This is a genomic window from Rhodovibrio salinarum DSM 9154 (assembly GCF_000515255.1).
Taxonomy (GTDB): domain Bacteria; phylum Pseudomonadota; class Alphaproteobacteria; order Kiloniellales; family Rhodovibrionaceae; genus Rhodovibrio; species Rhodovibrio salinarum.
On record NZ_KI911559.1, the window covers coordinates 3,568,296 to 3,624,859 of the forward strand.

Sequence of the window (56,564 nt, forward strand, 5' to 3'; positions counted from 1 at the left end):
AGGCCGCCTGCAAAACGCCCCGCAAGCAGAGGCGCAGCAGGCCGCGCGCTAGCCGCAGCCGACGCTAAGCACGCAACACGCTGAAAGAGGGCCGGCTGTCACACGATGGCCGGCCCTCTTTGTATCGTCCCCTCCGCCGCCGACCACGCAGTCGTGATCCCCTGTGTTTTGGCTAACCCCTCGCGTGCGGACATATAGATGGGCAGCTTCGCGTTCACGGCTTGCAGGGAGGCTCCCGCCATGATCCGCGTTTCCACCCGTGTCCGTCTGACACTGGCCGCACTCGTACTGACGGTCGTCGCCGCCTTGAGCCTGATCGGCGGCGCGCGCGCCTTCTTCGGCTCCGACGACAAGACCGCCTATTTCGCGGAAGACGGGATCGCCATCCGCGGCTACGATCCAGTCGCCTACTTCGACCAGGGCGCGCCGGTTAAGGGCAGCGCCGAACACAGCCTGACGTGGCAGGGCGTCACCTGGCAGTTCGCCAGTGCCGCGCACCGGCAAGCCTTCCAGGACACTCCCGAGAAGTACGCCCCGGCCTACGGCGGCTATTGCGCCTATGCGGTCGCCAAGGACCAGCTCGCCTCGATCGATCCGACCGCCTGGCGAATCGTCGATGGCAAGCTGTACCTCAACTACTCAGCTTCCATCCAAGATACCTGGGAAGAGGACATTCCAGGCTATATCAAGCAGGCGGAGATCAACTGGCCCGACCTCGACCCAGCGCGGCAGTAAACTACTTGAGCCATCGCGCGGTCCCCGAACCGACCCCGATAGGCGATCCATGCCCCAGAGGTCAGTTCGGTCGATACAGTTCGCTGCGTAACCTATCGCAAGCTTTACCGGTTGGTCGAAAGGCTGCGGTACAGCTCGGTGCCCTCGACGGCAAGTTGACTGGCCTCGGCCACGGCACTGGAGATCGCATCCAGCTTATCGTTGGTGTCGGAGGTCGCCTGGGTCGCCTCGTTCACGCTGCTGGCCATCTCCCGGGAACTCGCGCTCTGCTCCTCGACACTGCCGGCCACGCTGGAAATGCTTTCCTCCACCGTGCCGACGGCCTTGCGGATCGCCTCCAGCCGCTCGACCACGTTGTTGGTGGTCGTCTGAGCCCGCGCGATCTCCTTGGAGATCTGGTCGGTTGCCTGCGCCGACTGGCCGGCCAGTTGCTTGACTTCCTGTGCCACCACGGCGAAGCCCTTGCCCGCCGCGCCAGCCCGCGCCGCCTCGATGGTCGCGTTCAGCGCCAGCAGGTTGGTCTGCTCGGAGATATCCCGGATCAACTCGACGATATTGTTCATATCCTCCGCAGCCGTGGCGAGCTCGCTGGTCAAGGCGTCGGCACGCACCGTCTCCTCGCGCGCGCCTTCGACCTGCTCACGGGACTGCTGCATACTATCCGAAATCGATTCTGCCGAGCGCTGAAACTCTTCCGCCGCCGCGGCGACCGTCTGCATTGTTTCCAGACTGCGGGCCGAGGTGCCGGCGGCATCCGTCGCCTGGCTGTTAGCAGATTCGATTGCACGGACGATTTTCGACAGGTTCTGATCGACCTGCTGGCCGACTTCGCGCGCCCGCTCCCATCCGGTCACCTTCTCGGTGACATCAACGCCATATTTGATGACTTTGATAACCGCGCCATCAGGATCGAAAATCGGGTTATAGCTCGCCTCCAACCACAACGAACTGCCATCCTTTCGGATTCGCTGGAACTGACCGCTTTGAATTTTGCCAGCCGCCAGCGACTTCCAGAACCGGCGATAGTCCTCACTCTGGGCCTCTTTCTGCGTCACGAAAATCTTGTGATGCTGACCGACGAGCTCCTTTAATGTATAATCGCAAGCCTTCAGGAAATTGTCGTTGGCCCAAAGTATTTGACCATCAGTTGCAAAATGAATCACCGCTTGCGAGCGGTTAATCGCCGCGATTTGCCCCTGCAGTTCGGCATATTCGAGCGTTGTGTCGGTCACGTCCGTGGCGAATTTGACGACCTCGATCGGTGTCTTGCCGTCCCGGCCGAAAATGGGGTTATAGGAGGCCTGCAGCCATACCAAGCCTCCCGTCTTGGACACGCGCTTGAAGAGGCCCGACTGGAACTCGCCGCGCGCCAATCTACGCCAGAACTGCCGGTAGTCGTCGCTTTTCGCCAGCGCTTCGGGGACGAACATGCGGTGGTGATGTCCCACCACCTCCGCACGGCTATAGCCGACGACGTCGAGAAAGCGCTGGTTCGCCTCCTTGATCGTGCCATCGGGTTCGAAGCGGATGATCGCCTGCGAGCGATCAAGCGCGTCGACAATCGCCTTGGACTGGCTGTTAGCGCGCGAAAACATGAACAGGTGCCATTCCTTCATAAGCTGTACGCCGAACCGCGTCGGCCATCTAAACGATCCGGAGACCGCGACCGGCAACGCACGCAGGGCGCGCACCCAGGGCTTCCTGCTCAAAATATTGTGGCTGGAAAGTTTATTTGCCCTTAATGCGGCGCAGAATTCAGAAAAATGGTAAATTGGGCACCTTATGCCCCTGTCCCAACGTTTCTGACCGGGCGCGCCCGGAGGCATGGGCACATCTCCCCAAAAGGACACCCGGCTCCAGTTTAGGCGACCTTGCGGCGTTAATGGACGGCGGAGAAAACGCCAACAACCCGATTCGGGTCCGTCTAAAACCCCCGGCTCCACAACAGCGTGCCGGCGATCGTCCAGAGCACCAAACCGATCACCAGATCGATCCCCCGCCAGACCTTCGGCCGGGCCAGCACGGGCGAAAGCCATGCCGCGCCTGCCCCGAGGCCGACGAACCATACCGCCGAGGCCAGGATGGCGCCGCCGGTGAACACCACGCGCTGGTCGGTGGGGAACTGACCGGCGAGGCCGCCCAGCAGCACAACGGTGTCCAACCAGGCGTGCGGGTTCAGGATCGAGAAGCCGAGCGTGGCCGTCACGATCGCCCGGGTACTGAGGGCGTCTGGCGCATCCGCCGTGTTCAGGGTTTGAGGCTTCAGCGCGTTTTTGAGCGTCAGCCCGCCGTAGACAATCAGGAAGGTAGCACCGCCGTAGACTGCAAGTTTGGTGAGGATCGGCGAACTCGCGACCAACGATCCCACCCCCACCGCGCCCAGCATGATCAGCGCAGAATCGCACAGTGTGCAAAGGACCACGACCAGCGCCACGTGGTGCCGGCGCAACCCCTGGCGTAGCAGGAAGGCATTCTGCGCCCCAATCGCGACGATCAGGCCAAGGCCAATGCCAAAGCCTTGCCATCCGGCACCCAGTAGCGGGAGCAGGTCGCTCAAGACGCTCACCTCCTCAAGGAAGCCCGACCGGGCGCGATATCATCCAACAGACGTCCAACCTTGGACCAGATCGCGACATCAGGCACCGAACGCGCGACCGTGGGCGCTGTAACACGCCAAACGGGCTCGCGCCAGAATTGCGAGCCATACGTCAATCAAAAGAGCGGTCTAGCGGCGCCCGTCAGCCCGCTGTGGCAGGCGCCGCATCGTGCTCGTCCAGGCCCGCCGCCTTGACGTCGGCCGCAACCTCCGGCCCCCAGTCCTTCTCCAGCGCTTCCTGCTTCTTCTGCAGTTGCCGGATACGCCGGGCGGTTGTCCGGGCGTGATAGGCGCGCAGCACCGGCGGCAACAAAGCAAACAGCAACCACCCAACCGCAGCCGCGCCATAGGCGGCAAGCCAGGTGACGGGATCCGACATCACCCATTGCGCGGAAGCGACGTCATGCCCCCTGTTCCAGACCTCGAGCACGGCGGGCAGACTGCCGGCCAGGTTCAGCAGGCAGACCGAGGTTGCCAGCGCCCGACCCGGCTGACGGTCGACCAGCCAGGCGGCCAGGGTCGGCATCATGCAGACCACCAGCACCAGCGTCGTCGGCAGCAAGACGGCCGCCGCTGGCAACAACAGCACAATCAACGACAGCGAACGCCAGAGACGCCGCCCGCCCGGGTGCGCGGACGCCTGCCGTGCGGCCGACTTGGCAGCTGGCCGGCGGCTCATGGGTAAACCTCCCTCATCATAGGGCGTAGACGATCGAGACCAGCATCACGATCAGCCCCGAGGTGATCGCCGAAACGGCGGTGGCGACCGACCGCGTGGACCGGGCAACGTTGGCGGCGCTGGTCAGTCCGCCTTCCTCCAGCCAGGCGATATCGCGGGCAAGCTGACCGTACTGGGCCTTGGCGTGCTGAAAGGCCTCCTTGTCGCGCCGACGCAGCTCCGGGTCGGCAGCGGCCGCGCGCAATTCCGCCAGCGAGCCGGATTTCACCGCCCGTTCGATCCGGCGCTTCACCTTCTCCCGGACCTGCCGGTTGTGCAGCGAGTCGGTCAGCGGGGATAGCTGGCGGGCCACCCATTCGCACAGGGCGGGCAGTTGGTCCGGCCCGTAGCGCCGCTGAAGATCGGCCAGCAAAGCAACCACGGCCTGCGCACGGTTGGCAGCGCTCGGATCGCCCAGTCCCTGGATCAAGCGATCGGGCGCCGGCTTCATGTTGGCCCCACAGAAAGCGGCGACGTGCCGATCGACCGGGGAGGCATCGGGAACATCCTGCTCGGCCCGGCGCTCCAGGGCGGGAAGCAGTTCTCCCACCTCGCAGACATAGGATTCAGCTAGCAGCGGCGACTGACACGGCCACCCCGGATTGTATTCGTACAGCACGCGTTCCATGCCATAGCCCGGCTGGTCGCGTTCGATGTACCAGAGCATCCGCTCGAACTGCTGCAACACCTGGGGGTGATCCGGGCGCTGCTGTGGTTGCGCCTCCAGCCAACGCTCCGGCAACTTGCTGCGCAGCACCTCGATGAAGGCGGTGCGTCGGTCGCGGTTCTCGAAGCCGAGCGCGAACGCCTGAGCAATGGCGTCGACCCGGGCAGCGAAGCCGCGCAGGCGGATCGGCCCGGCCGGGTCGAGGGTGACGAGCGCGCGCGCGAGCGAGCGGTCGTCGCCGCCGTCGCCGAACTGCGTACTCGCCAAAGCCGCCGCGAGGGCCTTGCTCTGCTTCTCATCCGGCAGGCTGCGCTCAGCCCAGCGCACCAAATCACCGGAGGAGAGGACCCGCAGCGCTTCGGTCCAGTTGTTGGCCAGGGCATGAGCCAGCGACGGCGCGGTCCAGTAATCCCGGCCTTGGAACGTGAAAGCCCGGCGCGCCTTGGTCGGCAAGGAGGCCTGCTTGGGGCTCTGCCGGCGACCGTTCAGCCAGGTTTCCAGTTGCTGCAACGTCCAGCGTTCGTCGACCCGGTCGCAGAGCAAGCCACGCAGCGGCTCCATCAGGGTCAGCGAGACACGTGCCTGCCCCATCAGGGCGGCATAGCTGCCCTTGGCAATCTTTTGAGCGACGATCGTCGCCGGATCGGCCTTCGAGAAGGGATCGTTGCCGCGCAGAATCAGCGCCATCAGGACGCCAAGCGCATAGAGATCGTCGGTGATCGTACCAGCCCCCCGCCCCACCGCCAGGGCCTGACCACCATCGATCGGCTCATACACTGCGGGCTGGGTCATGCCGGCGGGCGCGCTCGCGCATTCGCCCAGCATACAGGGGCCATTGCCGGCGTCCGCACAGTAGACATTCGCGGCGGAGATCGCCCGGTGGGTCAAGCCGCGGGCATAGACTTCCCGCAACGTACGGTACGCTGGGCGCAGCACGCGCTCGACCAACTGGTCCTCGCGCATCGTCGGGATTTCATCACCACTGGGGGCCAGCACCGGGTCAACCGGGCGATCGTAGCAGATGGCGTAGCGCCGTTCGCCGCCCCCCCACACGACCGGGCCCCAGTCGATCGGGATCATCAAGGCCACGCCGCGCACCTTGGCCAGACCGTGCAACGCTTCCAGGCGCGGCGGCACCTTGGGGTCGCAGATCAGCACGAACACCTGCTCGGTCGGCGTTCGGCTGTCACTCGCCGCGAAAGCTTGCGCGGTCGGCCGGTCCAGCTCCGGCAGCCGGGTGGTCAGGTCGATCGTGATGTGCTTGCCGAGATGCGTCTCGCGCGGGCCACCTTTCGTGGCGCCGGACTCCGGGCGCGCCTTTTCGGCCTTGGGCTTGTCCGCCTTGGGCTGCTCGCGCTTGGGCGACTCAGCCGCGGCGTCCGTGGTGCCGTCAGTGGCTGCAGCCCCCGTGCCCGCCGTTTCTTTGGTTGCCGCCTCGCTCATCCGCTTGCCCGTTCCCAAAACGCATGACGGGCGACAGCAGGTCACCCGTGCGCTACTCCGCTGGGCGCATGGAAGCAGGGGAACGAAAAGATATTGTTAACGGCACCATTGCACGGGTCGCGTGTGGTCGGGCCGGGTAACACATCGGCCCGACCAGCTCACACGGGCCGCTCCAACCCCACGCGATCCAGGGCCATGGCCTGACGTTCGGCGAGCCGGTCGACGTCGAAGTCCTGGATCAGCTCCTGGAACAGGCGGTGCCAATTCACTTCCGCCTTCAGATGCATGAACACCGATCCCAGGCCGATCGCCGCGCGGTCCATCAGGACGAACTCGCGCGGCGGGCGCACGCCGCCGAGGCGCTTGAGCTCGCGGTGGACCTTGTTGACCAGTTCGGCGCCCTCCTTGATCGAGTCCCCCTTCTGGATCGGCTGCACCCGGTCCTCCAGCAGCGGCCCGTAGAGGTAGCGCGCCCACATGTTGAGCGTCTCCAGCACGTCATCGTTCAGATCGGAGAAGCCCCAGCATGTGTAGGCCTCGCGCGCCAACGCGTCGTCGTTCCGCTGCAATGCGTGGTAGAGGTCGATCACCCCCTTCACGAAGGTCGGCGAGAACACGCGGATGCAGCCGAAGTCCATCAGGTTGATCGACTGGTCTTCCGGGCGGACGGTGTAGTTGCCCAGGTGCGGGTCGCCGTGGATCACACCATAGTAATAGAACGGCACGTACCACGCCCGGAACATGTTGTAGGCGACGCGGTCGCGCTGCGCCTGATCGGCGTGGTCGCGGATGAAATCCATCAGCCGCGCCCCCTCGACCCAGGTCATCGACAGGAGTCGCTTGGACGACAGTTCCGGCACCGGCTCCGGCACCTGTACGCCCGACTCCTCGTTCAGCATGTCTCGGTAGAGCGCCATGTTGCGGCGCTCGCGGTCGTAGTCGGTCTCCTCGCGCAGACGCGCGGAGAGCTCCTGATAAATCTCGCTGGTGTCGATCGCGTTGTCGTAGCGCCTGTAGATCGACAGCACCCAACGCAACTGGGTCAGGTCCGCTTCCACGGTCGACTGCATGTCGGGGTACTGCAGCTTGCACGCCAATTGACGGCCTTGCTGGTCGACCGCGCGATGCACCTGCCCCAACGAGGCGGCGGCGACCGCTTCGTGGCTGAACTCCTGAAACTGCTTGCGCCAGCCGGGGCCGAGCTCGCTGGTCATCCGGCGCTTGACGAACGGCCAGCCCATGGCCGGCGCGTTGGACTGCAGCTGCTGCAGCTCCTGGGCGTATTCCTTGGGCAGCGCCTCGGGAATGGTGGCCAGGATCTGCGCTGCTTTCATCAACGGACCCTTGATGCCGCCCAGCGCCTGGCGCAGCTCGCCGGAATGCTTGAGGGAGTCGAGTTCCCGTCCCAGGAAGCGCTTGCCCGCCATCTGCGTGACCACGCCGGCCATCGACGTCCCAACCTGGGCGTAGCGCTGCACACGCCGGCCGAACCGGCCCTCCTCGTAGTCGCGCCCGCTTTCCCGCCGCGCCGCGCTCTCCGCGTCGTCGTAGTGGGACGCGTCATACAAGCCCTCGGCCGGCGTCTCGGATGCACGGCCGGACGTTTCGGTATCCGTGTGGGTTGGGCGGGTATCGCCGCGGCTGTCGGCCATCGCTGGTCTTTCCCTTTTGCGCCCTGGTAAATTGGCTGGCCAGGGCCGCTTGTCCAGTCGTCCCACTGCGGGCGCGCGCCCAGACGCAGATCCTACCGCTGCCAACCACGACCAACACCGAGCGTCCAAGCGACAGCCATGCTGCTGCCCTACACCATCGAGGTCTTTTTCGCGGCGATGACGCGCTACAACGCCGACCACGCAGTCTTGGTGGCGTTGCTGGCCGTGCTCAGCGCAGTGGCATTTGGGCTGGCCGTCCAGGGCACACGCGGGGTCTGGCAGGACCGCTGCGTCGGCGCCCCCCTGGCCGCGGGGGCGCTGATGAGCGGCTGGGCGCATCAGGGCGGGATGATGGCGGACCTGAACTTCATGGCCGCCGTTTATGCCCCGGTGTGGATCGCCCAGGCGGCGCTGCTGGCCGCCGCGCTGATTTTCCGGCCGCAGTTGCAGTTCACCGGGCCGGCCGACGTCGCGCGCGTTGGCGGGCTCGCGATCGCTGCACTCGGCCTATTCGGGCACCCGCTAACGCTGCTGGCGCTCGGCACCGCGCCCGGCAGCCTACCGCTTGCCGGCAGTGCACCGGACGCCACGACGATGCTCACGGCCGGGCTGCTCGCCGCCGCGCATGGACCCCGCTGGCTGCGACTCTGCCTGCTGCTGGTGCCGCTCGCCTGGGGCGGGGTCGCGGGGACCAGCGCCTATCTGCTCGCGTTCCCGCTGGACTATGCCGTGCCGGCGGCAGCGCTGGCGGCCGTCGCACTCACCCTGGCGGGACGCCGTCGCGGCTAGACGCAGCGTCCGCCGTCGACCGGCAGCACGGTGCCGGTGATGAAGTCGGCCTCGTCGCTTGCGAGATACAGCGTGGCCTTGGCGATATCCTCCGGCCGCGACAGCCGGCCCATCGGCACGGTGGCTTCGAATTTCTTGCGGTTTTCCGGCGTGTCGGGAACGCCCATGAAGGATTCCAGCAGCCCCGTCTCGCCCATCACCGGCGCAAGCGCGTTCACCCGGATGCCATCGGGCGCCAGTTCGACCGCCATCGACTGGCTCAGCAGGTTCACCGCGCCCTTGGAGGCGTTGTACCAGGTCAGCCCGGGACGCGGGCGCACCCCGGCGGTGGAGCCAACATTGACGATGACGCCGAAGCCGCGTTCGCGCATCTTCGGCACCACGGCCATGGTCATCAGGTAGATCGACTTCACGTTGACGTCGAACACCTTGTCGAATTCGGCCTCGCCGACCTGGAGCATCGGCTGGTTCTTGTGGGTGTAGCCGGCGTTGTTGACCACCGTGTCGACCGGCCCGAAGGCGGCCTCCGTCTCCGCGACCATGCGTTCGATATCGGTCTGCTTGGTGACGTCGCCCTGAACCGCGATGGCGCTTGCGCCGATCTCGCCGGCGACGCGTTCGGCCGTCTCGCCGTTCAGGTCGGCGACGCAGACCTTCGCGCCTTCCTGGGCGAACAGCTTGGCGATCGCCGCGCCGAAACCGCTGCCCGCCCCGGTCACGATGGCGATCCTGTTGGCTAGCCGCATGATGCGTTGCTCCCCTGTCTTGCTGTTGTCGGATCTTGTTATTGGGTTCGGACCTTAGGACGCTATCAGCTTGCCGCTTCAGTGCCGAGATAAAGCGCGCCGATATCCTGGCGGTCGCACAGGGCCGCCGCCCCGTCTTGCAGGCGCACGCGGCCACTATCCAGCAGCACGCCGCGGTCGACGTAGCCGAGCGCCTGCTTGGCGTTCTGCTCCACCATCACCACCGCCGTGCCGGTCTCCCGCAGCCCGGCCACCATCTCGAAGATGCGCGTGACCAGCGCGGGCGCGATCCCGGCCGACGGCTCGTCCAGCAGCATGACCGACGGCTCCGGCATCAGCGCGCGGGCGAGCGCCAGCATCTGCCGCTCGCCGCCCGACAGCGTGCCGGCGCGCTGGTCCAGGCGCTCAGCCAGGCGCGGGAACAAATCACCCAATTCGGCGATCCGGGCCCGCCGACGACGGGCACTCAGCCGCACGCCACCGATCTCCAGATTCTCGCGCACGCTCATCGAGGTGAAGACGTTGGCAACCTGCGGCACATAGCCAAGGCCGGCAGCAGCCAGCGCCTCCGGCTTGCGACCCGTCACCTCGCGTCCATCGAGCCAAACCTTGCCGGCGGAGGGTGCGACCTGCCCGGCAAGCGCCTTGATCAACGTCGACTTGCCGGCCCCGTTCGGACCGAACACCAGGATCTGTTCGCCCCGGTCGACCCGCAGGTCGATCCCGAACAGGATCTGCAGCTCGCCGTACCCAGCCTCCAGCCCGGCGACGTGCAGCAACGGCGCGTCCGTCATGCCGTCTGGCTCCCGCCCAGATAGGCCTCGATCACGGCCGGGTTTTGCTGCACCTGCGCCGGGGTGCCCTGGGCCAGCACGCGGCCCTGGTGCATCACGATCACCTGGTCGCACCAGCGCATGACCAGATCCATCTCGTGCTCCACGATCAGGAAGGAGGTGCCCTGGCGGTTCAACTCGCCGATCTGCGCGAAGATCTCGCCCGCCAACGTCCGGTTCACCCCCGCCGCCGGCTCGTCGAGCAGCATCAGGTTCGGCCGGCGGATCATCTGCCGGCCAAGGTCGAGCAGCTTGCGCTGGCCGCCCGACAGGTGCGCGGCAGGTTCGTCGCGCAGCCGGGCGAGGTTCAGGAAGGCCAGCACCGCCTCCGCCCGGCCGGCGATCTCCTGCTCCAGCGCCCGGCGGCCGGCGATCCGCAGCCAGGCGGTCGCCAGGCTCTCGCTGCGCGCATCGGCGCCGGCGACCATCAGGTTTTCCCAGACGGTCAGGTGCGCGAACAGGCGCGGGTTCTGAAAGGTGCGCGCGAGACCGGCGTGCGCCACCGCCTCCGGGACCAGCCCGGTGACCGACCGGCCGTCGAGCTCGACACGTCCGGCATCCGGGCGCTGGACGCCGCTGATCAGGTCGATCATCGTCGACTTGCCAGCCCCGTTGGGTCCGATCAGGCCGGTGATCCGCCCGCGCGCGAGCTCGAAGCTGGCACCGTCGACCGCCGTCAGGCCGCCGAAGCGCTTGTACAGGTCACTCACGCGCAGGATCGGTGCCGTATCGCTGGCGTCCTGGACCGGTTCGGCTGGCGCGGCGGCCAGCGCCGGCACCGTTCCGTTGAAAGCCGGTGCCTTTCGCGGCTTGTCCGGCCAGACCCCGCGCGGGAAATAGCGCACCACCAGGATCAGCAGCAGACCAATCAGGACGAAACGCAGGGACGGCACGAAACTGGGATTGCCGGCCGCCAGCTCGCTCAACCCCGGCACCGCGTCCAGGAAACGCGTGCCCTCCCGGATCGCGATCAGCAGGAAGGCGCCGACCAGTACGCCCAGGTGGTTGCCGGTGCCGCCTAGCAGCATCGCCAGCCAGATCTGGAAGGTCACGATCGGCACGAACTGGCCGACGTGCACCACCCCCAGCGAGTGCGTCCAAAGGCTGCCGGCCAAGCCGCCCAGCGCACCGCCGATCACCAGTGCCTGCAGCTTGGTCCGCGCCGTGCGCTTGCCAAGCGTGCGGGCCGCCAGTTCATCATCGCGAATCGCGCGCAGCAGCCGCCCGAACGGCAGCTCGCCGGCGTGCCGAACGGCCCAAACCAACGCGCCCACGATCACGATGCAGCCCAGCAAGTAGGCGTACGCGTACAGCTCGCCCGGCACGTAGGTACCGAGGCCCGGCTGCGGCACCTCGGTGATGCCGAATTCGCCGCGGGTCAGCCAGGTCTCGTTCGACAGGGCGTAGCGCACAACCTCCGCCATCGCGAACGTCGCGACCGCGAGATAGTGCGTACGCAATCGAACCGCCGTCACGCCGATCAGGAGCGCAAGCCCCCCGCCGATTACCCCGGCCAGCACGAACCCGGCAAGCCACGGCAGGTCGAGCCCGATGGCGTACTGCGCCCCCGCCTCTGCGTAAGCCGTGGACCCCGGCGGCGGCAGGGTCGCAAGCGCGCTGGTGAACGCCCCGACGGCGAAGAAGGCGACGTAGCCGAAGTTGAGCACCCCGGCGAAGCCGAACTGCACGTTCAGCCCGACCGCGAGCAGACCGTAGATCAGCCCCAGGGTGATCAGCGAAGTGGCGAAGGCGAGCAGGTCCATGGCCTCAGGCCCGCCCGCCCATCAGGCCGCGCGGCCGCGCCAGCAGCACCGCGATCAGCAGCACGAACGCGAAGGCGTAGGCATAGTCGGCGGAGACATAGGACGCCCCCAGCTCGACCCCGAGGCCAACAATCAGCCCGCCCAGCATCGCGCCGTAAGGGCTGCCGATCCCACCCAGCAACACGGCGGCAAACACCACCAGCAGGAAGCGCCAGCCCATGTCGGGATCGAGCGTGACCTGCGTCACCGCCAGCAGGATGCCGCCAAGCGCGCCGATTGCCGCCGACAGAAACCAGGTCGCGGCCAGCACGCGCGGCGCGGCGACCCCGGCGGACCGGGCGAGCGCGGCATCGTCCGCCACCGCCCGCATGGTCTTGCCCAGCATGGTCCGGCTCAACAGCAGATGCACCAGCGCCATGGCAAGCAGCGCGAGTGCGATGGTCACCACCTGTTCCTTGGGCACGAACACCCCCGCGACATCCCAGGGGCGCAGCAACGGTAGCGGGAAGCGCAGCGGGTTGGCCCCGGCCAGCATACGCACCGCATTGTGCAGCACGAACGCCACCCCGACGCTGGTCACCAGCAGGGGCAACAAACCGCGCTGCATCAGCGGATCGAACGCCAGCCGGGCGATCAGCACACCGGCCGCCCCCACCGCGACCACGCTGACCAGCCCGGCCAGCGGCAAAGCCAACCCGGCCCCGACCAGCGCCAGCGTGGCGTAGGCGCCCAGGGTCAGAAACTCGCCATAGGCGAAGTTGATGAACCTGGTCACGCCATAGGACAGCGTGAGCCCGACCGCACTGACCGCGATCGTTCCGCCCAGCGCCAGGCCATAGACCAGCGTCTGCAGGAAGGCGTTCAGGTCCATTCCGGAATCCGCGAGAAGAGACGGCCGGCTAGAGACGAAGGGCGTCAGTCCAGCGCATCGGCGGCGATGGTGGAGACGGTGGTCCAGCTGCCGTTCTGCACCTGGCGGATGCCGAAGGGGGCGGTGATGTTGCCCCAGGCGTCGAAGTCGATCGGACCGACGAGACCGTCGTAATTCACCTCGCCACCGTCCCGCAGCACCTGGGCACCTTCGGTATAGCCATGAACGACGGTCTTGCCGTCACCCGGGTTGGCAACCTTGTCGATGTTCGCCGCGATCGTGGTTCGGCTGATCTCGCCATCCTTCAAATGCGCGCGCAGCATGGCGAGCGCGACCACGTTCATCGCGTCGAAGGTGTTGGTGGCGAAAATCTGCGGGTCCTTGCCGGTGGCTTCCTGGAACCGCTGCTCGAAGGCGCGGTTGCGCTCGGCGCTTTCCTCCGAGGCGACCTCCTCCAGACCGTAGATACCTTCAACCAACTGCGCCCCGGCAAGCTCGATGAAGTCGGCGTTGGTCTGGTCCTGGGTCACAAACCAGCGGCCCTGATAGCCCGCCTGAAAGGCGTTCGACATGATCCGCGCGGAATCCTCCGGCGTGCCGACCAGAACGATCGCGTCCGGCTCGTTGGCCAGCGCGCTACGGACTTCGCTGCGGTAGCTGGGCTTGCCGGGGGTATAGGTGATCGTCTCCGCCAGCGGCGTCCCGTGGCCCTCGAACGCCCGCACGATCGGCTCCTTGAAGGAGATCATCGCCGGGGCGTTGCCGACCAGCAGCACCGGCTTGTGCGCCGGCGCGTCGTCCACCAGGTATTGCGCATCCGTCGCCGCGCGCGCGATCGCGCGGCCACCCAGGCTGTCGGAAGGAACTGTACGAAAGCAGACATCTTCGCACGCCCGGTCGAGCGCGGTCGTCCCGGCGGTGGGCGAGACCATCGGCACGTCGTTCTGCAGGATTGGCTGGCGCGCACCGGCGAAGGACAGCGATGTCGGGCCGACGATTGCCAGGACGTTGTCGACGTTGACCAGCTTCTGCGCGGCGGTGGTGCCGGCGTCGACCACCCCCTCGGTATCGCCCTGGGTAAAGACGATCTTACGCCCGCCGATACCACCCGACTGGTTCACCTCGTCGGCGATCATCTGCGCGACCGGCTGAACGTTGCTGCCGACCCAGGCGTACTGCCCGGTGAACGGCAGCAGCAAACCGACGTTGAGATCGCCGTCCTGGGCGTGCGCTTGCGGGGTCAACGCCCCAAGCGTACCGGCGGCAACCAGACTGGCGAGCCCAGCGAACGCGCCAGCCCGTTTCCAAGCACGCCCAAACGCGCGTGCACGTCCCTGCGTCGACGACCGCATCATCGAAAGCCTCCCCCGTTATGGTTTCTTCTTACGCGTGCCTTATGGCTTGGAAGGCACTCTAGCCGGCGGGGGAGGCGTTGAGAAGCCAGCGAGCGCTATGTGCGCGCTTCCAGAATCAGGCGACGAGAACCGAGAACAGGAAACCGCCAAAAACCAGCAGTATTAGGCCGGCCAGCACGATGTAGACGCCGAAGATCAGCGCGAGCATCGGCATCGCCAGCGCCTTTTCCGTGCGCCGCAACGCCGTCAGCCCCGGCGACTGGGCGATATCGGGCGCACTATGCCCGGTGTCGAGGAGCGAGTCCTTGAGCCCGCGCAAATCGTCCAGGGCGCGCCGGAGCACCCCCGGACGCCCGGAGCCCTGCGCGACATCCGCAGCGTGTACCGTCATCTCGATCGAATCCCCTTATCAAGGCACCCCTTATATGCCGATCGGGAGCGGGGTGCACAACGCCGACGCTCTTTACGATTCCATGACATTCTCCGGCAAGCCCGAACCGTCGAGGCCGACGATCAGCCGCGGGTGACCAGGTCCGCAGGCGGCTTGGTGAAGAACGACTGGCAGCCGTCCTCGGTCACCTGGATGGTTTCCGACAGGCCCACGAGATACTGATCCTGAACGCCGTAGATCCAGGGCAGCAGATGCAGCGTCATGCCCGGCTGCAGGTGCGTGTTCTCGCCGCTCTTCAGCGACAGGATGTAGCCCTCGTCCCAGCTGGGCGGAAAGGCGATGCCGATCGAGTAGCCGGCGCGGGTGATCAGATAGCCGCCCAGCTTGTTGTCGTTGATGATGTTGTGATTCAGCTGGTCGATCTCGCCGGCCGTCATGCCCGGGCGGATCGCATCCAAAAGGTGCGCGCGGGCCTCCTTCACGATGCCGGTCGCCTGGCGCACGACCTTGGGCGGCTCACCGGTGAAAACGGTGCGCATCATCGCGGTGTGGTAGCGCCGGAAGCAGCCGCCCACTTCCAGGAACACGATCTCGTCCCGCTCGATCTTGCGGCCTTCCCAGGTGGCGTGGCCGATCAGCGTGCGCGGCCCGCTGGTGACGTAAGGCAACACCGCCGGATACTCGCCGCCGACCTTGAACATCGCCGCGCAGATCTCCGCGGCGACCTCGTTTTCATAAACCCCGGGCGCGGCGGCGTTCAGCCCCGCTTCCATGCCCGCTTCGGTCGCGCGGGCGGCATGGCGCATCACCGTCAGTTCTTCCTCCGACTTGATGACGCGCCCCTCCTCGACGATGCCGAAAATGTCGACGAAGCGGGTGTCCAGGAAGGTCGAGCGCATCCGGTCCTGCTGATAGGCCGGGAAGAAGTAGCTGTTGCGCTCGTAGCCGATCACCTTGTGGTCGAGACCGAATTCCTTGAGCGCGTGCCACAGCGTCTCGATCGCATCGCCCGTGTCGGAATAGGGCCGGGTCAGTTCGACCCAGGTGCGCGCGTGGACGTTGGTCTCCTCCAACAGACGGGTGATCATGAACGGCTCACCCTCCAGCGGCACGATAAGACACTGGAAGTAGGAATAGCCGGTGGTCTGATACTCCGTCAGATAACAGAGGTTTTCCGGATCGGTGATCACGGCGACCTCGATGTGCCGTTCGGCCATGCGTTCGCGTAGCTCGCGCAGCCGCCGGGCGTGCTCGGCCATCGAAAAAGTCATGTCGTCACGATCGCGCACCGCGGTCTCTCCTTCGCAAAAATGACAACCAGCCGGCCCGAAGCGGCGCGGCCGCCGAACAGGAAACGTCCAACCCGGCAACGCTGTCCGCTAAGAAAAGGTCTGTCCAGGCTTGTGTTCCCCGGTGGTGGCCTGCGGCAGGGCGGCGATCACCTCCTCCACCGGCAGGTCCTGGAGGGAGGGCTTACGCCGGATCGCCACCCACGGCCCGCGCGGGGAAATCCGTTCGGGATCGCTTTCGTGACTGAACAGCACGACGCACGCGCCCCCGGCTGCCGCGATGACATGCATCGGCCCGGTGTCGTTGCCGACCGTGACCTCCGCCCGCCGACCGAGCGCGGCCAGATCGGCGAAGCTGGTCCGCCCATGCAGATCGCGCGCGGCCGGACAGGCCTCGCGGATCTGCGCGATCTCCCGCGCCTCCGCCTGGGTCCCGATCAGCACTGGCGTGATCCCCTGCCCCGCCAGATAGCGACCGAGTTCGGCGAAGTTGATGGCTGGCCAGCGCTTGGCCGGCCGATGCGGCGCGCCGCCGGGCACCAGCAACGCGATGCGCGCCGGCAAATCGAAGGGTTGGAGATCGCTGTCCAGAAAGCTCAAATCCGGGGCACCGACCTCGATCCCAACCGCGCGCAGTTGCGAGGCCTCCCGCTCGGCGATGTGGCGCCGATCGGTATGACCGGTGGTGCGATGGCTGGCGCCGGGGGCCGGGCCGACCCATTCCGGTGGCCGTCGCCCCAACAGGGTGAGCCGCAGCAACGTGAAGTACAGGCGGGTACGCTGGCTGCGCTGCAGGTCGTACACCCGGTCGAAAAGCCCCTGCCGCACGCGCCCGATCAGGCCGAACAAGGCGCCAGGACGCTTTAGACTCGCCCGTGGATCGGTCCAGACCGCGTCGAACAGACCGCTGGCCTCGCCCAAGGACACATAGGGCTTGGTCGTCAGCAGCACGATGTGCGCATCGGGATGGGCGCGCCGGATCGCCTGAAAACTCGCGGTCGCCAGAACGAAATCGCCCAGCGCGGAGTGCTTGATCACCAGGATGCGGTCGGGCGAGGCCATAGACGGGAGCGGGGTCTGCATAATGGGCGCGCAGGAATGAGCGTACGCGCCCGTCCTACACAAGATGGGCTCGATCCGCTATGCAAGTGGGCAGGCCGGCTGCGCCCGGCTTTCGCCCTCGCCCGCCCTTTCCCGATGGTCACGCTGCCGCATGCGCCTGCTCCAAACCCTTTCCGGCGCGCCCCAAGGCGGCGCCGAAACCTTCTTCGTCTCACTCGCCAGCGCGTTTGAGCGCGCACGTTTGGCCGGGACCATCGACCTCACCCAACGCGCGGTGATCCGGCACAACCCCGAACGCACCGCCGCCCTGCGGACGGCCGGCGTCGACACGCGCGAACTCGGCTTCGGCGGGCGGCTAGACCTCGCGACGCGGCGCGGGCTGAAGCGGGAAGTGGCGGACTTCCGGCCCAACGTCGTGCTAGCCTACATGAATCGGGCCGCCTCCTGGATGCCGGACGGCGACTTCCTGAAGTGCGCGCGCCTGGGCGGCTACTACGACATCAAGTACTACCGGCGCTGCGATCATCTGCTGTGTATCACCGCGCATATCCGCCAACACATGATCCAGCAGGGCTGGCCGGCTGACCGGGCCCACGTGCTCGAAAACTTCGCAACCGTCGACGACCTGCCAGCCGCCGAGCGCAGCACGCACGACACCCCGGCGGACGCACCGCTCCTGCTGGTGCCGAGCCGCCTGCACGTGAACAAGGGCCTGGACGTCATGCTGCGCGCGCTCAAGCGCGAGCCGCGCGCCTACCTCTGGCTCGCCGGCTCCGGACCGGAGCAGGAGCGCCTGCAGGATCTGGCGCGGGACCTGGGTGTCGAAGACCGGGTGCGCTTCCTGGGATGGCGATCCGACCGCGGTGCGCTGTTCCGGGCGGCAGACATCGTCGTCTTCCCCTCCCGTCACGAGCCGTTCGGCACGGTCAGTCTGGAAGCCTGGGCCTATCGCCGCCCCCTGGTGGCCGCCGACGCCTCCGGCCCGGCCGGACTGGTGCGCAACGGCGAGGATGCGCTGCTGGTGCCGCGAGAGGACGACCTCGCCCTGGCCGAGGCGATCACGCGGGTGATCGACACGCCGGGCTTCGCCGGCCAACTGGTCGAACAGGGCCATGCCCGCTATCTGCACGACTACACCGAAGCCGCCTGCGTGCGCCGCTACATGGAAATGCTAGGCCGCCTGTCCGGCACCGATCCGCAGGGCCAACACGCGGCCCACCAATCCGCGATCGGCTGACACCGCCCCCGACGACGCCCGCCGCGCCAAGCTGTTTGAAGGAGACGCCAAGATGCCCGAGACCTACGACCTTCTGATCAAGGGCGGCCGCGCGGTGCTCCCCGGCGGCACGATGACCTGCGACATCGCGGTCAAGGACGGCCGGATCGCCGAACTGGGCGAGATCAGCGACCACGCCGCCGGCGAGGTGATCGACGCCACCGGCCTGACCGTCCTGCCGGGCGTGATCGACAGCCAGGTCCATTTCCGCGAGCCCGGAATGGAGCACAAGGAGGACCTGAAGACCGGCACGGCCGCCGCGGCGCTGGGCGGCGTCACCTCGATCTTCGAGATGCCCAACACCAAGCCGCCGACCATCGACGCGGCCGCGCTCAACGACAAGTTCGACCGCGCCCGCGGGCGCGCCCGGGTCGACCATGCCTTCTTCGTCGGCGCGACCGCGGACAACGTCGAGCAGCTGACCGAGCTGGAGCGCCTGCCGGGCGTGCCGGGGATCAAGATCTTCATGGGCGCGTCGACCGGCAGCCTGCTGGTCGACGAGGAGGAGGTGCTGGACCAGATCACCAAGCGCCTGACCCGCCGCTTTTCCGTCCATGCCGAGGACGAGGCGCGCCTGCGCGAACGCCGGCACCTGGTCGCCGACGGCGCGGAGCCGGAGATGCACCCGAAATGGCGCGACGCCCAGGCGGCCGTCCAGGCGACCCAGCAGATCTGTCGTCTGGCCCGGGCGAACGGCGCGCGGGTGCACGTCCTGCACATCTCCACCGCCGAGGAGATGGCCGTGCTCGCCGATTACAAGGACGTCGCCACGGTCGAGACGACGCCGCAGCACCTGACCCTTGCCGCGCCGGACTGCTACCGTACGCATGGCAGCCACGTGCAGATGAACCCGCCGATCCGCGATGCCCGGCACCGTGCGGGCGTCTGGGCCGGCGTCAGTCAGCGGATCGTCGACGTGCTCGGCTCCGACCACGCCCCGCACACGGCGGAGGAGAAGGACAAGCCCTACCCGACCTCACCGTCCGGCATCCCGGGGGTGCAGACGCTGCTGCCGCTGATGCTGGACCACGTCGACCAGGGGCGGCTCAGCCTGGAGCATCTGGTCGAACTGACCTCCGCCGGGCCGGCGCGGGTGTTCAACGTCATGCGCAAGGGACGGATCGCGGTCGGCTATGATGCCGACCTGGCGCTCGTCGACCTGCACGCCCGGCGCGAGATCACCCGCGACTGGCTGGCCAGCAAGGCCGGCTGGTCGCCGTTCGAGGGCACCGCCTGCACCGGTTGGCCGGTGATGACGCTGGTGCGCGGCCAAACGGTCGCGCGTGAAGGCGAGTTGATCGGCGAGCCGCAGGGCAAGCCGGTCGGCTTCCTGGAAACCCTACGCGAGAGCAAGGCAGGCCGCTGAATGGCCGAACGCAAACGCATCACACTCGGCTTGCAGGGCGGCGGCAGTCACGGCGCCTTCACCTGGGGCGTGCTGGAAACGCTGCTGGCCGACGAGCGTCTGGAGATCGAGGGCATTTCGGGCACCAGCGCGGGGGCGATGAACGCCACCGTGATGGCCGAGGGGCTGATGCAGAACGGCCGGCAGGGCGCGCTCGACTCGCTTGAGCGCTTCTGGACCAAGGTGGCGCGGGTCGGGCGGTTCGCGCCGATGATCCGAACCCCGCTCGACATCGTCGCCGACCGCTGGAACATGGAAGTCCAGCCGGGCTATCTGCTGTTCGACGTGTTCAGCCGCTTCCTGTCGCCCTACCAGTTCAACCCGCTGAACTTTAACCCGCTGCAGGAGATCCTGGACAAGGAGGTCGACTTCGAGCTGGTGCGCAGCTGCGACCAAGTGAAGCTGTTCATCTCCGCCACCAACGTCGCCACCGGCAAAATCCGGGTGTTTCGGAACGCCGAGTTGACGCCCAAGGCGGTGATGGCGTCGGCCTGCCTGCCGCACCTGTTCCAGGCGGTCGAGATCGACGGCCAGCCTTACTGGGACGGTGGGTACATGGGCAACCCGGCGATCTTTCCGCTGATCTACAACTGCGAAAGCCGGGACATCGTAATCGTCCAGATCAACCCGATCGAGCGCGACGAGGAACCGACGACCACGCCCGAGATCGTCGACCGGCTGAACGAGATCACCTTCAACTCCACCCTGATGCGCGAAATGCGGGCGATTCAATTCGTCTCCAGGCTCCTGGCGAGCCACAACGTCGACCCGAGCCAGTACAAGCAGCTGCTGATGCACCGCGTCGACATCGCCGAGGAGATGCGCGACTTCGGCGCCGCCTCCAAAATGAACGCCGACTGGAGCTTCCTGTCCCACCTGCGCGAGCTCGGTCAGGAACGCGGCAAGGCGTGGCTGGCGGCCCACTACGACGACCTCAACGAACGCACCTCGATCGACCTGGAAAGCGACTACCTATGAGCGTGGTAGGATGACCCGCTGAATGCGGCGACCGGATCGGCGGATCGCGCCGCGTCATCCCATTGCACCTGGAGCCGGAACAGCATGACCGCCTCGATCATCGGCTGGAGCCATACACCGTTCGGCAAGCACACGGACGCGGACGCCGAGAGCCTAATCGGCCAGGTGGCGGTACAGGCCTGCCACGACGCTGGCGTCGACCCGGCCGACGTCGACGAGATCGTGCTCGGCACCTTCGGGGAGGGTTTCCAGCCGCAGGGCTTCCCGGCCTCCCTGGTGCTGCAGGCAGACCCGGCGTTCCGCTTCAAGCCGGCAACCCACCTGGAGAACGCCTGCGCAACCGGCAGCGCGGCGCTGCACGCCGGGCTGAAATCGATCGGCGCCGGGCGCGCGCGCTTCGTGCTGGTGGTGGGCGTCGAGCACATGACCGGCCTGGCGAACGCCGAGATCGCCAAGTGCCTGCTGAAAGCGGCCTACCTGAAGGAGGAAGGCGAGATCGAGGGCGGCTTCGTCGGCGTGTTCGCGCGGATCGCCCAGCAGTACTTCCAGCAGCACGGCGACCAGTCCGATGCGCTGGCCGCGATCGCCGCCAAGAACCATAAAAACGGCGCGGTCAACCCGCTGGCGCAGTTGCAAAAGGATCTCGGCTACGACTTCTGCCGCCGGGAAAGCGAGAAAAATCCGACGGTGGTGTCCCCGCTCAAGCGCACCGACTGCTCGCTGGTGTCCGACGGCGCCGCGGCGTTGGTGCTGGCCGCCCCCGATGCAGCGCGGGACCACCCACGCGCCGTGCAAGTCCGCGCGGCCGTGCAGGTCAACGACTTCCTGCCGATGAGCAAGCGCGACATCACCCGCTTCGAAGGCTGCCAGGAGGCCTGGGGGCGCGCGCTCGACGCAACCGGTCTGAGCTTGGACGACCTGGACCTTGTCGAGACCCATGACTGCTTCACCATCGCCGAACTGATCGAGTACGAGGCGATGGGTCTGTGCCAGCCCGGCCAGGGCGCCCGAGCGGCGCTGGAAGGCTGGACGGCCAAGGACGGCCGCCTGCCGGTAAACCCCTCGGGCGGGCTCAAGTCCAAAGGCCACCCGATCGGAGCAACGGGCGTTTCCATGCACGTCATGGCGGCGATGCAGCTCACTGGGGAAGCGGGCGCAATGCAACTGCCCAAGGCCGGCCGCGCCGGCGTGTTCAACATGGGCGGAGCGGCTGTCGCCAATTACGTCTCGATCCTCGAGGCGCCCGGTATTTAACCCCAAGTTCGTTAATAACCGGCCGGAATTCCGTTTCCCACTCTGCCGTCATCCGGACAGGCATGCTACATGAGCGGTGGACAGTCGATCAGACCACCCCGCGCCTGCGCCCAAACAGGGCCTCACGCGGGGACCCGCTAGACACGACACACCTTTGGGGAGGACGCGGCCATGGCCAAGGCGCTGATCATCGAGGAAGAAGGCGCGGACCCGCAGGTCCAGGAGATCGACGCCCAGCGGATCAAGGACGCCAACACCGAAGGCGACGTCACCGTCCGGGTGACGCACACCACGCTGAACTACAAGGACGGCATGGTGCTGAACTCGATCGGCAAACTGGCGCGCGACTTCCCGCACGTGCCCGGGATCGACTTCGCCGGCACGGTCGAGGAGAGCAACCACCCCGCTTGGAACGTCGGCGACGACGTGATCCTGACCGGCTGGCGGGTCGGCGAGGCCTATTGGGGCGGCTACGCCGAGCTGGCGCGGGTCAAGGGGGACTGGCTGGTGCCGATGCCCGACGGCCTGACGGCGGAGCGCGCGATGGCGGTCGGCACCGCGGGCTTCACCGCGATGCTGGCGATCCTGGAGTTGGAGGACCACGGCCTGTCGCCGACCACAGATGGCGAGGTGCTGGTGACCGGCGCGGCCGGCGGCGTCGGCTCGATCGCGACGGCCTGCCTCGCCCGGCGCGGCTACTCGGTCGCCGCCGTAACCGGGCGCAGCGAGACCCACGACTACCTGAAAAGCCTTGGCGCCAGCCGGATCGTCGACCGGTCGGAGCTGAACGAAGCCAGCAAGCGCCCACTGGAGAAAGAAACCTGGGCCGCCTGCGTCGATGCGGTCGGTGGCACCATGCTGGGCCGCCTGCTCGGCCAAATGCGCTACGGTAGCTCGGTCGCCGCGGTCGGCTTGGCCGGCGGCAACCAGCTCAACACCACCGTGCTGCCGTTCCTGCTGCGCGGGGTGAACCTGCTCGGCATCGACAGCGTGATGTGCCCGTACAAGCGCCGCGAGGCCGCTTGGCGCGAACTCGCCCGCGATTTGCCGATGGACAAGCTGGACGGGATGACCAGCAAGGCCTCCCTGGAAGACCTGCCGCAGCTCGGCAAGGACATCCTCAAGGGCAAGGTCCAAGGTCGCGTCGTCGTCACACTGTAACGCCTTACAGCCGCCTCGCCGGCGTGCCTCACTGGGGTCGGGAGAACCGCGTTCATGCGGATTCCACTTACTGGCACGAAGCCAAGGCAGCGGGCACAAGGCGTTAACCCTGTGTTCGTGGCCACCCTGCTAGTTTGATGCCGGTCCGGCCGTTGCCGATTCGGTCACGGCCGGCGGCGTCTCACGCAGGAGCTACGAATATGACGCGTATCCACCCGCGCTGGCGGGCGCTCAAGATCGTGGGCGGGTTGGCGCTCGCCGGGCCGCTGCTGGCGGGCTGCCTGTACGATCCCTGGCAGCCGGGCTCAAAGCCGCCGCTGCTGGGCGACGAAGTCGAGCCCCCAAAAGTGGCCGAGCGCTACTGCTACAAATCGCTGGCGGAGGTGGAATGCTATAGTCACCGCCTGCCGAACCAGCAGCGTCGGCGCATGGATCAGGCCTATGATGAGCAGGGTTTCCCCACGCCGACCCGCTAGCCACCGCACCGCGCTCAGCCTCCTGCCGGTGCTCGCCGGCGCGCTGACCGCCCAGGTTCCGCCCCCTCCGACACAGCCGCGTGCGCCCCGGTCACGGCCGATCTGATTCGCGCGGCAGAAGCGGGGTCCGGGCACGGGCGAGACCCGCCAGCAGGTCGCCGGCACCTCAGCCAGGCCGAACGCAAAGCCGCCGCCGACCTCGTTGCCCACCTCGTCCCGGACGTCCCGCAGCCGCCGTCGGCACGGGAATAGCGCGGCTGCGGGAACGCCGGATGGTGCGGCGGCTACATATTGTCCATGAAGAACGCGACCGTGCGGGAACGCGCCAACGTGGCGCTGTCCTCGTCGTAGTCTTCGGTGTGGTCGTTATTGAAGCCGTGGCCGGCGGGATAGATGTGGTCGACCACGTTGGGATGCTCGGCGCGGATCGCCTCGATCTGGTCGAAATCGACGATCGGGTCCTCCTCGCCAAAATGCAGCAGCATCGGGCACTGCGGCTCTTCGTCGTTGAGCTCGAAGATCTGGCCGGAATAGTACGACACGGCCGCGTTGACCGGCAGGCGGCAGGCGGCGAGCCAGGCGACCGCGCCGCCCCAGGCGAATCCGACCGCGCCCACCTTGGCATCCGCGCCCAGTTCCGCGCGCAGGTGATCGACCGCTGCCTGGACATCCATCGCGATGTCGTCCCAATCGATCTGGCCGCGGATCGCGCGGCCCCGATCGAGGCCATCCGGTCCATAGTCCAGTTCGACCCCACGTTCCACCCGGTCAAACAGGCTGGGCGCGAGCGCCAGGTAGCCGTCACGGGCGTAGCTGTCGACCACCTCGCGGATGTGATCGTTCACGCCGAAGACTTCCTGGCAGATGATCACGCCGGCCTTGGGCGTCTCGGCCGGCCGGGCCAGATAGGCGTCGAACGTGTGTCCGTCGGACGCCGTGAGGCGGATCTGTTCGCCCGCGGTCTGCTGGGCCATGAGTGCTGTCGTGTCCCCCTTAACGCTGGATAGGACAAGCGCCGGCGCACCGCGCGGATGTCCGGCGATGTCGGGGATCAGTCTGTCACACGTTGAAGCGGAAGTGGAAGACGTCACCGTCCTTGACCGTATAATCACGGCCTTCGACGCGCATCTTGCCGGCCTCTTTCGCCGCGGATTCGCCGCCGCTATCGACGAAATCCTGCCAGAAAATCGTCTCCGCCCGGATGAACCCGCGCTCCATGTCGGAGTGGATGACGCCGGCGGCTTCCGGCGCGTTGGCGCCGTTACGCACCGTCCAAGCGCGCGCTTCCTTCGGCCCGGTGGTGAAGAAGGTAATCAGGTTGAGCAGCCGGAAGCCTTCCTTGATCACCCGCGACAGGCCGCTTTCGCTCAGGCCCAGATCGTCCAGGAAGCTCTGCTTCTCCTCCGGATCGGACAGCTGGGCGACCTCCGCCTCGATCTCCGCGGAGATCACGACGTGGCCGGCGCCTTCCTGCTGGGCGCGCTCTTCCACCTTCTGGGACAGGCTGTTGCCGGTGGCGACCGAGCCCTCGTCGACGTTGGAGACGTAGAGCACCGGCTTGGAGGTCAAGAGGTGCAAGCCCTTCAACGTCTTGCGCTGCTCGGCCGTGAGCTCGACGTTGCGCGCGGGGATGCCCGCGCGCAGCCCCTCGACCACCGGGCCCAGTACGTCGCGCTTGGCGATCGAGTCCTTGTCGCCTTGCTTAGCCTTCTTGGCGGCCTGCTCGTACTGCTTTTCGCAGCTCTCCAGATCGGCCAGCAGCAGCTCGGTCTCCACCGTGTCGGCATCGCGCAAAGGATCGACCGAACCGTCGACGTGCGCGGTTTCGCCCTCGAAGCAGCGCAACAGATGCAGGACCGCATCGACCTCGCGGATGTTGGCCAGGAACTGGTTGCCCAGCCCCTCGCCCTTGCTGGCGCCGCGCACCAGCCCGGCGATATCGACGAATTCCAACTGGGTCGGGATCACCTTCTGCGACTTGGCAACTTCCGCCAGCCGGTCGAGCCGCGCATCCGGCACGGGCACGCGACCGACGTTGGGCTCGATCGTGCAGAAGGGATAGTTGGCCGATTCCGCGAGCGCAGCCTCGGTCAGCGCGTTGAACAGGGTCGACTTGCCGACGTTCGGCAGGCCGACGATACCGCAGTTAAAGCCCATGGGATCAGGGTGTCCATGCTTGTCGTGAGCCCGCAGCGCGGGCCGGCGCGCCAGCTATCGGCCGCCTCAGCTCTGGGCGGCGCCGCTGCCGGCGCCCGTGGTGTCTTTCGGGCCCTTGGTGTCCTTCGGTGGCGGGGCCTTCTGCGCCACCCGGCTCATGAAGCCTTCCGGATCGCCCTGGATCAGGCGCGGAATCTCGTCGCCGACCGCGCGGCAAACGTCGTCTACAGTCCCCGTTTCCGCCTTGGCGAACTCGCTGAGGACATAGTTGGTCACCTGACGCTTGTCGCCCGGGTGGCCGATGCCGAGCCGCACCCGCCAGAAGTCCGCACCGCAGTGCTGGACCATCGACTTGATGCCGTTGTGGCCGGCGTGACCGCCGCCTAGGCGCGCCTTCACCTTGCCGGGCGCAAGGTCGAGATCGTCATACAGCACGATCACCTGCTCCGGCGGCAGCTTGAAGTAGCGCATCGCTTCCCCGACCGCCTGGCCGGAGTTGTTCATGTAGGTCTGCGGCTTGAGCGCCAACACCTTCTCGGTGCCGATCATCCCCTCGGCCGCCGCTGACTGGAAGCGCGCGCGCCACGCGCTCAGCCCATGCGACCGGGCGATCTCGTCGAGCGCCATGAAGCCGATGTTGTGGCGCGTTTTCTCGTACTTCGACCCGGGATTGCCGAGCCCGACCAGCAACAGCACAGGCGGACCTCCGGACGCGTTCGCCCCGGACCCGGACGCTTCTCCGGATCCGGGGCGACGCTGGAAGAGACGGCGCAGGGCGTCGAGAATGGGAGGCTACTCCTCCTTGTTCTCGCCGTCGCCCTCGTCGCCACCGGACTCCTCGCCGCCAGCCTCTTCGCCACCGGCTTCCTCGGCAGCTTCCTCCTCGGCGGCTTCCTGCTCCTCGGCGGCCTCCGCCCGGACAGCGCTCGGCGCGGCGATTGTCGCAATGGTGAAGTCGCGGTCATCGATCGTCGGGCGCGCGCCCTCCGGCAGGGTGACAGCGGAGATATGCACCGAATCGTTGATCTCGTAACCGGTCAGATCGACCTCGAGATAGTCCGGCAGGTTATCCGCGCGGGCCACCATCTCGACCTCGTGGCGAACGACGTTGAGCACGCCGCCGCGGTCGATGCCCGGGCACTCTTCCTCGTTGATGAAGTGCACCGGCACCAGCACGGTGACCTCGGTCTTCGCCGAGACGCGCAGCATGTCGAGGTGAACCGGACGGTCGGTGACCGGATCGAACTGCAGGTCGCGGCAGATCGCCAGTTGCTTGCCGCGCTTGCCCTTCAGCTGAATCTCGAACAGCCGGGTGAAGAAGCCGGGGCTGTTCAGCTCACGGTCCAGGGTGCCCGGTTCGATGGTGAACAGGGTCGGCTCTTTGCCGGCGCCGTAGATGACGCCGGGCACGCGGCCTTCGCGCCGATCGCGGCGGGCTGCCCCCTTGCCGGCCCGCTCGCGCGGCTGCGCAGTCAGGGTGTGGGTCTCGGTCATCGCTTGCTCGAAGCTCCTGAGTGCTTTGGGTGTCTTGAAAAACGCAAAAAGCCGGCGCGCGAATACCTCGCGCCGGAGCGTCCCCGCGCGCGCAGCCTCCAGGGGTGCTGCGTTCGCGCGAGCGCGCGGGTTTTAGCCCGCGAGCGGGCGGGATGTCCAGAGGGTGTGGCGCGTAGGAGCGCCCATCGCCGCTAGCCCGGCGGCAGATCGAACAGGCTGGAGACGGAGCGCTCGTCGGAGATGCGGGCCATCGCCTCGCCCAACAGCGGGGAGATCGATAGCTGGCGGATGTTCTGCGCCACGCGCACCGCCTCCGTCGCGGGAATCGAGTCGGTGATCACCAGTTCTTCCAGCGGCGAGGAGGAGACGCGCGCAACCGCGCCGCCGGACAGCACGCCGTGGGTGACGTAGGCGCTGACCGCCTTGGCGCCGCTATCCTTCAGCGCCTGGGCGGCGTTGCACAGCGTGCCCGCGCTGTCGACGATGTCGTCGACCAGGATACAGCGCTTGTCCTTCACGTCGCCGATGATGTGCATCACCTCCGAGACGCCGGCGCGCTCGCGGCGCTTGTCGATGATCGCCAGATCGGCGTCCAGGCGCTTGGCGATCGCCCGGGCGCGCACCACGCCGCCGACGTCCGGGGAGACGATGGTCAGCGGGTCACCGTCGAACTTCTCCTCGATGTCCTGGGTGAACACCGGGGCAGCGAACAGGTTGTCGGTCGGGATGTCGAAGAAGCCCTGGATCTGCCCGGCGTGCAGATCGAGGGTAAGCACCCGGTCGGCCCCGGCGGAGGTGATCAGGTTGGCGACCAGCTTGGCGGAGATCGGGGTGCGCGGACCGGACTTCCGATCCTGGCGGGCGTAGCCGTAGTAGGGGATCACGGCCGTGACCCGGCGGGCGGAGGCGCGCTTGAGGGCGTCGAGCGCGACCAGCAGTTCCATCAGGTTGTCGTTCGCCGGGTAGCAGGTCGACTGGATCAGGAACACGTCTTCGCCGCGCATGTTCTCGTTGATCTCGACGAAGACCTCCATATCGGAGAAGCGCCGCACGCTGGCCTTGGTCAGCGGCAGATTCAAGAAAGCCGAGATGGCTTCGGCAAGCGGCCGATTGCTGTTCCCGGTGAGAATTTTCATCTGACAAGGGTCCCGAGATCGGCGCGCGCGGACAGGCGAACGCGCGCGGGCAGGTGCGGACGAGCGATCCTTTCCACCCGGCGGCTGGCGCCGTTGGCCCGCGGCGCTGGGTGCCAGCGGAGCCTGAGGCGAAAAGCGCGTGGGGGTGGAAAGCGCGCGGAATGTATCAACGGCCTCCCGCCCTGTAAACGCCGCCCTCGCGGTGCAAAACGGGGCTGTGGGCGGCGCATAGAGCCGATCACGGGAGGCTTAGCGTCCCGCCTCGCGCAGGACCTGTAGAACGCCCGGCACGGCCGCACCGGCAATCGTCTGGGCAAGGCGCTGCGGCGCGGCCAACTGGGCCCGCGGTACGGCGTTTGCCTGGCGCAGGTCGCCCAGGCGCGCGTCGGCGCCCTGACGGCGGACGACCCAGGTAACCTGCAGGCGTTGACCGCCGGCGCCGGCCATCTGGTCGGTGACCAGCTTGCCGGTCAGTACGACGTCGTCCGTCCCCGGCCGGTCGGTCAGCGGCAGGCCGCGCTGGCGCAGCTGAGCCGCCATCGCCCCGGTGAGCGCGCGCGCCAGCTCGGCAGGGCGGCCCGTAACCTCGGTGATCGCGATCTGCGTGCCTTCGGGAAAGCCGGGGAGAGTCGCGCTCTCCGGCGCCGGGCCCTGCAGGGCGGCGGCGATCTCCGGCGCCGCGCGGCTGGCGACCTGCTGCAAGGTCTCCGAAGCACCCGCCCGCCAGTCGTCAGCGGGCAGGCTGACCGAGCGGGTCACGGTCGTGACCGGATCGCCATTGGCGTCATACAGCTCCCAGACGAACCGACGGGCCACCTGCCCGTTGCCGCGCCCCGTAACCTCCGCCGCGCCCAGCAGCCAGTGCGTCCGCCGGTTGCCGACGCCCACGTCGGCGGGAACGTTCTCCCGCCGCAGCGCCTCGGCCATCGCCCGGGCCATCGCCGCGCCGTGCGGCAGGTCGCCGGTCACCGACCCCACCGCCACCCCGGTCCGATCCGGCAGCAGCAGCAATGCATTGTCGCCCTTGGTCTCCGGCTTGAACGGACGCGGCAACTCGCCACAGCCGGTGAGCGCGATAGCCAACAGCACGGCCGCGGCCAGGCGTATAGCCGGGATCAGGCGACGATGGCGCAGGTCGCCAGCAGCCCCAGCAGGCAGACGAGGAGGAAGATGATCAGGTGCGGCATTGCGAACCATCCGAGCGGACTGCGGCGGCTGTTGCGGGAACGAAGCGTCGGGCGGCGCGCCTAGCCGGCCACCGTCAATTCGAGCGGCAGCCGGGACAGCGGCTCCGCCCCGCGCGTGCCGATCAAGCTGGTACGCCCGGGACACATCGCCAAGCCCGAATCGCTATCGACCACGATGATGTGGACGAAGATCACCATGCCGGGCGCGAGCTCGACCGGGTTGCCATGGTAAAGCATCGGCCAGTCCATCCAGTTCGGCGCGAACACCGCGCCCAACGAATAGCCACAGGCGTTGAGCCGGTGCGGCTGCAGCCCGGCGGCATCCAGCACGCGGGCATGCGCGTCGAAGCCCGCGCCGAAGGTGTTGCCGGGGACGAGCGTCTCCTCCACCGCCAGCAGCGCTTCATGCGCAGCCTTGGCCATGTCGCGCTGACGCTGGCTCGCCTGCCCGACCGCGACCGTGCGCATGCACGCCGCGTGATAGCGCTTGTAGACGCCGGCCCATTCCAGGGTCAGCTGGTCGGTCGCATCCAGATGGCGTCGGCCGGTCTGATAGCGGCAGAGCAACGCGTGATCGCCCGATCCCACGATGAACTCGTTGCCGGCGTAGTCGCCGCCGCCCCGGAAAACCGCGCCCTGCATCGCCGCCAGCACGTCGCCCTCGAACGCGCCCGGACGGATCTCTTCCAAGCCCGCGTCGAACGCCGCATCGCCCAGTTCGGCGGCCTTGCGCACGTAGGCGATCTCCGCCTGCGACTTGACCGCGCGCAACCGGCTGACCGTCTCGTTCGCCTCGACCAGTGTGCAGAAGCCGTCCATCGCGGCCTCCAGGCGCTTGCCGTTGCGCGCGGTCAGGCCATAGGTCTCCGTTTCCACGCCCAGGCGCGCGCCTTTGAGGCCAAATTCCGCCAGCACGTCGCGCAACTGGTCGGCCGGGCTCGCATCCTCCAGATCGGTCCAGACGCGGACGTCTTCGATGTCACTGGTCAGGTGCGCCTGGCGCAGGTCTGGCGCGCGGGTCAGCAGCATGGTGCGCCCGTCGGCGCCGAAGTAGAGGCACTGGAAGAAGACGTACCCGAACGTATCGAAGCCGGTCAGCCAGTATTGCGTCTCCGGCTTGAAGGCGAGCAGCCCGTCCAGTCCGGACTCGCTCAGCGCCTGCTGCGCATGCCGCTTGCGCGCATCGAACTCGGCGGTGTCGAAATGCAGCACGGGCGCCGCCTTAACCGGTCAACGCGATGGCGGAAAGCAGGCGGCCATAGTCGCCCTCCCCGCGGTGGGTTGCGCGGCGGAAGGAGAAGAAGCGGTCCGCGTCGGGAACCGTATCCGTGCCGATCCATTCCGCCTGGCCGACACCCGCGCGCGCCAGCCGGGCACGGACATAGCCGGGAAGGTCGAACAGGAAGTGCCCTTCGCGCGCGGCCGGCCGGAAGAAATCGTCGGCCGGCATCGGCCCGGCGTTGACGCGTCCAGGGAACTCAGGCCCGACCTCGTAGGAATCCGGACCGATCGTCGGCCCGATGCCCGCCACGATCCGCCCCCGCTCGGCGCCGAGCGCTTCCATCGCCTGCACCGTACTGTCGAGCACGCCGTCGACCGCCCCGCGCCAGCCGGAATGCGCGGCGCCGATCACCTGGGCCTCGGGGTCGACGAACAACACCGGCGCGCAATCGGCCGTCAGCACGCCCAGCACGATGTTCGGCCGGGTCGAAACCATGGCATCCGCCCGCGCCCCCTCGCCCTCCGGCCAGGGCCGGTCGACGGTGACGCAGTCCGCCGTATGCGCCTGGTACAGCGTGACCAGATCGCCCGCATCCAGCCCCAGCGCCGCCTTGGCTCGCCGGCGGTTCTGGCGCACGTACGCCCGGTCGTCGCCCGAGCCGATGCCGCAGTTCAGGCCAGTGTAGATGCCTTCACTCACCCCGCCCTGCCGGGTGAAGAAGCCATGCACGACGCCATCCGCCTCCAGGGCGGGCAGCGTCAGCGGCATGGGCGTCTGGGTATCGCGCTTGGCGAGGCCGAGGACCATACCCTCTTTCTACTCCCGCAAACGCAGCGTGTTAAGCGGCCGAGGTATGACGATTTGTCGTCAGGCGGCGGTCTCGCGCCGCTTACGCGAAGAACGGGACCCTGGGGCAACAGGCCACAGGCCTACTCCGGGAACCCCGCCGGGGTGCCGTAGCCCGGCGGGACGAAAGCCATCGCCTGGAACAGGGTGCCCATCTGATCCTCGGCGATCAGGCGGTGGTGGCCGGTCTCGATCTGGTCGCGCTGCTCGGGCGTCGCCTGGCGCTTCAGGATCACCGCCCGCTCATCCAGGCCCAAGCCCTTCAGAAAGTCGCGCTGCGGCACGGGGCCGTGCACCTCCGCCCCGACTTCGCGCGCGGCCTGGGCGATCAGCGGGAAGTCGACGTGGGCGGTCAGGTCGGCGGTCCCGGGGGCACTCAGAACGTCGGCGCGCGCGTGTCGGCGGACCGCCTGCAGCGTCGCCTCGCACCGCGTCTCGGTGCGGCCGTAGTCGACCAGGACCACCGCACCGCCGTGGGTCGCCACGCGACGGCCCAACTCGTGCGCGATCGACAGCGCGCTCGCGGCCAGTTCGAAAACCGCGCCGGGTTCGGCGGAGTCGCGCAGCGCTTCCGGCACATAGGCGGCGGCGTTCTGACTGGGGGTACCGAGCGCAAACACCAAGCGGTCGCTGTCCGGATCGTAGGCGACCATGCGCTCGCTCCACCCGCGCTCCGTCTTTTCGAACTGGCGCACCGGCAGCGCGTCGAAGAACTCGTTGGCGATCGTGAGCGCCGGCCCCTCCGGCAGATCGCCCGCCTGATCGTGGAAACCTGCGATCCGTGCGCCCAGCATCTCCGCCTGCTTGTGCCGCAGGGCACGGCTGACTTCCACCAGATGCACGCGGAGCGCCTTGTCGAAGCCGGGCAGCATCTTGGCCGCGCGCAGGACATCCGCCATCAACGTGCCCCGCCCAGGGCCCAGTTCGGCCAGCGTCACGGGATCGGGTTCGCCAATCCGCTGCCAGGCCTCCGCGCACCAGAGGCCCAGCAACTCGCCGAACATCTGGCTGATCTCGGGCGCGGTGACGAAGTCACCGTGCCAGCCGAACGGGTCGCGGTCGCCAGCTTCCCCGCCGCTGTAGTAGCCGCCGTCGGGCGCCGTCAGCACGTCCGCCATGTAGCTCGCGACCGAGATCGGCCCGGTTGCCTGCAAACGGCGGATCAGACGCTGTTCGAGCGCGGTGCGTTGCATGCGTTTCGTTCCCCCGGCGCGCACGGATCCCCTCGCCACTTGCGAAGAGAGAACCTTACCCGGCCGTCGCGGTCTCACGGTTGTGGCGCGACCAGACGACGATGGCGATGCCGGCAACGATCATCGGGATCGACAGGATCTGCCCCATGGTCGTGCCGAAGGCGAGGAACCCCAGGAAGGGGTCGGGCGCGCGGAAGAACTCGGCGATAAACCGCGCCAGGCCGTAGCCGATCAGGAAGGTGCCCGACAGCAACCCCACCTGCTGCACCGCCCCGCGCCGCTGCATCACGAACAGCACGGCGAACAGGATCAGCCCCTCCATGATCGCCTCGTACAGCTGGCTGGGATGCCGGGGAACCGGCCCGCCCCCCGGGAAGACCATCGCCCACGGGACGTCCGGCGCGGTACGGCCCCACAACTCGCCGTTGATGAAGTTGGCGATCCGGCCGAGGAACAGGCCGATCGGCGTCGCACAGGCCACCAAATCCGCAAGCGCGAAGAAGCGGAAGCCGCGCTTCCAGGCGAACAGGACCATCGCCACGATCACGCCGGTAAGCCCGCCGTGGAAGGCCATGCCGCCTTCCCACACCACCGGGATCTGACCCGGGTTCGCCAGGAAATAACCCGGCTGATAGAAGACCACGTAGCCAAAGCGCCCGCCCAGCACGACACCCAGCGTGGCCCAAAGCAGGAAATCGTCGATCGCTTCCGGGGTCAGGCGCTGCTTGTCCGGCGACTTGGGCGTCAGGCGCTTGACGTACTGCCAGCCCGCGACCAACCCGGCGATGTAGGCCAGCGCGTACCAGCGGATCGCGATCGGACCAAGCTGCACCGCCGTTGGATCGATCTCAGGGTACGGCAGGGTAAGAAGCGGGCTCAGGTCCATGAGGTCCTTCGCAGCAGGCGGGCTGTGGGGCCAGAGGCTCAGCGGTAGGGGTCGCGCTTGGTCAGATAGCCACGCACATAAGAGGTGATGCCGTCCTCCAGCTCGGTGAACGGCGTGTCATAGCCGGCCTGGCGCAGCTTTGCCACATTGGCCTGGGTGAAATACTGATAGGTCGGCTGCAAACGCTCGGGCGTCGGAACGAATTCGATGTGCTCTTTCTTGCCCAGCGCCGCGAACACCGCGCGTGCCAGATCATGGAAGGTCCGCGCGTGCCCCGTTCCAAGGTTGAACAGCCCGTTGACCTTCGGCGTGCTAAGCAGCCAGCGGATCACCGAGACGCAATCGTCGACATAGATGAAGTCGCGCAGTTGCCCGCCGTCCGGATAGTCCGGATGGTGCGACTTGAACAGCTTGGCCGTCGCGCCGGCCTGAATCTGCTGGACCAGGTGCAAGGGCACGCTGGCCTGTGGCCCCTTATGGTACTCGTTCGGTCCATAGACGTTGAAGAACTTGAGCCCGGCCCACTGCGGCGGCCGCGCGGTGCCCTCGGCAACCTCGCGCGCCACCCAGCGGTCGAACAGGTGCTTCGACCAGCCGTAGCCGTTGAGCGGCCGGAACCGGTCGAGCTCGTTGCGGTCCAACGTATCTGTGAACCCGTGGCTGCCGTCGCCGTAGGTGGCCGCGGAAGAGGCGTAAATCAGCGGCACCTCGTGCTCGGTACACCAACGCCAAAGATCGCGCGACAGGCGGAAGTTGTTCTCCACCAGCCGGTCGCCATCGGTCTCCGTGGTCGAAGAGATGGCGCCCATGTGGATGACCGCTTGCACCCCGTCCGCCCGGGCATTCAGCACCTCGAACGCGCGTTCCGGTGTGACCAGGTCGTCCAGTTGATGGTGCGCCAGATTGCGCCACTTGTCCTGATCGCCCAACCGGTCGCAGACGACCACACGTTCGTCGCGCGCGCTCAAGGCCGCGACCAGGTTGGAGCCGATGAAGCCGGCACCGCCGGTGACGAAATACATTAGGTGACCTCGCCGCGTCCGTGGGTCTTGTGCACGTATCCTGCCCGGCCCTTATAGGGCGCACGCCGCCCCCCGGGCAAGCCAAGCGGCTCCCGCGCGGGCGTGTCGCCTTGATGGGCGCGTCGGTGCCCCCCATACTTCAAGTCAGATTCAGGCTTAAGCCCAATTCCAAAAGGGAGTGATCCCAGCCGATGCAGACCCAAAACCGCCTGCTCGACGATCTCGCGCGCGTCGCCTCCAGCGCACTCGGCGTTGCCACCGGTGTGCGCAGCGAAGCCGAGGCGCGTCTGCGCGAGCAGTTCGAGAAAATCATCTCGCAGATGGACCTGGTCACCCGCGAGGAACACGAGGTCGTCCAGGAGATGGCCCAGAAAGCGCGCGAGGAGCAGGAGGCCATGGCCGAGCGGGTGGAGCAGCTCGAAGCGCGCCTGGCCAAACTGGAGAAGGGCAAGAGCGCGAGCGCCGGCACCGCGAGCAAGTCCGCTAGCGGTGGTTCGAAAAGCACATCGTCAAAGAAAAGCAGTGGCTCGTCGTCCGGCAGCAGCACGGGCAACTGAACTGCGGCAGCGACCGCTAGCGTCCTTCGACCAAGCAACGCGACACCCGGTCGAAGGACGCTAGCGTTCAGAGCAACCGCGACAGGCGTCCCTACCCGCGGAACTTGTTGACGATCGGATAGCGGCGATCCCGCGACAGGTTGCGGGCGGTGATCTTGACCCCGGGCGGCGCCTGGCGGCGCTTGTATTCCGCGCCTTCCAACAGCTTCCAGACCTTGCTCACCGTCTCTGTGTCATGGCCGCGCTCGGCGATCTCCTTCGCCGACATGTCGGACTCGATGAGACAGGCCAGGATATCGTCCAGCTGGTCGTAGCTGGGCAGACTATCCGCGTCCTTCTGGTCCGGCGCCAACTCGGCCGAGGGCGCCTTGGTGATCACCCGCTCCGGGATCACCCGCCCCTCCGGCCCGAAGCCGCCGTGCGGGAGGTGCTGGTTGCGCCAGTGGGCGAGCGCGTAAACCTGGGTCTTGTAGACGTCCTTGATCGCGTTGTAGCCGCCACACATGTCGCCGTAGAGGGTGGAATAGCCGACACTCATCTCCGACTTGTTGCCGGTCGAGAGCACCATCGGCCCGAACTTGTTGGAGATCGCCATCAGCGCCACGCCGCGTGCGCGCGCCTGAACGTTCTCCTCCGCGATACCGGTCGGCAGATCGTCGAACAGCGGCTTCAACATCTGATCGAACGCCTGCATCGCCGGGCCGATGTCGACCGTCTCCAGCGCGCAGCCGAGCAGCCGGGCAACCTCCGCCGCGTCCTCCAGCGAGTGCTGGCTGGTATAGGGAGAGGGCAAGAGCACACAGCGCACCCGCTCCGGACCCAGCGCATCGGCGGCGATCACGGCGGAGATCGCGCTGTCGATGCCGCCCGACAGACCGAGCACGACGCCCGGAAAGCCGTTCTTGTCGACATAGTCGCGCAGGCCCAGCACGAGCGCGCGGTAGATCGCCGCGTGCCCGTCGGGCAGATCGGTCCGCACGCCATCCGCGACCGACAGATCGCCCAGCCGATCGCGGGTCCACCAGGTCACCGCCATCGCCGGGTCGAACGCCGGCAGTTGCACCCGCAGGTTCCGCCCGGCGTCGAGCACGAAGGACGCACCGTCGAACACCAGCTCGTCCTGGCCGCCGACCTGGTTCAGATAGACGAGCGGAATCTCGCATTCCTCGATCCGCTGCAGGGCGAGTTGCAGGCGCTGGTCCTGCTTACCGATCTCGAACGGGGAGCCGTTGATCGCGATCAGCGCCTCCGCCCCGTTCTCCTGCAAGCACTCGGCGACGTCCTCCGACCAGATGTCCTCGCAGATCGGCAGGCCGAGGCGCACGCCACGCACCTCCACCGGGCCCGGCAACTCGCCCGGAGTGAACAAGCGTTTTTCGTCGAACACGCCATAGTTCGGCAGGTCCCACTTCGCGCGCACCGCACGGACCTCACCGCCATCCAGCACCAACGCGGCATTGTAGAGATGGCCGTCGCGTTTGCGGGTCTCCGGATTTTCCCGCCAGGGGGCGCCCAGGATGACGGCCGGGCCGCCGTCGGCCGTGTCTGCGGCCAGCGCCTGCACAGCCTCTTCCGCCTTGTCCAGGAAGGCCGGCTTCTTCACCAGGTCTTCGGGCGGATAGCCGGTGATCACCAGTTCGGTGGCGACCAGGATATCCGCGCCGGCCTCTGCCGCCTGCTGGCGGGCGTCGCGCAGCAGGATCAGATTGCCGTCGATATCGCCCACGCAGGGGTTCAGCTGCGCGAGCGCAATGCCCAGGCGGTCGTCGCTCATGATGCCCCTTGGATACGCCGTATGGGTGCGTGGAATGTACCCGCGTGCCGAAGCGATCTACCGCACCCTTCCGCGCCCCTACCTATGCGCTGCGCGCCGCCCGGGCAAGCACGCCGGCGCACCTAGAGGCTAACGCTCCGCCAAGGCGGCGTTGGGAACGGCCAGATCGTGCAGGCACAAAGGCGCGGCCGCGGGACCGACGATCCGGGTCTCGTGGGCCTGCATCGCGTTGTCGACGACAGAGAAGTGGAAATCGATCTCCAGGCGACAGTGCGCCCCGGCGTAGCTCCAGGTGGTCACCAGCGGCCCGCGGCGCACCTCGCTCGGCTTGCCGAACAGGCTGAGGGCCCGCTCCAGCGCCATGCCGTCGAGCGCGTCCGGCTGCACGCGTGGGAAGGTCGGGCGCCGTGGCGGCAGCGGTGCCGGCGCTTGGTTCGCGAAAACGCCCGGCCGCTGCGAGGTCACGGGAAAGTCGGCCGGCACATCCGGCTTGGGACCGGGCGGCATCGGGTACAGTCCAGCCGTTGTTTGGGCCGCGGGCTCACTGCTGCGGGCGGTCTCAAGCGTAGGGGCGTCCGATCCACCGGGCGTGATGCACGCTCCAAGTAGCAAAAGGCCGGACAGGGCCATGACGCAGCGGATGGTTCGGACGGCGGTCATCGCTGGGATCTCCCTCGCTAAGAGATCAGCGTGACTCGCGGTTGGTTAAACCGTTCTTAACGCGTGCGCTGCGCATCCGGGCGAGCGCACACCTCATTGGTGTTAGAACGACGTCTGCCCCTGCATGCACAACTGGCCATCAGGCCCGGTAACCCAAAGGTCGCTGGCCCCGTCCGAACGGGACCGGCCGCACAGCTGCGCCGTCTGCTCCGCAAACAGCGGACTGACCGCGCGGTAGCTGAAATGCGCCGGCGCCCCCTGCCCGCCTTCGTCCATCAGTCCGTCGAGCAGCAGGGTCGCAAGCAGCGGTCCATGCACCACCAAGTCGGGATAGCCCTCCACCTCGGTGGCGTAACGCCGGTCGTAGTGGATGCGGTGGCCGTTGTAGGTCAGCGCGGAATAGCGAAACAGTTGGACCGGCCCGGGCTGAATCTCCCGCCGCCAGGCCGCCTCACGTGGGGCGGGCGGCGGCTCGTGCGCGGCGGCGCCGGCCTCCCGGAACACCAGATCCTGCTCTTCCGAGATCGCCGGCCCCTCACGGTCCTCGATGACGTGGTGCAGGGTGACAAACACCAGCCGGCCACTACGACCTTGCTTCTCCTGCACCGCCTGGATCGTCGAGGTCCTAACCGCCTCCACCCCCAGATCGAGCGGCCGGTCGAAGCGGATGCGCCCACCCGCCCACATCCGCCGGGCCAGGCCGGTGGGCGGCAGAAACTCGCCGTGCGCCTGATGGCCGTCCGGGCCCAGATCGCCCATCGCCGCCATCTCCCAGAAGTACAGCCAGTGCCAGCACGGCGGCAGCGGATCGCCGGGATGCAGTCGCGGCCGGCGGCCCAGGGCCGCCTCCATCGCCCGCGCCCGGTTCAGGTCCAGAAGGTCACAGCTTCGGTGTTGCCGTCCGACCCAGGCTTGGGGAGTGGTCGTTTCGCTCATGTCGACTGTCCGCCTTCCTTGCCGAACGGTATCTGGACGCCCCAGATTAACCGGCAGCGGCGGATCGCGGAAGGCAACCCGCTATGGCCAGACAGACACTGAAGGGGAGCAGCCGATGAGGACCCGCGAAACACGCCGACACACTGAGATGCTAAGCGAGCTGCTGGGCGACCTGAAGGGCCACCTGCTGGTCGACGTCGGGTGCGGGCACGGTGCGCTCGCCCGACGCCTGGCGTCGATGGGCGCCGAAGTGGTTGGCCTGGATCCGCAGGAAACGGCCGTGACCGCCGCCATGGCCGCGGATCTGCACAGCGGTGCGCACTGGATCACCGCAGGCGGCGCGGCGCTGCCTCTAGCCACCGGCACATTGGACGACGTGCTGTACTTCAATGCCCTGCACCACGTGCCGGTGGACGAGCTGGAGACCGCGCTGGGCGAGGCGCACCGCGCGCTCAAACCCGAGGGCCGACTGCTGGCGGTGGAACCGATCGCCGAGGGCCCGCTGTTCGACTTGACCCGCATGGTGGAGGACGAGACGGCCGTGCGCGCGGCCGCAGACGACGCGCTGACCAAGGCCCACGGGGGAACCGACTGGCAGTTGGTCGCCCGCCTGGAATACCTTGCGCCCGTGAAATACGAGAGCTTCCAGGCGTTCCGCAACGGCCTGATCCGGGTCGATCCCGCGCGCGAGCCTACGGTTTCAGCGCAGGAGGACTGGCTTCGCGAACGCTTCACCGCATCGGCGCGGCAAGCCGATGGGGCCTACTGGCTGGACCAGCCGACGCGGGCCACCCTGCTGCAACGTCTGTAGGACGAAAACGGCCCTCCCCCGGGTCAACCGTCCCGAGCTTTCATCACCCATGTATCGACACATGACGACATCTGTTGGAGCGACTGCGACACCGCCCATAACTTGGCGAACGCCAAGTCACGCAAACATCACATGGGTGGACAGCAGTCACGTCGCAAATCGTCGATCGGCCAACGCTCGAAAGCCATCGAAGCCTGCAGCGGCGGCGTTACCGGTAGGGACATGAACACGATACCCGGTCGCAGGCGGCGGCCGGATGTCGCGAGCCCTCCAGTCGCTTATGAAGGAGCGCCGCCATGCCCCAGACGAAGGACCGCAACGTCCCCGTCAACCTGCGCCAGAGCGGTGACGCGGACGTGCGCATGCTGATCGGCACCCGCGTGCGCAAATCGCCGTTCTGGCACAAGTCGGTCGAACACGGCGTGCGGGCGGTCACGGTCTATAACCACATGTACCATCCGCGTCTCTACTTCTCCGAGGAGCAGAACGCGCTGATGGGCGAATACTATTACCTGACCAACCATGTCACGCTGTGGAACGTCGCCGTCGAACGGCAGATCATGGTGAAGGGTCCGGACGCGCAGGACTTCGTGAACCGCGTCGTGACCCGCGACATGAAGAAGAAGATGCCGGTCGACAAGGCGCGCTACGTCATCCTGTGCGACGAGGAAGGCGGCATCATCAACGACCCGGTGCTGTTGCGCGTGGCGGAGGATGAATACTGGTTCTCGATCTCCGATTCCGACCTGTTGCTGTGGTTCAAGGGGTTGAACCAGGGCTGGAACATGGATGTCGAGCTGAAGGAGATCGACGTCTCGCCGGTCCAGGTGCAGGGACCGAAGGCGCAGGCGATGATGCGCGACATCTTCGGCGACGAGCTCGACGGCATGAAGTACTACGAGCTCAAGCAGACGCAGATGTACGGCATGGACGTGGTGATCTCGCGCACCGGATTCTCCGGCGAAGTCGGCTACGAGATCTATCTGCGCAACGCCACCGCCGACGCCGACCGCTTCTGGGACGCGCTGGTGCGCGCCGGCGAGCCGCACGACCTGCGGGTGATCGCGCCCGGCCACATCCGGCGGATCGAGGCCGGCATCATGTCCTTCGGCCAGGATATGGATATCGAGACCAACCCCTTTGAGGCGCCGCTGGAATGGCAGTTCGATCCCGAGAAGGAGGATTGGTATGTCGGCAAGGAAGCCCTGCACCGGATCTATCAGGATGGCGTCGAGCGCAAGCTGGTCGGCCTGGTGATGGGCGGCCCACGCATCACCTGGTACAACTCCGACTTCTGGACGGTGCGTGATGGGTCCGACGCGGCCGACATCGGCTACGTCACCAGCGCGTTCTATTCGCCCAAGATGGAATGCAACATCGCCCTCGCGATGGTGCCGAAGGCCTACAAGGAAGCCGGCACGAAGCTGTACGTCGACCTGCCCGCCGAAGCAGGAGACGTCGAGGCCACGGTCCACCGGGTACCGTTCTACGACCCGGACAAGCAGTTGCCCCGTGGCTCCTACCCGCAGATGCAGGCCGCGGAGTAACGCCGCCCTGCCGCATCACGCCGTCCGGTCCTTACCGGGCCGGACGGCGGTGCGTGTCCAGCTACAGGGTCAGCGCGTGGCAGAGTCCGACGAGAGGTCGGCGAACAGGATGCGGACCATGGTCGCCTCGGTCGGTGCGCCGTTGGCCGGCATGCCGGAATCTGCCTGAAACTTGCTAAGGGCGGCCTGCAACTTGGGTCCGAACTTGCCGTCCATCGTTCCGTCGTAATAGCCGTCGCGGATCAACGCCTGCTGCACGTGTGCCAGCACGGAGGCGTAGACTTGATAGGTCTTGCCGTCGACGGCGACGGTCGTCACCTCGCTGCGGTCGGTGACACGGATCGCGTGCAGGCGTTCCAGCAGGCTCTTCAGTACGAGGCCGATCGGATCCTGCGGGTGCTGCTCGCAATGTTTGGCCAGGAAGACCGAGAAGGTGTCCGCAGCGGTGCCCGGCGCATGGGGCGAGATATCGTAGGTCTCGGGCACGTAGGCGTTATAGGCGCTGGCGTAGCCGTCGATCCAGCCGCCGATGTTCCAATAGAGGTCCGAGCCGGCCGCGCGCTCCGTCAGGAACTGTGTACAGCTCAGGCGGCCGACGCCCTTCAATGCGAACTGCTGCTCGGACGTTGCCGCCTGGGCAGCCATCGGCCAGAGGGCAACGGCGACAAGTAAAGTTGTAAGGGCTTTCATCGCGGCCTCAACATGTAACGGCGATACTCTTGGATGGACCACTATTGAGCGGACCGCTGTCTCGGGCGGTCAAGGCCCGAAGGGCGTCCCTCGGGCCTTGACCACCCTAACGCCATGCAGGACGGCGAAGGGCTTAAGCCCCCTTGCGCCGCGCCGCGAAGGCACCCAGGCCAAGCAGCCCACCGCCCAGCAGCAGCAACGAGCCCGGCACCGGAACCGGGTCACCGCCGCCAACCTCCGCACGGATCTTCCGGCCGATCGCCGTCTCGAACTCCGAGAAGTCGCTCGCCAGGAGGGCGAAGGAATTCGGACCGGCAATCACGCTGTCCTCGAACGCTTGCCGGACGAACTCGGACTCGATCGCCACCGCGTTGATCCGATCCACACCGTTTGCCAGCGCGTCATCGCGCACGCTCGCGGCCGCGCTGCCAGTACCGCCCGACCCGTCACCCGAGACGTCCATGATCAGGGTGGTGCCGTCGAAATCATTGTTGAGCAAGCTATCCAGACCAACTTGCATGCCTTGCGCGACGTTCGTGCCGCCGCTACCCGGACGGGCGAAGTTATCCAGCGTATCGGCGAACTGCAGCACATCCGCTTCGGTCTGCAGATGGGTATAGGCGATGCCTTCCGACGCCGAAGAGGCGAAGAAGACAGCGTTCACGGCAATGCCATTGGTCGAGCCCGTGATCCTGTCGATCACGGCCTGCTGACGGAACGCGGAGGCGTAGCCGTCCATCTGCAGATTGTATTCCGAGCCGCTGATGCTGCCGGACACGTCGATGATCAGCGACAGTTCAATATCGACGGGTGTCGGGGGCGTCTGAGCTCGTGATTCGCTCGAAAGCACAGATACACCCGCTAAAGTCGCAAACCCAAATACAGCACAACGCAGAAGTGTTTTCTTCATTTCTTGCCCTCCCTATAAGGCATGTTTTGTCGGGTTCCCTACCTCCAACCCGAATCGCAACAGCCTAGGACAGCAAGGATCATGCCATTGAGAGGGGATCCAATTTTCCAACTACTTAAGGGGCGACACCCGAGACAGTCGTTAACTACCCCTTACACTCATAGATGCAAAATCAAAGCAGATGTAAAAGACTTCGACGATACGAACGGAGGTCTCTTATTAAAGTCGCGCACGCAGTCTGAGACTGCATCTCACTCCGCAGCGATCGACGCGCGCCCACGGGCGTTGTCATCGACCCATCCGCCGAGTTCGCGTGTGGCGAGGTCGGCGATCAGGCGGACGTGGTCGGGCTGGGCATTCAGGCAGGGGATATAGGTGAACTGCTCGCCACCGGCCTCCAGGAAGGTTTCGCGCCCTTCCTGGTCCAATTCCTCCAGCGTCTCCACGCAGTCGCTGGCGAAGCCGGGCGCGATGATCGCCACCTTCTTAACCCCCTCCCGGGCCAACTGTGCCAGCTTCTCGTCGGTGTAGGGCTGCAGCCACTCTTCCTTGCCGAACCGCGACTGGAAGGACAGCTGCACCGCCTCCGCACTCCAGCCCAGCCGGTCCCGGATCAGCCGCGAGCTCTTGGCGCACTGGCAGTGGTACGGATCACCGTTCAGCAAGTAGCGCTTGGGCAGGCCGTGGAACGAGGTCACCAGCACCTCCGGCGTCCAGTCCAGCTGCTGCAGGTGCTGCTGGATCGAGCCCACCACCGCATCGATGTATTGCGGTTCGTCGTGGTAGGACGGCGTGGTGCGGATCGCCGGCTGCCAGCGCATCCGCATCAAGGCGCGGAACGCCTGGTCATACGCGGTCGCCGTGGTCGAAGCGGCGTATTGCGGGTAGAGCGCCAGCAGCAGGATCTTGTGGCAGCCCTGATCCTCCAGCTTCGCCAACACGTCCTGGGTGCGCGGATAGCCGTAGCGCATCGCCCAGTCGACCACGACCTCCCCACCGAAGCGCTGCTGCAGAATCCCCGCGACCGCATCCGATTGATCGCGGGTGATCGTCTTCAGCGGACTCTCGTTCTTCTCCGTATTCCAGATCGAGGCGTAGGCCTTGCCGCTCGCCTGTGGGCGCTTCGACAGGATCACCGTGTTCAGCAGGATCTGCCAGAACACCGGATTCAGCTCGATCACCCGCTGGTCGGACAGGAACTCCTTCAGGTAGCGGCGCATCGACCAGTAGTCGGTCCCCTCCGGCGTGCCCAGGTTGAGCAGCAGCACACCAACCTTCTCCGAACCGATCGGCGGATGCTCGGACGGAAAATCCGTCTGGTAAACCGGCTCCCCATCCTCCCGAGTGTTGTCGCTGCGCTCGGCCATGACCGTTCGCCCTTTCGTCGCTACACGCTTACCACTGCCAAACTAGCCGTCATTACGCGGGGAGCAAGCCTGTCGGATCACCCGATGCGGGCAGGAACGACGGAACGGCCCGGCTATCCGCACCGCCGCGGCTGCCCTTAGCGCAGATATTGCGCCCCGCGGAACCTATCCCCACAGCCCGGCGCTGGGCGGATGGATGAAGCTGCCTTCGAAGGTGAGGCCGCCGTCCCGATCCTTCGCCAACAATAACGGCCCGTCGAGGTCGACGATCTCGACCTCCTGACCAAGCAGGACCGCCGGCGCCATGGCAAGCGAGGTGGCCAGCATGCACCCGACCATGACCGCGAAGCCGGCGGCCTCCGCCTCCGCCTTGAGCGCCAGCGCCTCGGTCAAGCCGCCGGTCTTATCCAGCTTGATGTTGACCATGTCGTACTTGCCGGCGAGCGCGTCCAGGCTGGCGCGGTCGTGGCAGGATTCGTCCGCGCACACCGGCACCGGACGGACGATCCCGGCCAGCCCCTCGTCGTCGGCCGCGGGCAGTGGCTGCTCGATCATGTCGACGCCCAGATCGCGCAACTCTTCCGCCAGGTTGCGGTACTGGTCGGCGGTCCAGCCCTCGTTCGCATCGACGATCAGCCGGGCGTCGGGCGCGTTGCTGCGCACCGCGGCGACACGGTCCAGATCGTCCGGACCGGACAGCTTGAGCTTCAGTAGCGGCCGCTCGGCGTTGTCCTTGGCGCTGACGGCCATCCGCGCCGGCGTATCCAGCGACAGGGTATAGGCAGTCGGCACCGGCTGCGGCTCCGACAGGCCGGCCAGTTCCCAGACCCGCTTGCCGGCCTGCTTCGCCTCCAGGTCCCAGAACGCGCAATCGAGTGCGTTGCGCGCCGCCCCGGCGGGCAGACGGTCCTGCAAGGCGTGGCGGTCGAGACCCTGGGCCAGCGCATCGCGCAGGCCTTCGATCTCCTGAATCACGCCGTCGACCGTCTCGTCGTAGCGGGGATAGGGGACGCATTCGCCCCGGCCGGTGTGCGTGCCGTCGGAGAGTCCGACGACCACCACCTCCGCCGTGGTGCGGCTGCCCCGAGAGATCGTGAAGGCCCCCCGGATCGGCCAGCTTTCGCGCGCGACGCTCAACTCCACCATGCCGTCTGCCGCCCCCTTTTAAGTCAACTGGGCGACGATGCGCGCCACACCGTCGCGCACCGGATCGACCGTCGGCAGGCCCAGGCGCTGTTCGATCTCCTGCAGGCAGGCCTTGGCGGCGTCCGGGTCGAGGCCGCTGGTGTTGACCGCGACGCCGACCGTCCGGGCGTTCGGGTTGGTCAACTGGGCCACTAGCTCATTTTGCTGCAAGCAGGTCTCCAAGTCGGGCAGGGCATAGTCCGGTAGGCCGCGCATGTGGGTACGCGTCGGCTCGTGGCAGAGCACCAGCGCGTCCGGCTGGCTGCCGTGCAGCAGGCCGGTAGACACCCCGGCGAAGGACGCGTGGAACAGCGAGCCCTGCCCCTCGACGACGTCCCAGTGATCCTCATCGTTCGCCGGGGTCAGCCACTCGGTCGCCCCGGAGATGAAGTCCGCGATCACCGCGTCGACCGAGACGCCGTCGCCCGCGATGAAGATGCCGGTCTGACCCGTTGCGCGGAAATCCGCCTTCATGCCGCGCTTGTGCATCTCCGCCTCGATCGCGAGGGAGGTGTACATCTTGCCCACCGAGCAGTCGGTGCCGACGGTCAATACCCGCCTGCCCGGACGCTTCTTGCCGTCGGCAACCCCGAAATCACGCGTGGGGTGGCGCACGTCCAGCATCTGCCGGCCGTTGCGCTCCGCCGCTTTGCGCAGGCGTTCGACGTCGTTCAGCTTCTTGTGCAGGCCGGAGGCGAGGTCCATGCCGAGGTCCATCGCCCGTTCCAGCGCGTCGGTCCAGGCTTCCGAGATCACGCCACCGCGATTGGCGACGCCGACGATCACGGTTCGGCAGCCGGCTTTGGCCGCCTCCTCGATCGACAGGTCCTTCAAGCCCAGGTCGGCCTTGCAGCCATCCATCCGGAACTGCCCCAGACACCAGTCCGGGCGCCAGTGCGCCACGCCCTGCGCGGTCTTCGCGGCCAGTTGGTCGGGCGCGTCGCCCAGGAACATGAGATAGGGATGCTCGATGGCTGCCATGGCTGTCGTCCTGTCCCCCGAAAGTGGTCGTGTCCGGTTCTGTCTAAAGCATGGCCGCCGTAAGCGCTACCAGCAGCGTTGGTTGCGCAGCCAGGCAAGCGCGCCGTAACGTGCGCGCTCCCGCCTGATCGCTGGAGATGACTGGCATGTCGTTCACCACCCGCCCGGAGATTCGCGGCACCTTCGGGGCCGTCGCCTCGACCCACTGGCTGGCGAGTCAGACCGCCATGGCGATACTGGAACGCGGCGGCAACGCGTTCGACGCGGCGGTGGCCGGCGGCTTCGTGCTGCAGGTGGTGGAGCCGCACCTGAACGGTCCCGGCGGCGAGGTGCCGATCGCGCTCAAGCCCGCCGGCGGCGCGGTGGAAATCGTCTGCGGCCAAGGCCCTGCGCCCCGGGCAGCCACCATCCAGGCCTACCGCGACCAGGGGCTGGAGGTCGTGCCGGGCACCGGCCTACTGGCGGCGACCGTGCCGGGGGCGTTCGACGCCTGGATGCTGCTGCTGCGTGACCACGGCAGCCTGCCGCTGCGCGACGTTCTGGAGCCGGCGATCCAGTACGCACGGCACGGCTACCCGTTGGTCCCCCGAATCGCGGGAACGATCGAGACGGTGGCCGGGCTGTTCCGCGACGAATGGCCGACCAGCGCCGCCCTGTACCTGCCCGACAACCGGGTTCCGACGCCCGGCAAGCGCTTCGCCAATCCGACGCTGGCCGACACCTATGAGCGCCTGGTGCGGGAAGCGGAGGGTCAGGCCCGCGACCGGGACGACGTGATCGAAGCCGCCCGGCACGTTTGGGCCGAGGGGTTCGTCGCGGAGGCGATCGCCGCGTTCTGCCGCACGCAGGAGGTGATGGACACCAGCGGCGCCCGTCACGCCGGCCTGCTGGACGGCGACGATCTGGCCGCCTGGCGCGCCACCAAGGAGGCGCCGGTCGCCCGTGACTACCACGGCTGGCGGGTGCACAAGGCCGGGGCCTGGTCGCAGGGACCGGTGCTGCTGCAGCAACTGGCCCTGCTGGAGGGGGTCGACCTGGACCGGATGGCCCCGACCGGCGCCGAGTTCGTGCATACCGTGACCGAAGCCGCCAAGCTCGCCTTCGCCGACCGGGAGCTGTTCTACGGCGACCCCGACTTCGTCGACGTACCGCTGGAGACGCTGCTGTCCGACACCTATGCCGAGGTCCGGCGCAAACTGATCGGACGCGAGGCGAGCCGCGATCTGCGCCCAGGCGATATTCCGGGCTATGGCGGCGACTTGAACCGGCTGCTGGAGCTCGCGCTCGCGCCGCCGCCGGAGCAGGCGCTGGGCGCGTTTGGCGGCGGCGAGCCGACGGTGCAGGACGACCGACCCAAGCACGGCGACCGCCAGGCCCCGGGCGACACCTGCCACATCGACGTGATCGACCGGCACGGCAACGCCGTGACGGCGACGCCGTCCGGAGGCTGGCTACAGTCCTCTCCGGTGATCCCGGACCTCGGCTTCTGCCTGGGCACCCGCGCGCAGATGTTCTGGCTGGAAGACGGTCAGCCGGCCAGCCTGGCGCCCGGCAAGCGCCCGCGCACCACCCTGTCGGTCTCGCTCGCCACCCACGCGGACGGACGGGTGCTGGCGATCGGCACGCCGGGCGGCGACTATCAGGACCAGTGGACGCTGCACGCCTTCCTACGCCACGTCCACGCCGGCCATAACCTGCAGGAAGCAATCGAGGCGCCCGGCTTCAAGACCGACCACATGCCCTCATCCTTTTACCCGCGCCGCGCCAAGCTGGGCACACTCGATCTCGAAAGCCGGTTTCCGGAGGAGACCTTCGTCGAACTCGGTCGGCGCGGCCATCACATCGGCATCAGCGATCCCTGGTCGCTCGGCCGGGTCACGGCGGTCGGCACGGAAGACGGCCTGATCAAGGCCGGCGCCAACCCACGCGGCATGCAAGGGTATGCAGTCGGTCGGTAGCGGCGCTTGTACGGTTCCCATTGTCCGGCGCACACTGCCATCCGAGTGGACTGACCATGCCACTGAGGGGGAATCACCAGCCGTGAGCGGACAGCAGGAGGGGCGTGACCGGTCGCTGGCGCGGGTCGAGATCTTCCGTGACCTGCAAGACGCCGACCGGCGACGGGTCGAGGACCGCTGCCGCTGGCGGACCTACGCGCCGCAGGAAACCGTGATCGCCCGCGAACAGGACAGCCATGAGGTGCACTTCGTCATCTGGGGCCGGGTGCGCGTGCTCGACTATGCCGCCAGCGGGCGGGAGGTTGCGTTCGACGATATCGGCCCCGGCGGCACGGTGGGCGAACTGGCCGCGATCGACGGCGGCATGCGGTCGGCCTCGGTCGTCGCGGTCCAGCGCACCCTGACGGCCGCACTCGATCAGCGCAGCTTTTTGAACATGCTGGCCGAGCATCCCGAGGTCAGCCTGGCCACCATGCGCCGCCTGACCCGGATGGTCCGGCAGGCGAGCGAGCGGATCATGGATCTAAGCGCGCTCGGCGCCAACAACCGCGTCCATGCCGAAATCCTGCGCCTCGCCCGCCAGGCGGCGGGCCCGGACGCGGAAATCGCGCGCCTCTCCCCGATCCCGGTGCATTCCGAGGTGGCGAGCCGGGTTTCCACCACGCGGGAGACGGTTGCCCGCGTGTTCTCGGATCTGACGCGCGAAGGCGTGCTGCACAAGGAACGCAACGTCCTGGTGGTCGACGACATCCCCGCGCTGGCGGATCTGGTGGCCAGCGTGCGCGGCTAGCCAGGGCGAGATTGAGCGCCCTGTGATCGCCGTCACTTCGAGGGCGGACTGTCCCGCTTAAGTATCAAGACAGACGGACAGCAGCGGCTCCCCCCTACCGCCGTTGTCTGTCGAGACGCGGCGATCTTACGGGGTCCCCCTCTCCCCTGATGACGCCGCGTCATGTGCCCTCCGCGGATCCGCCCGCGGACCACGGGCCCGTTCGCCTTGGAGCCTCCCTGCCCCCGCCGGCTGGCGACGGCCGTATGACCGTCGCCAGCCGGTTTTTTCTTGCGCGCGCCGAGCAGCCTGCGGCTTGACAGCACGCGGGCGTAGCGGGGATGACCCGGATCGCATCCAATTTTCTCGGCACGCCCCCAGCTACGAGCACGCGGTTTTCATCCATGTCCGCCGATCCCAAGCCCGCCACCCACGCCTACCGCGTCACGCCCAGGGCCGACGGCCGGCAGGAACGCCGGCTGCTATCGGACAAGCTGCAAGCGCGCCTGGAGCGCCAGCTGACCGACACGATCGCCGCCGCGCTGACGCGCCTTCAGCTGATGCCAACCGGCGGTTCGCGCGAGCTGGCTGCCTGGATCGGCGAGTTCTTTCGCCTCCACGCCGACAGCCCGGCCGGCGAGAATCCGGGCGGCAGCGGGGTGAACGATTCGCTCTGGCTGTTCGTGATCGCCCGTGCGCTCGCCCCCAACCGAATCATCGAGAGCGGCACCCACCGCGGCCACAGCGCCTGGATCTTCCACCGCGCCTGCCCCGAAACGCCGATCGATACCTTCGATGTCGACACGGGCAAGCTGACCTGGTCCCACGAGAAGCTGCGCGCGCACCAGGGCGACTGGACGGCGACGATCGGTTCAGACCCGGCGAACGCTGAAGCGCTCGTGTTCTTCGACGACCACATCAATCACGCCCGTCGCGTGGCGGAGGCGCACGCACGCGGCTTCCGCTGGCTCCTGGTCGACGACAACTTCGCCGCCACTCAAGTGCATGCCACCGGCGGCCCGCCCTTGCCCAGCTTGGCCATGCTGTTCGATCCCGAGGTCGTCCCCGGCGACGAGATCGCTTGGTCCCGCAATGGCAAGAACTACGCCTGGACCTATACGCAAGAGGCCGAGTACGGCGCCCGCGAGCTGATCGAAAGCTATACGCCACTGCCCGAACTGGGGGAGATCACCCGATTCCCGACCGGCTCCGGCTTGTCGCTGGTCCGCCTCGCCGCGCCGCGCGCCTAACGGAGCGCCACACCAGATGGCCGACCGCCCGACATCGAAAAAGCCGTCCCCAAAGAAGTCGCCGAAGAACAAGGATATCGCACGCGCCTGGCAGCGCATGCTGTCGGGACGGCGGCTGGACCTGCTGGAGCCCTCGCCGCTCGACGTCGAGATCGAGGATATCGCCCACGGCCTGTCCCGTGTCGCCCGCTGGAACGGCCAGACGTCCGGTGACTGGGCGTTCTCGGTGGCGCAGCACTCCGTGCTGGTCGATGACCTGGCCGGACGGCTGCGCGCCGGCACCGCGCACAAGTGGCGTCTGGCGGTGCTGCTGCACGACGCGCCGGAGTACGTGATCGGCGACCTGATCACACCATTCAAAGCGGCTGTCGGGATCGACTACAAGGCGCTGGAAGAGCGGCTGATGCAGGCGGTGCTGCTGCGCTTCGGCCTGCCGGGGGCGCTGCCCGAGGAAATCCAGCACCTGATCAAGAAAGCCGACCGCGCCGCCGCCTATCTGGAAGCGACCCAATTGGCCGGATTCGAGCGGGACGTCGCCGACCACATCTTCGAACCGCCACCGAAGAAGATCTACGATCGCGGCCCGATCACCCTGCACCCCCTGCCACCGCACGCGGCCAAGCGCCTCTACCTCGAACGCTTCATGCGGCATGCGCCCAAAGGCCTGCACCCCCCGCTGCCAGCGGACGTCGAGACCGCCGACACCACAGGCGGCGCCATCGGCGACGGCCAGGATACGAGGGATTAGGTACGGCGCACAGGGCATGCAGATCATCGCGCCACGTGTCGGGAGTTGCCCGCTAGTCCCGCCCTGCGGCGTTCGTTACAGTCCGCGCGACCCCGGACCCGGGAGGAGTTCACCCCCTTGAGCGCGATCGAAACGCCCTCCGGCAAAGGTAGCGGCGACGAGAACTTTCCGGTCGCCTCGCGCCTGATCGCCCCCGGGCTGCGCCCCCACGTGATGGCGTACTACGCTTTCGCCCGCGCCGCCGACGACATCGCCGATAACCCAACGCTGGCCCCGGACGACAAGATCGCCCGGCTGGATCGGCTAGGCGCGGCCCTGAACGGGGAAGCTGGCGGCTATGCCGTGCCAGTCGCCCAGCGCTTGCGCGCAAGCCTGCTGGAAACCGGCGTACCGCTTGCCGACGCTTTGGACCTGCTGACGGCGTTCAAGCAGGACGCGGTCAAGACTCGCTACGCCGACTGGGAGGAATTGCTAGGCTATTGTGTGAACTCCGCCAATCCGGTGGGCCGCTTCCTGCTCGATCTGCACGGCGAGCCGGCAGCCGCCCGCCCGCTCTCCGATGCGCTGTGCACGGCGCTGCAGATCCTCAACCACCTGCAGGATCTGGGCGACGACTACCGCCGGTTGGACCGCGTCTACCTGCCGGAAAGCTGGCTGGCACACGAAGGGATCGGTGTCGACGCGCTGGCAGGCAGCCAATCGGACCTGCGGCTGCGCCGGGTAATCGACCGGGCGCTGGACGGCGTGGCGGCACTGCTGCCGGCGGCGCGCGCGCTGCCCGATCGCCTGACCGACCGACGGATGGCGATGGAAGCGGGGGCGATCGCCGCGCTGGCGCGCGCGCTGCACGCGCGTCTGAGCCGGCAGGACCCACTGGCCGTCCGGGTCGAGCTGTCCAAGCCGGCCAAACTATGGATCGCCGGGAGGGGGGCCCTCGCGGCGGCGTGGCGGCCAACCCCGGCTTCGGAAACGGCGTGAGGTCCGCATAAGCCGATGGCGCGCACGCATGTAATCGGAGCCGGCATGGCGGGGCTCGCCTGCGCAGTGCGCCTCGCGCGCGCCGGCGAAGCGGTCACGCTTTACGACGCCGCCCCACAGGCCGGCGGACGCTGCCGCTCGCTGTACGACCCGCAACTCGAACGCTGGATCGACAACGGCAATCACCTGCTGTTGAGCGCGAACCCGAACGCGCGCGCCTTCCTGCGCGCAACCGGCGCGGAACACCACCTGAGCGCCCCGCCCAACGCCGCCTTCCCGTTCGTCGACCTGAAAACCGGGGAGCGCTGGACGGTCCGCCCGAACGACGGCCGCCTGCCCTGGTGGCTGTGGGTCCCAAGCCGGCGGGTGAAGGGTGCGAGCGCGCTCGACCATCTGCGCGGCGCCGGCATCGCCTTCGCGCGCGACGGCGAGACGGTGGCCGAGCGCCTGAGCCGGCCGGGCCACGCGATCTGGGAACGGTTGTGGAAACCCCTCGCCGTCTCGATCCTGAACACCGAACCGGAAGCCGCCGATGCGCGGCTGCTGCGCCGGGTGATTCTGGACTCATTCGCCAAGGGCGGGCGCTATTCCCGGCCGCTGGTGGCGATCCAGTCGCTGTCCGACACCTTCGTCGACCCGGCGCTCGCGACGCTGGATGTCTATGGGGCCGATGTGCGGCTGGGCTGGCGGCTGCGCGATCTGGGCGGCGACGACGGCGGCATCACCGGTCTCGACTTCGCGCAGGGCTACGAGCCGGTTGCGCCGGACGACCGCGTGATCCTGGCCGTGCCGGCCCCGGTCGCCCGGCAGCTGATCCCCGGGCTCACCGCGCCCACGGACACGCGGCCGATCGTCAACGCCCACATCCGCCTACCCCACCGCGCACGACTGGCGGAGGGCATCCCGTTCCTGGGGCTGGTCGGCGGCACCGCGGAGTGGGTCTTCCTGCGCAATGACGTCGCCAGCGTCACCGTCTCCGCGGCGACCCAACTGGCCGACCGTTCGCCTTCCGAGATTGCGGAAATCCTGTGGCCCGACGTCGCCAAGGCGCTCGCCCTCGACCCCCGGCATCAGCCACCGATGCGGGTGATCAAGGAACGCCGCGCCACCTTCGCCCAGACGCCCGCGGCCGTGCGTCAACGCCCGCCGGCCAAGACCCCGATCCCGAACCTGCTGCTGGCCGGCGACTGGACCGACACCGGCCTGCCGGCGACGATCGAGGGCGCCACTACCAGCGGCCACACCGCGGCCGATCTGGTGCTGAAGGCGCGGTAGCCCCGACCGCGGTGGCCGCCTAACGCCCACCCAACGCGCGTCCCGCGCCGGCGGTGAACGCCTCGAGCGCGTTCAACTTCTGCAAAAGGGCGTTGGCCTGTTCGGCGGGCAGCGAGGTTAGCGGCGGACGGACACGGGTCCAGCCAGGATGCCCGGTGCGCCGAGCGACCACGGCCTTGGCGCCCGCAATGGTCGGGAAAGCCTCCAGCGCCTTGCGGTAGGCAATCACCGCCTCATTGAGCTCATCACCACCGCTGCGGCCCCAGCATTCGTACAGGCGGTTCAGCAGGTGCGGATTGACGTTGGCGCTCGCGGTGATCGTGCCGGCCCCGCGCAGTTCCAGCGCATCGCGGAGGTAGTGCTCGTTGCCGACGAACACGCTGAAGCCGGGGTGCTTATGCAAAAGGTCCCGGGTGTAGGACCAGTCGCCGCCGGAATCCTTGAGGCCGACCACCGTCTCGGGGAAGTCGGTGAACAGCCGTTCGACCAGCGCCGGCGACCAGCCGATCCCGGCCTGCCCCGGGATGTGGTAGAGGTAGAGGCGCAGCCGGTCATCGCCGACCCGCTGGATCAGCTCGCGGACGAAATCATACAGCCCCGCGTCACTGACGTTCTTGTAGAAGAAGGGCGGCGGCAGCAGCACGCCGCCGCAGCCGTGATTCACCGCCGCACGGGTCAGACGCACCGTCTCCGGCAGGTTGGGGAGACCGACGCCCGGCAGCAGCTTGTGGCCCGGCACTTCCGCCTCGCGCAAGGCGGTCAACAGTTCCAGCCGCTCGTCGAGCGACAGGGAGGTTGCTTCGCTGGTGGTGCCAAACGGGACCAGCGCGCTGCAGCCATGACCGAGCAAGTCCTTGGCGAACCCGACAAAGCGCGCGCTATCGACCGATAAATCCGCGTTGAACGGGGTCAGGACAGGGGCCAACACCCCCGCGAACGGTCCGCGTGCCATCGCGTTTCACCCTGGTGACCGGTCGTTGGGGTCGTTCTCGTCGTCGTCGAACAGCACCCGGTGCGCCGCCCCTTCCAGATCGTCGTACTGCCCGCTCTTGAGCGACCACAGGAAGGCCGCCAACCCACACAGGCCGAGGAACAACGCGATCGGGATCAGGTAAATCAGGACGGTCATGGGACGACTTTAGCAGGTGCGCCACGACGGCGGTAAGGCGCGAGACGGGTGCGCCCGCGCCTACTCCGTCGTCGCCCGTGTCAGGCCAAGGCGCAGCGAATTGCCGGTCACCGCCAGCGAGGAGGCGGACATCACCACCGCGGCGATCAGCGGCGTGACGAAGCCGGCCATCGCCAGCGGCACCGCCACCGCGTTATAGGCGAAGGCCAGGCCGAAGTTCTGGTGCACCAGCCGCCCGGCGCGCCGGGCGACCTCCAGCACTTCCAGCACCGGGGCAAGACGCTCGCCCTGGAACACCGCGTCGGCGGCGGTCTGGGAGATGTCGGCGGCACTGGCAGGCGACAGGGAGACGCTGGCAGCGGCGAGCGCGGGCGCGTCGTTCAGGCCATCGCCCACCATCAAGACGCGCTTGCCGCCGGCGACCAGCTTCTCCAGCCGCGCCACCTTCTGAGCGGGCGCACATTCCGCCTGCCAGTCGGCCAGCCCGAGGGCGCCGGCCACTTTTTCCACCGTCGGCGTCCGGTCGCCGGACAGCAACACGACCTCCTTGCCCTGGCCCTGCAGGGTGCGCACCACCTCGCCCGCGTCGGAACGCAGCGGGTCGTCGAAGGTGAAGCGCACCGGCGCCATGCCGGGACGGGTTAACCACAACTCCGGACCGTCGTGGTCGTCGTCTTCGGCGGCAGCATCCGCACCGACCCAACTGCGCTTGCCCAGACGCGTCTCGTTGCCCTGCGCGTCGGCCCAGGCGAGCCCGCAGCCCGGCTCCTCGCGCACGCCGTCAAGCACCGGCATGTCGGGCGCGGCGCGTGAGAGCGCGCGGGCCAGCGGATGCGTGCTGGCCCCGGCAAGCCCGGCCGCCGCCCGCAGGTCCAGCGGATCGACGTCGGTCTCCTTCAGTTCGGGCCGGCCCAGGGTGAGTGTCCCGGTCTTGTCGAACACCACCGTGTCGACCTTGGCCAGACGTTCCAGCGCCGTGCCGGACTTCAGCAGCACGCCGCGCTTCAGCAGCCGACCGCTGGCGATCACCTGCACCGCCGGCACGGCAAGGCCAAGCGCACAGGGGCAAGTCACGATCAAGACCGCCACCGCGATCAGGAGCGCCGGCTGCCAGGCCAACCCACCCAGGATGACCCAACCGAGGAAGGCCGCGAGCGCCAGCACGTGCACCACCGGGGCGTAGCCGCGCGCCATCCGATCGGCCAGCGCGACGTATTTCGCCCGGCGCTGCTCGGCCGTCTCCATCAGCCGCACGATCTCGGACAGCAGCGTGTCCTCCCCGACCGCCGTGACTTCCACCGTGACGGGCGCGGACAGATTCAGGGTGCCAGAATACACGCGGGACCCCGGCTGGGCGGCGTGGGGTAGCGTTTCACCGGTCAGCAGGGAGCTGTCGAGTTCGCTCGTCCCGTCGACGATCCGGCCGTCGGCGGCAATCCGCTCGCCCGCCGCAGCCAGGATGCGCATGCCGGGCTGCAACTGATCGGCCGGCACCACGCGCCGGCTGCCGTCGGCGTCTAGCAGCGTCACCGCCCCGCTGCGTAGGGCGAGCAGGCGTTCGGCGGCCGACCGCGCCTTGCCGCGCGCCCGTCGGTCCAGATAGCGGCCGAGCAGCAGGAAGAACAGCAGCGTCACCGCGCTGTCGAAATAGGCGTGCGGACCGGACTGGATGGTCTCCGACAAACTCATCCCGCCGGCCAGCAGGACGGCCAGCGAGATCGGCACGTCCATGTTCATCCGTCCGGCCTTCAGCGCCGACAGGGCGGAACGGTAGAACGGCCGCCCGGCGTAGACGATGGCCGGCAGCGCGATCAGCGCGGAAAACCAGTGCAACAGGTCGCGCGTGACATCCGCCATCCCCTGGGCATGGCCCGCCCAGACGGAGACCGACAGCAGCATCACGTTGGCCGCGGCGAAGCCGGCCACGGCCATGGCGCGCAGTAGTTCCTTCTCCTGTCGGGTGTCGTCGTCGCTCAGGCGCTGGGGATCGTAAGGCACCGCGCGGTAGCCGAGTCCGGCTAGGCGCCGGACCATCTCGCCGCCCTGCTCGACCGCCCCTTGCCAGACGACCTGAAGGCGCCGAGTGGTCATATTGACCCGGGCGCTCTCGACGCCGTCCATCGCGCTCAGTTCGCGTTCGATCGTCTTGACGCAACCGCCGCAATGGATGCCTTCGACCATCAGGGCAAGGGTGTGACGCCCCTGAGCGTCGGCCTGGACGTAGGGGGTAACGTCGACCGGCTCCCGCGCGTCGCCCGCGGCCTGCCGGCCGCTTTCAGCCTCGGCGCGCGCGACATCGGCAACGCCGGTGGTACAGCAACTCATCACGCGATCCTATCGGATAAGACGGCGCGGGCTCATTCCGTCACCGTAATCCGCCGGGAAACCCGGACGGCCTTGCCATTCTTCTCCGCTTCGATACGCAGTTCCCAAAGA

54 protein-coding genes (2 of these 54 cut by a window edge) are annotated in these 56,564 nt (G+C 67.6%); 18 read left to right on the forward strand and 36 right to left on the reverse strand.

What is annotated here, in order from left to right; genetic code table 11:
- A protein-coding gene (gene rpoH / locus RHOSA_RS0116570) for an RNA polymerase sigma factor RpoH (RefSeq protein ID WP_027289566.1) crosses the window boundary here: on the forward strand, positions 1-52 show its 3' portion. 863 nt of this gene lie to the left of the window's left edge; the window shows 52 of its 915 coding nt (coding positions 864-915); its start codon lies beyond the left edge, outside the window; its stop codon occupies positions 50-52.
- A 188-nt stretch (positions 53-240) separates the two neighbouring features.
- Positions 241-735, forward strand: coding sequence for a YHS domain-containing (seleno)protein (locus tag RHOSA_RS0116580; protein WP_051432236.1), 495 nt, complete (start codon positions 241-243; stop codon positions 733-735).
- A gap of 104 nt (positions 736-839) precedes the next feature.
- Here RHOSA_RS0116580 and RHOSA_RS23070 read toward each other — a convergent pair whose 3' ends face one another.
- The 5 genes from RHOSA_RS23070 to RHOSA_RS0116605 form a co-directional block, all read right to left on the reverse strand.
- On the reverse strand, positions 840-2,426 hold the full coding sequence (locus tag RHOSA_RS23070) for a methyl-accepting chemotaxis protein (protein ID WP_169816645.1): 1,587 nt from the start codon (positions 2,424-2,426) through the stop codon (positions 840-842).
- Positions 2,427-2,659: 233 nt separating this feature from the next.
- On the reverse strand, positions 2,660-3,292 hold the full coding sequence (locus RHOSA_RS0116590; RefSeq protein ID WP_215905014.1) for a LysE/ArgO family amino acid transporter: 633 nt from the start codon (positions 3,290-3,292) through the stop codon (positions 2,660-2,662).
- 181 nt (positions 3,293-3,473) lie between these two features.
- On the reverse strand, positions 3,474-4,010 hold the full coding sequence (locus tag RHOSA_RS23075; RefSeq protein WP_051432238.1) for a hypothetical protein: 537 nt from the start codon (positions 4,008-4,010) through the stop codon (positions 3,474-3,476).
- A 16-nt stretch (positions 4,011-4,026) separates the two neighbouring features.
- Positions 4,027-6,159: a protein kinase family protein gene (locus RHOSA_RS0116600; protein WP_027289569.1), complete on the reverse strand. Its 2,133-nt coding sequence runs from the start codon at positions 6,157-6,159 to the stop codon at positions 4,027-4,029.
- Positions 6,160-6,317: 158 nt separating this feature from the next.
- A complete protein-coding gene (locus RHOSA_RS0116605; RefSeq protein ID WP_051432518.1) occupies positions 6,318-7,607 on the reverse strand; it encodes an ABC1 kinase family protein in 1,290 nt (429 codons plus the stop codon).
- Between the two features lie 342 nt (positions 7,608-7,949).
- On the opposite strand from RHOSA_RS0116605, the gene RHOSA_RS0116610 reads away from it, so the two are divergent.
- The gene (locus tag RHOSA_RS0116610) at positions 7,950-8,600 is read left to right on the forward strand and encodes a DUF6064 family protein (protein ID WP_027289571.1); all 651 of its coding nucleotides are present in this window, start codon (positions 7,950-7,952) and stop codon (positions 8,598-8,600) included.
- On the opposite strand, the gene RHOSA_RS0116615 is transcribed toward RHOSA_RS0116610, so the two are convergent.
- From RHOSA_RS0116615 to RHOSA_RS23090, 8 genes are all read right to left on the reverse strand, one after another.
- Positions 8,597-9,346 (reverse strand): SDR family oxidoreductase, encoded by a 750-nt coding sequence (locus RHOSA_RS0116615; protein WP_027289572.1) that lies wholly within the window; start codon positions 9,344-9,346, stop codon positions 8,597-8,599. The genes RHOSA_RS0116610 and RHOSA_RS0116615 overlap by 4 nt on opposite strands.
- Positions 9,347-9,411: 65 nt before the next feature.
- Positions 9,412-10,140, reverse strand: coding sequence for an ABC transporter ATP-binding protein (locus RHOSA_RS0116620; protein WP_027289573.1), 729 nt, complete (start codon positions 10,138-10,140; stop codon positions 9,412-9,414).
- Positions 10,137-11,942 carry a branched-chain amino acid ABC transporter ATP-binding protein/permease gene (locus tag RHOSA_RS0116625; RefSeq protein WP_027289574.1) on the reverse strand — a complete coding sequence of 602 codons (1,806 nt, stop codon included), beginning with the start codon at positions 11,940-11,942 and terminating at the stop codon, positions 10,137-10,139. Before RHOSA_RS0116625 ends, RHOSA_RS0116620 begins: the two co-directional genes overlap by 4 nt.
- A gap of 4 nt (positions 11,943-11,946) precedes the next feature.
- Positions 11,947-12,813 carry a branched-chain amino acid ABC transporter permease gene (locus RHOSA_RS0116630; protein WP_027289575.1) on the reverse strand — a complete coding sequence of 289 codons (867 nt, stop codon included), beginning with the start codon at positions 12,811-12,813 and terminating at the stop codon, positions 11,947-11,949.
- Positions 12,814-12,857: 44 nt separating this feature from the next.
- Positions 12,858-14,168 (reverse strand): ABC transporter substrate-binding protein, encoded by a 1,311-nt coding sequence (locus tag RHOSA_RS23080; protein WP_051432239.1) that lies wholly within the window; start codon positions 14,166-14,168, stop codon positions 12,858-12,860.
- Positions 14,169-14,283: 115 nt separating this feature from the next.
- Positions 14,284-14,559, reverse strand: a complete 276-nt coding sequence (locus tag RHOSA_RS0116640) for a DUF485 domain-containing protein (protein WP_027289576.1) — start codon at positions 14,557-14,559, stop codon at positions 14,284-14,286.
- Positions 14,560-14,681: 122 nt separating this feature from the next.
- Complete coding sequence (doeA, locus tag RHOSA_RS23085) at positions 14,682-15,848, reverse strand: ectoine hydrolase (protein ID WP_051432240.1); 1,167 nt, start codon at positions 15,846-15,848, stop codon at positions 14,682-14,684.
- Between the two features lie 90 nt (positions 15,849-15,938).
- Positions 15,939-16,910, reverse strand: coding sequence for a glycosyltransferase family 9 protein (locus tag RHOSA_RS23090; RefSeq protein ID WP_051432241.1), 972 nt, complete (start codon positions 16,908-16,910; stop codon positions 15,939-15,941).
- Between the two features lie 151 nt (positions 16,911-17,061).
- Between RHOSA_RS23090 and RHOSA_RS0116655 the strand changes: the two genes are divergently transcribed.
- From RHOSA_RS0116655 to RHOSA_RS0116680, 6 genes are all read left to right on the forward strand, one after another.
- The gene (locus tag RHOSA_RS0116655) at positions 17,062-18,147 is read left to right on the forward strand and encodes a glycosyltransferase (RefSeq protein WP_027289577.1); all 1,086 of its coding nucleotides are present in this window, start codon (positions 17,062-17,064) and stop codon (positions 18,145-18,147) included.
- Positions 18,148-18,199: 52 nt separating this feature from the next.
- Entirely contained in the window at positions 18,200-19,552 is a 1,353-nt protein-coding gene (locus RHOSA_RS0116660; RefSeq protein ID WP_027289578.1) for a dihydroorotase, read from the forward strand.
- Complete coding sequence (locus RHOSA_RS0116665; RefSeq protein WP_027289579.1) at positions 19,553-20,569, forward strand: patatin-like phospholipase family protein; 1,017 nt, start codon at positions 19,553-19,555, stop codon at positions 20,567-20,569.
- 84 nt (positions 20,570-20,653) lie between these two features.
- A complete protein-coding gene (locus RHOSA_RS0116670) occupies positions 20,654-21,823 on the forward strand; it encodes an acetyl-CoA acetyltransferase (RefSeq protein WP_027289580.1) in 1,170 nt (389 codons plus the stop codon).
- A gap of 171 nt (positions 21,824-21,994) precedes the next feature.
- The gene (locus RHOSA_RS0116675; RefSeq protein ID WP_027289581.1) at positions 21,995-22,984 is read left to right on the forward strand and encodes an MDR family oxidoreductase; all 990 of its coding nucleotides are present in this window, start codon (positions 21,995-21,997) and stop codon (positions 22,982-22,984) included.
- Between the two features lie 200 nt (positions 22,985-23,184).
- Positions 23,185-23,460 (forward strand): hypothetical protein, encoded by a 276-nt coding sequence (locus RHOSA_RS0116680; protein ID WP_027289582.1) that lies wholly within the window; start codon positions 23,185-23,187, stop codon positions 23,458-23,460.
- Positions 23,461-23,744: 284 nt separating this feature from the next.
- Here the strand turns inward: RHOSA_RS0116680 and RHOSA_RS0116685 are convergent, their stop codons facing one another.
- The 11 genes from RHOSA_RS0116685 to rfaD all read right to left on the reverse strand — a co-directional run bounded on the left by RHOSA_RS0116685 (position 23,745) and on the right by rfaD (position 34,603).
- On the reverse strand, positions 23,745-24,434 hold the full coding sequence (locus RHOSA_RS0116685; RefSeq protein WP_027289583.1) for a dienelactone hydrolase family protein: 690 nt from the start codon (positions 24,432-24,434) through the stop codon (positions 23,745-23,747).
- Between the two features lie 85 nt (positions 24,435-24,519).
- A complete protein-coding gene (gene ychF, locus RHOSA_RS0116690; RefSeq protein WP_027289584.1) occupies positions 24,520-25,617 on the reverse strand; it encodes a redox-regulated ATPase YchF in 1,098 nt (365 codons plus the stop codon).
- A 66-nt stretch (positions 25,618-25,683) separates the two neighbouring features.
- On the reverse strand, positions 25,684-26,313 hold the full coding sequence (gene pth, locus RHOSA_RS23095; RefSeq protein ID WP_169816646.1) for an aminoacyl-tRNA hydrolase: 630 nt from the start codon (positions 26,311-26,313) through the stop codon (positions 25,684-25,686).
- 96 nt (positions 26,314-26,409) lie between these two features.
- Positions 26,410-27,111 (reverse strand): 50S ribosomal protein L25/general stress protein Ctc, encoded by a 702-nt coding sequence (locus RHOSA_RS0116700; protein ID WP_027289585.1) that lies wholly within the window; start codon positions 27,109-27,111, stop codon positions 26,410-26,412.
- 191 nt (positions 27,112-27,302) lie between these two features.
- A complete protein-coding gene (locus RHOSA_RS0116705; protein ID WP_027289586.1) occupies positions 27,303-28,247 on the reverse strand; it encodes a ribose-phosphate pyrophosphokinase in 945 nt (314 codons plus the stop codon).
- A gap of 249 nt (positions 28,248-28,496) precedes the next feature.
- Positions 28,497-29,336, reverse strand: a complete 840-nt coding sequence (locus RHOSA_RS0116710) for a hypothetical protein (RefSeq protein WP_027289587.1) — start codon at positions 29,334-29,336, stop codon at positions 28,497-28,499.
- A 158-nt stretch (positions 29,337-29,494) separates the two neighbouring features.
- Complete coding sequence (locus RHOSA_RS0116715; RefSeq protein WP_027289588.1) at positions 29,495-30,646, reverse strand: M24 family metallopeptidase; 1,152 nt, start codon at positions 30,644-30,646, stop codon at positions 29,495-29,497.
- Positions 30,647-30,656: 10 nt separating this feature from the next.
- The gene (pgeF, locus tag RHOSA_RS0116720; protein ID WP_437123676.1) at positions 30,657-31,463 is read right to left on the reverse strand and encodes a peptidoglycan editing factor PgeF; all 807 of its coding nucleotides are present in this window, start codon (positions 31,461-31,463) and stop codon (positions 30,657-30,659) included.
- A 122-nt stretch (positions 31,464-31,585) separates the two neighbouring features.
- A complete protein-coding gene (locus tag RHOSA_RS0116725; protein WP_037256527.1) occupies positions 31,586-32,695 on the reverse strand; it encodes a class I SAM-dependent methyltransferase in 1,110 nt (369 codons plus the stop codon).
- Between the two features lie 55 nt (positions 32,696-32,750).
- On the reverse strand, positions 32,751-33,581 hold the full coding sequence (gene lgt, locus RHOSA_RS0116730) for a prolipoprotein diacylglyceryl transferase (protein WP_027289591.1): 831 nt from the start codon (positions 33,579-33,581) through the stop codon (positions 32,751-32,753).
- A gap of 38 nt (positions 33,582-33,619) precedes the next feature.
- Positions 33,620-34,603 carry an ADP-glyceromanno-heptose 6-epimerase gene (gene rfaD / locus RHOSA_RS0116735; protein WP_027289592.1) on the reverse strand — a complete coding sequence of 328 codons (984 nt, stop codon included), beginning with the start codon at positions 34,601-34,603 and terminating at the stop codon, positions 33,620-33,622.
- A gap of 191 nt (positions 34,604-34,794) precedes the next feature.
- Between rfaD and RHOSA_RS0116740 the strand changes: the two genes are divergently transcribed.
- A complete protein-coding gene (locus tag RHOSA_RS0116740; RefSeq protein ID WP_027289593.1) occupies positions 34,795-35,160 on the forward strand; it encodes an accessory factor UbiK family protein in 366 nt (121 codons plus the stop codon).
- 91 nt (positions 35,161-35,251) lie between these two features.
- Here RHOSA_RS0116740 and RHOSA_RS0116745 read toward each other — a convergent pair whose 3' ends face one another.
- The 3 genes from RHOSA_RS0116745 to RHOSA_RS0116755 all read right to left on the reverse strand — a co-directional run bounded on the left by RHOSA_RS0116745 (position 35,252) and on the right by RHOSA_RS0116755 (position 38,530).
- On the reverse strand, positions 35,252-36,934 hold the full coding sequence (locus RHOSA_RS0116745; RefSeq protein WP_027289594.1) for an NAD+ synthase: 1,683 nt from the start codon (positions 36,932-36,934) through the stop codon (positions 35,252-35,254).
- A gap of 129 nt (positions 36,935-37,063) precedes the next feature.
- Positions 37,064-37,594 carry a hypothetical protein gene (locus RHOSA_RS0116750; protein WP_156092786.1) on the reverse strand — a complete coding sequence of 177 codons (531 nt, stop codon included), beginning with the start codon at positions 37,592-37,594 and terminating at the stop codon, positions 37,064-37,066.
- Between the two features lie 102 nt (positions 37,595-37,696).
- A complete protein-coding gene (locus RHOSA_RS0116755; RefSeq protein WP_027289596.1) occupies positions 37,697-38,530 on the reverse strand; it encodes an HTD2 family dehydratase in 834 nt (277 codons plus the stop codon).
- 115 nt (positions 38,531-38,645) lie between these two features.
- On the opposite strand from RHOSA_RS0116755, the gene RHOSA_RS23100 reads away from it, so the two are divergent.
- Entirely contained in the window at positions 38,646-39,341 is a 696-nt protein-coding gene (locus RHOSA_RS23100; protein WP_037256530.1) for a class I SAM-dependent methyltransferase, read from the forward strand.
- Positions 39,342-39,637: 296 nt separating this feature from the next.
- Positions 39,638-40,888, forward strand: coding sequence for a glycine cleavage T C-terminal barrel domain-containing protein (locus RHOSA_RS23105; RefSeq protein ID WP_037256531.1), 1,251 nt, complete (start codon positions 39,638-39,640; stop codon positions 40,886-40,888).
- A 69-nt stretch (positions 40,889-40,957) separates the two neighbouring features.
- On the opposite strand, the gene RHOSA_RS0116770 is transcribed toward RHOSA_RS23105, so the two are convergent.
- The 5 genes from RHOSA_RS0116770 to dgcN form a co-directional block, all read right to left on the reverse strand.
- Positions 40,958-41,578 carry a peptidoglycan-binding domain-containing protein gene (locus RHOSA_RS0116770; RefSeq protein WP_037256533.1) on the reverse strand — a complete coding sequence of 207 codons (621 nt, stop codon included), beginning with the start codon at positions 41,576-41,578 and terminating at the stop codon, positions 40,958-40,960.
- A gap of 133 nt (positions 41,579-41,711) precedes the next feature.
- The gene (locus tag RHOSA_RS24440) at positions 41,712-42,488 is read right to left on the reverse strand and encodes a DUF1194 domain-containing protein (protein WP_081728789.1); all 777 of its coding nucleotides are present in this window, start codon (positions 42,486-42,488) and stop codon (positions 41,712-41,714) included.
- Positions 42,489-42,739: 251 nt separating this feature from the next.
- Positions 42,740-43,855 (reverse strand): ferrochelatase, encoded by a 1,116-nt coding sequence (gene hemH, locus RHOSA_RS23115; protein ID WP_051432244.1) that lies wholly within the window; start codon positions 43,853-43,855, stop codon positions 42,740-42,742.
- A 165-nt stretch (positions 43,856-44,020) separates the two neighbouring features.
- Positions 44,021-45,001, reverse strand: coding sequence for an N-acetyl-D-Glu racemase DgcA (gene dgcA / locus RHOSA_RS0116785; protein ID WP_200372067.1), 981 nt, complete (start codon positions 44,999-45,001; stop codon positions 44,021-44,023).
- A gap of 18 nt (positions 45,002-45,019) precedes the next feature.
- A complete protein-coding gene (gene dgcN, locus RHOSA_RS0116790) occupies positions 45,020-46,021 on the reverse strand; it encodes an N-acetyltransferase DgcN (protein ID WP_027289599.1) in 1,002 nt (333 codons plus the stop codon).
- 146 nt (positions 46,022-46,167) lie between these two features.
- Here dgcN and RHOSA_RS0116795 point away from each other — a divergent pair, with 146 nt between their 5' ends.
- From RHOSA_RS0116795 to hpnE, 6 genes are all read left to right on the forward strand, one after another.
- Entirely contained in the window at positions 46,168-47,979 is a 1,812-nt protein-coding gene (locus RHOSA_RS0116795) for a gamma-glutamyltransferase family protein (RefSeq protein ID WP_037256535.1), read from the forward strand.
- Positions 47,980-48,061: 82 nt separating this feature from the next.
- On the forward strand, positions 48,062-48,769 hold the full coding sequence (locus RHOSA_RS0116800; protein WP_027289601.1) for a Crp/Fnr family transcriptional regulator: 708 nt from the start codon (positions 48,062-48,064) through the stop codon (positions 48,767-48,769).
- 383 nt (positions 48,770-49,152) lie between these two features.
- Positions 49,153-49,998 (forward strand): hypothetical protein, encoded by an 846-nt coding sequence (locus RHOSA_RS23120; protein WP_051432245.1) that lies wholly within the window; start codon positions 49,153-49,155, stop codon positions 49,996-49,998.
- 16 nt (positions 49,999-50,014) lie between these two features.
- Positions 50,015-50,746, forward strand: coding sequence for an HD domain-containing protein (locus tag RHOSA_RS23125; RefSeq protein ID WP_051432246.1), 732 nt, complete (start codon positions 50,015-50,017; stop codon positions 50,744-50,746).
- 117 nt (positions 50,747-50,863) lie between these two features.
- Complete coding sequence (gene hpnC, locus RHOSA_RS23130) at positions 50,864-51,724, forward strand: squalene synthase HpnC (RefSeq protein WP_037256537.1); 861 nt, start codon at positions 50,864-50,866, stop codon at positions 51,722-51,724.
- Between the two features lie 15 nt (positions 51,725-51,739).
- A complete protein-coding gene (gene hpnE / locus RHOSA_RS0116820) occupies positions 51,740-52,999 on the forward strand; it encodes a hydroxysqualene dehydroxylase HpnE (RefSeq protein WP_027289602.1) in 1,260 nt (419 codons plus the stop codon).
- Between the two features lie 19 nt (positions 53,000-53,018).
- On the opposite strand, the gene RHOSA_RS0116825 is transcribed toward hpnE, so the two are convergent.
- The 4 genes in view from RHOSA_RS0116825 to RHOSA_RS24445 are tightly spaced (at most 60 nt apart) and all read right to left on the reverse strand, a layout consistent with a single transcriptional unit that may run on beyond the window.
- Positions 53,019-53,951 (reverse strand): dihydrodipicolinate synthase family protein, encoded by a 933-nt coding sequence (locus tag RHOSA_RS0116825; protein ID WP_027289603.1) that lies wholly within the window; start codon positions 53,949-53,951, stop codon positions 53,019-53,021.
- 6 nt (positions 53,952-53,957) lie between these two features.
- Positions 53,958-54,128 (reverse strand): cbb3-type cytochrome oxidase assembly protein CcoS, encoded by a 171-nt coding sequence (gene ccoS, locus RHOSA_RS24865; protein WP_081728791.1) that lies wholly within the window; start codon positions 54,126-54,128, stop codon positions 53,958-53,960.
- Between the two features lie 60 nt (positions 54,129-54,188).
- Entirely contained in the window at positions 54,189-56,453 is a 2,265-nt protein-coding gene (locus RHOSA_RS23135) for a heavy metal translocating P-type ATPase (RefSeq protein WP_051432247.1), read from the reverse strand.
- Between the two features lie 32 nt (positions 56,454-56,485).
- Positions 56,486-56,564: the 3' end of a FixH family protein gene (locus tag RHOSA_RS24445; RefSeq protein WP_051432248.1), read on the reverse strand. Its footprint extends 440 nt past the window's final position; the window shows 79 of its 519 coding nt (coding positions 441-519); its start codon lies beyond the right edge, outside the window; the stop codon is at positions 56,486-56,488.

Coding starts and splice junctions, on each gene's coding strand:
- RHOSA_RS0116580 (WP_051432236.1), top strand. CDS start 241: ATGATCCGCGTTTCCACCCGTGTCCGTCTGACACTGGCCGCACTCGTA.
- RHOSA_RS23075 (WP_051432238.1), bottom strand. CDS start 4,010: ATGAGCCGCCGGCCAGCTGCCAAGTCGGCCGCACGGCAGGCGTCCGCG.
- RHOSA_RS0116600 (WP_027289569.1), bottom strand. CDS start 6,159: ATGAGCGAGGCGGCAACCAAAGAAACGGCGGGCACGGGGGCTGCAGCC.
- RHOSA_RS0116605 (WP_051432518.1), bottom strand. CDS start 7,607: ATGGCCGGCGTGGTCACGCAGATGGCGGGCAAGCGCTTCCTGGGACGG.
- RHOSA_RS0116610 (WP_027289571.1), top strand. CDS start 7,950: ATGCTGCTGCCCTACACCATCGAGGTCTTTTTCGCGGCGATGACGCGC.
- RHOSA_RS0116615 (WP_027289572.1), bottom strand. CDS start 9,346: ATGCGGCTAGCCAACAGGATCGCCATCGTGACCGGGGCGGGCAGCGGT.
- RHOSA_RS0116620 (WP_027289573.1), bottom strand. CDS start 10,140: ATGACGGACGCGCCGTTGCTGCACGTCGCCGGGCTGGAGGCTGGGTAC.
- RHOSA_RS0116625 (WP_027289574.1), bottom strand. CDS start 11,942: ATGGACCTGCTCGCCTTCGCCACTTCGCTGATCACCCTGGGGCTGATC.
- RHOSA_RS0116630 (WP_027289575.1), bottom strand. CDS start 12,813: ATGGACCTGAACGCCTTCCTGCAGACGCTGGTCTATGGCCTGGCGCTG.
- RHOSA_RS23080 (WP_051432239.1), bottom strand. CDS start 14,168: ATGATGCGGTCGTCGACGCAGGGACGTGCACGCGCGTTTGGGCGTGCT.
- RHOSA_RS0116640 (WP_027289576.1), bottom strand. CDS start 14,559: ATGACGGTACACGCTGCGGATGTCGCGCAGGGCTCCGGGCGTCCGGGG.
- RHOSA_RS23090 (WP_051432241.1), bottom strand. CDS start 16,910: ATGGCCTCGCCCGACCGCATCCTGGTGATCAAGCACTCCGCGCTGGGC.
- RHOSA_RS0116655 (WP_027289577.1), top strand. CDS start 17,062: ATGCGCCTGCTCCAAACCCTTTCCGGCGCGCCCCAAGGCGGCGCCGAA.
- RHOSA_RS0116660 (WP_027289578.1), top strand. CDS start 18,200: ATGCCCGAGACCTACGACCTTCTGATCAAGGGCGGCCGCGCGGTGCTC.
- RHOSA_RS0116665 (WP_027289579.1), top strand. CDS start 19,553: ATGGCCGAACGCAAACGCATCACACTCGGCTTGCAGGGCGGCGGCAGT.
- RHOSA_RS0116670 (WP_027289580.1), top strand. CDS start 20,654: ATGACCGCCTCGATCATCGGCTGGAGCCATACACCGTTCGGCAAGCAC.
- RHOSA_RS0116675 (WP_027289581.1), top strand. CDS start 21,995: ATGGCCAAGGCGCTGATCATCGAGGAAGAAGGCGCGGACCCGCAGGTC.
- RHOSA_RS0116680 (WP_027289582.1), top strand. CDS start 23,185: ATGACGCGTATCCACCCGCGCTGGCGGGCGCTCAAGATCGTGGGCGGG.
- RHOSA_RS0116685 (WP_027289583.1), bottom strand. CDS start 24,434: ATGGCCCAGCAGACCGCGGGCGAACAGATCCGCCTCACGGCGTCCGAC.
- ychF (WP_027289584.1), bottom strand. CDS start 25,617: ATGGGCTTTAACTGCGGTATCGTCGGCCTGCCGAACGTCGGCAAGTCG.
- RHOSA_RS0116700 (WP_027289585.1), bottom strand. CDS start 27,111: ATGACCGAGACCCACACCCTGACTGCGCAGCCGCGCGAGCGGGCCGGC.
- RHOSA_RS0116705 (WP_027289586.1), bottom strand. CDS start 28,247: ATGAAAATTCTCACCGGGAACAGCAATCGGCCGCTTGCCGAAGCCATC.
- pgeF (WP_437123676.1), bottom strand. CDS start 31,463: ATGGTCCTCGGCCTCGCCAAGCGCGATACCCAGACGCCCATGCCGCTG.
- RHOSA_RS0116725 (WP_037256527.1), bottom strand. CDS start 32,695: ATGCAACGCACCGCGCTCGAACAGCGTCTGATCCGCCGTTTGCAGGCA.
- lgt (WP_027289591.1), bottom strand. CDS start 33,581: ATGGACCTGAGCCCGCTTCTTACCCTGCCGTACCCTGAGATCGATCCA.
- rfaD (WP_027289592.1), bottom strand. CDS start 34,603: ATGTATTTCGTCACCGGCGGTGCCGGCTTCATCGGCTCCAACCTGGTC.
- RHOSA_RS0116740 (WP_027289593.1), top strand. CDS start 34,795: ATGCAGACCCAAAACCGCCTGCTCGACGATCTCGCGCGCGTCGCCTCC.
- RHOSA_RS0116745 (WP_027289594.1), bottom strand. CDS start 36,934: ATGAGCGACGACCGCCTGGGCATTGCGCTCGCGCAGCTGAACCCCTGC.
- RHOSA_RS0116750 (WP_156092786.1), bottom strand. CDS start 37,594: ATGACCGCCGTCCGAACCATCCGCTGCGTCATGGCCCTGTCCGGCCTT.
- RHOSA_RS0116755 (WP_027289596.1), bottom strand. CDS start 38,530: ATGAGCGAAACGACCACTCCCCAAGCCTGGGTCGGACGGCAACACCGA.
- RHOSA_RS23100 (WP_037256530.1), top strand. CDS start 38,646: ATGAGGACCCGCGAAACACGCCGACACACTGAGATGCTAAGCGAGCTG.
- RHOSA_RS23105 (WP_037256531.1), top strand. CDS start 39,638: ATGCCCCAGACGAAGGACCGCAACGTCCCCGTCAACCTGCGCCAGAGC.
- RHOSA_RS0116770 (WP_037256533.1), bottom strand. CDS start 41,578: ATGAAAGCCCTTACAACTTTACTTGTCGCCGTTGCCCTCTGGCCGATG.
- RHOSA_RS24440 (WP_081728789.1), bottom strand. CDS start 42,488: ATGAAGAAAACACTTCTGCGTTGTGCTGTATTTGGGTTTGCGACTTTA.
- hemH (WP_051432244.1), bottom strand. CDS start 43,855: ATGGCCGAGCGCAGCGACAACACTCGGGAGGATGGGGAGCCGGTTTAC.
- dgcA (WP_200372067.1), bottom strand. CDS start 45,001: ATGGTGGAGTTGAGCGTCGCGCGCGAAAGCTGGCCGATCCGGGGGGCC.
- dgcN (WP_027289599.1), bottom strand. CDS start 46,021: ATGGCAGCCATCGAGCATCCCTATCTCATGTTCCTGGGCGACGCGCCC.
- RHOSA_RS0116795 (WP_037256535.1), top strand. CDS start 46,168: ATGTCGTTCACCACCCGCCCGGAGATTCGCGGCACCTTCGGGGCCGTC.
- RHOSA_RS23120 (WP_051432245.1), top strand. CDS start 49,153: ATGTCCGCCGATCCCAAGCCCGCCACCCACGCCTACCGCGTCACGCCC.
- RHOSA_RS23125 (WP_051432246.1), top strand. CDS start 50,015: ATGGCCGACCGCCCGACATCGAAAAAGCCGTCCCCAAAGAAGTCGCCG.
- hpnE (WP_027289602.1), top strand. CDS start 51,740: ATGGCGCGCACGCATGTAATCGGAGCCGGCATGGCGGGGCTCGCCTGC.
- RHOSA_RS0116825 (WP_027289603.1), bottom strand. CDS start 53,951: ATGGCACGCGGACCGTTCGCGGGGGTGTTGGCCCCTGTCCTGACCCCG.
- ccoS (WP_081728791.1), bottom strand. CDS start 54,128: ATGACCGTCCTGATTTACCTGATCCCGATCGCGTTGTTCCTCGGCCTG.
- RHOSA_RS23135 (WP_051432247.1), bottom strand. CDS start 56,453: ATGAGTTGCTGTACCACCGGCGTTGCCGATGTCGCGCGCGCCGAGGCT.